The sequence below is a fragment of the Kitasatospora sp. NBC_01287 genome, from assembly GCF_026340565.1.
In the GTDB taxonomy this organism is placed as follows: domain Bacteria; phylum Actinomycetota; class Actinomycetes; order Streptomycetales; family Streptomycetaceae; genus Kitasatospora.
Genome location: NZ_JAPEPB010000001.1, coordinates 6,727,280 through 6,784,950, shown reverse-complemented (window position 1 = coordinate 6,784,950; position 57,671 = coordinate 6,727,280). Strand labels below are relative to the sequence as shown.

Sequence of the window (57,671 nt, the reverse complement as noted above, 5' to 3'; positions counted from 1 at the left end):
CCACGACAGCCCGCGCCACGGCGACCGCCAAAGCGACCGCCACGGCGACCGCCACGGGGACCGCCACGGGGACGAGCGCCACCGGTGCTCCAGCCACCAGGGCCGCGGACCGCCGACGCTGGTACGCGCTGCTGGTGCTCTGCGCGGGCACCCTGATGATCATTCTGGACGGCACCATCGTCACCGTCGCACAGCCGGCGATCCAGCACGACCTGGGATTCTCGGACTCGGGCCTGGCCTGGGTGATGAACTCCTATCAGATCCCCTTCGCCGGCCTGCTGCTGCTCGCCGGGCGGCTCGGCGACCTGATCGGCCGCAAGCGGGTCTTCATCAGCGGCCTGGCGCTGTTCGCCGCCGCCTCCGCGCTCTGCGGCCTGGCCACCTCGCCCGGCCTGCTGATCGCGGCCCGGTTCCTGCAGGGCACCGGCGGCGCGCTGACCTCGGCGGTCTCGCTCGGCATGATCGTGGCGCTGTTCACCGACCCGGCCGAACGGGGCCGCGCGATCGGCACGTTCAGCTTCATCGGCTCGGCCGGCGCCTCGCTGGGCATGGTGCTCGGCGGCGTGCTGACCCAGGCGCTCAACTGGCACTGGATCTTCTTCATCAACCTGCCGATCGCCCTGGCGGCCGGCCTGCCGGCGCTGCGGCTGCTCGCCCCCGAACGGGGCCTGGGCCTGCGGCAGGGCGCCGACGCGCTGGGCGCGCTGCTGGTCACCGGCGGGCTGATGCTCGGCGTCTACACCATCGTGCAGACCGGGCAGCACGAGTGGGGCTCGGCCCGCACCCTGGGCCTGGGGGCGGGCGCGCTGGCGCTGCTGGCCGGGTTCGTGGTGCGGCAGGCCACGGCGGCCCAACCGCTGCTGCCGCTGCGGCTCTTCCGCTCCCGGAACCTGACCGGGGCCAACGTGGTGCAGGTGGTGATGATCTCGGCGATGTTCGGCTTCCAGGTGCTGATCGCGCTCTACCTGCAACAGGTGCTCGGCTACCGCCCGGCCGCGGCCGGCTTCGGGATGCTGCCCACCGGCGTGATGATCGCGCTGGTCGCGCTCGGCCTCTCCGCCAAGGTGATCGGCCGGTTCGGCCCGCGGCGCGCCCTGCTGACCGGCAACGCCCTCCTCGTCCTCGCCCTGGCCTACCTCACGCGGGTGCCGGACCACGCCTCCTACCCGGTGGACGTGCTCCCGGTGATGCTGCTGATCGCGGGCGGCGGGCTGGCCCTGCCGGCGCTGGCCGGGCTGGCCATGGCCCAGGCCACGCCCGCCGACTCCGGCGTGGTCTCCGGACTCTTCAACACCTCGCAGACCGTGGGCGGCGCGCTCGGGGTGGCGGTGCTGAGCACGCTGGCCGCCGCGCACACGGCCGGCCTGCGGGCGGCGGGGCACCCGGCGACTTCGGCGCTGGCGGACGGCTACCGGCTCGCCTTCACGGTCAGCTGCGGGCTGCTGGCACTCTCCCTGGTACTGACGGCGGTGCTGCTGCGGCCCGGCCGACCGGACCCGGAACGGCCGATCGCCGGGACCACCGGAACCGCCGAAGCCTCCGGAACCACCGCGGCCGCGACGCGCTGAGCGCGCGGGTCAGGCCCAACGCCGAGGGGTGCCCGACGGATCGTCGGGCACCCCTCGGCGTCGCGTTCCGCGGTGCCGGTCAGGCGCGCCGGGCCGCGACCAGCTCGGCGATCTGCACGGCGTTCAGCGCCGCGCCCTTGCGCAGGTTGTCGTTGGAGAGGAAGAGCGAGATGCCGTTCTCCACCGTCTCGTCGCGGCGGATCCGGCCCACGAAGGTCGGGTCCTGGCCGGCCGCCTGCAGCGGGGTGGGGATGTCGGTCAGCACCACGCCCGGCGCGTCGGCCAGCAGCTCGGCCACCCGCTCGGGGCTGATCGGGCGCGCGAAACGGGCATTGACCTGCAGCGAGTGGCCGGTGAAGACCGGCACCCGCACGCAGGTGCCGGAGACCTTGAGCTCCGGGATGCCGAGGATCTTGCGGCTCTCGTGGCGCAGCTTCTGCTCCTCGTCGGTCTCGTTCAGACCGTCCTCCACGATCGAGCCCGCCAGCGGGATCACGTTGAAGGCGATCGGCCGCTGGTAGACCCGCGGCTCGGGGAACTCGGCGTTGGTGCCGCCGTGGGTGAGCGCGGCAGCGCCGTCCACCACCTTGGCGGCCTGGTCCTGGAGCTCGCTGACGCCGGCCAGGCCGCTGCCGGAGACCGCCTGGTAGGTGGCCACCACCAGCGCCGTCAGCTCGGCCTCCGCGTGCAGCGGGCGCAGCACCGGCATCGCGGCCATCGTGGTGCAGTTCGGGTTGGCGATGATGCCCTTGGGCAGGTCGGCGACCGCCTCCGGGTTGACCTCGCAGACCACCAGCGGGACCTCGGGGTCGCGGCGCCAGGCGGAGGAGTTGTCGATCACCACGGCACCGGCCGCGGCCACCTTGGGAGCCAGCGCCTTGGAGGTCGAGCCGCCGGCCGAGAAGATCACGATGTCCAGGCCGGCGTAGTCGGCGGTGGCCGCGTCCTCGACGGTGATCTCACCGTCCTGCCACGGGAGCGTCCTGCCGGCCGAGCGGGCCGAGGCGAACAGCCGCAGCTCGGTCACCGGGAACGACCGCTCCGCCAGGATCTCCCGGACCACGCCGCCGACCTGGCCGGTGGCACCCACGATGCCGATCTTCATCCGTACTTCCTCCTCCGGTCCACTGCTCTGCTTCATCTTGCCTGCTCCCCGATCTATTCCCGCACGGCATTCACCTGGTGGACACCGGCGGCCCGGCCAGCCGCGCCAGCAGCCCGAGCGCCCGCTCGACGCCCGCCGCGCTCGCGGGCAGCAGCGGCAGCCGCACCGCGGGGCTGGGGATCCGGCCCTGGGCGTGCAGCACGCCCTTGACCACGGCCGGGTTCGGCTCGGCGAAGGCGGCGGCCGAGAACGCGGCCAGCCGGTGCCCCAACTCCCGGGCCCGCGCCACCTCCCCCGCCCGCCAGGCCTCGGCCAGCGCCACGAAGGCGCCGGTGGCCAGGTGCGCGGAGGCCAGGATCGCGCCGTCCGCGCCGAGCGCCAGCACCGGCGAGAGCACCGCGTCGTCGCCGCCCAGCACCGCGAAGCCGGGCGGCTGGTCGGCCAGCAGCGCCACCAGCTCCGGATCCACCGCGCCGGTGGCGTACTTCACACCGGCGACCCCCGGCAGCTCGGCCAGCGCGTGCAGCGTGCCGGCGTCCAGCGGCTGCCCGGTGCGGTGCGGCACGTGGTAGACGATCAGCGGCACCGGGCTGCGGGCCGCCAGGTGCTCGAAGTAGGCCAGCACCCCGGCGGCGCCCGGGCGGACGAAGGCCGGCACCAGCGTCAGCGCGGCGGTGACCTCCGGCCGCTCCCCCAGCGCGGCCAGCTCCCGCAGGCCCTCCCGGGTGCCGCCGCCCGCCCCGACCACCAGGTGCGCCCCCCGCTCGCGGCAGACCCGGGCGCAGAGCTCCAGCACGGCCGCCCGCTCGGCCGGGTCCAGCGCGCTGGGCTCGCCGGTGGTGCCGAGCGCCACCAGGCCGGCCGCGCCCTCGTCCAGCACGCCGTGGGCGAGCGCCTCCAGGGCGTCCAGGGCGAGCGCGTCGTCGGGGGTGAACGGGGTGATCAGCGGCACGAAGATGCCGCGCAGCGGGTCGCGGGGGGCCGCGGGGCTCAGGGGGCTCAGCGGGCTCAGGGGGCTCAGCGGGCTCAAGGGGCTCAGCGGGCTGTCGTCGTACGGGGAGTGCGCCATGCCTTGATCTTCGGCGCCGCCACTGTGCGGGTCCAGTTCGCGTTTCCATCGCAAACCGTAAGCTGGGCCGATGCTCGACGTCCGCCGCCTGCGGCTCCTGCGCGAACTGGCCCGCCGGGGCACCATCGCCGCCGTCGCGGAAGCGCTGGCCTTCAGCCCCTCCGCCGTCTCCCAGCAGCTCTCCGCCCTCGAACGCGAGGCCGGGGTGGCGCTGCTGGAGCGCACCGGCCGGCGGGTGGCGCTCACCCCGGCCGCGCACAACCTGGTCCGGCACGCCGAAGCCGTGCTGGCCCAGCTCGAAGCGGCCGCCGCCGAGCTGGCGCAGGCCCGGCACGGCCCGGCCGGACCGCTGCGGATCGGCACCTTCCCGTCCGCCGCCCAGGTGCTGATCCCACCCACTCTGGTGCTGCTCGCCGAGCGCTGGCCGGAGCTGGAGCCGATGGTGGCCGAGATCGACCCGGCGGGTGTGGCCGACCTGCTGCGGGCCGGCGAACTGGACGTCGCCCTGGTGCACGACTACGACTTCGTCCCCGGCCCGGTCGAACCCGGCATCGACAGCGAACCGCTCTTCGCCGAGGCGATGTACCTGGCCGCGTCCGCGCCCGGACCCGGCACCCTGACCGCCCACGCCGCCGACCCCTGGATCCTGGCCACCCACGGCACCCGCTGCCACGCGATGACGATCCGCGCCTGCCAGGCGGCCGGCTTCACCCCCCGGATCCGGCACCGCGCCGACGACTTCGCCACCGTGCTCGCCCTGGTCGCCGCGGGCCAGGGCACCGCGCTGGTCCCCGAGCTGGGACTGCTCGATCCGCCCGCCGCCGTCCACCTGCACCGACTGCCGATGTCCCGTCGAACGGCCGTCAGTTACCGCCAGGGCGCGGGCGCCCACCCGGCGATCGCCGCCTTCGGCAGCGCGGTCCGCGACGCCCTGCCGAGCAGGCTGCGGAGTTGATACGGGCTCAGGTCAACATCAGGTCAAGGTGCTGTTCGCGTAACAGTTATGATCAAAGCCTTTTCGCCGCCTCCTTTTCGCGTATAGAACATCTGAGGGTAAGTCCCCACGAGATGAGCGAGCTGGACTATGAGCAACAACCAACCGCCTGGCTACGGCTACCCGTCGGACCCGCAGAACCCGTACGGCCAGCAGCCGCAGAGCCCGTACGGCCAGCAGCCGCAGGACCCCTACGGCCAGCAGCCGCCCACCGACCAGCAGGCCTACGGCTACCCGCAGGGTGCCCCCGGCCAGCCTCCGGGCTACGGCCAGCAGGCGAACTACGGCCAGCCCGGCCAGCAGTCCACCGGCTGGCTCGGCCAGCCGAACCCCTACGGCCCCCCGGCCCCCGGCACCCGTCAGCTGGCGTCGGCCGGCGACCGGTTCCTGGCCCGGCTGATCGACCTCGCGGTGCTGATCATCCCGTTCATCCTGATCCAGTTCCTGGTCGCCATCGCCGCGGGCGAGATCATCGCCACGGTCGTCGGCGGGATCCTCGTCTTCGGCTACGAAGGCGCCATGCTGCTCACCCAGAACCAGCAGACCATCGGCAAGAAGGCGATGAAGCTCCGCGTCGTCTCCCTGGCCCACGGCGGCCGCCCCACCGACAACGAGCTCTGGACCCGCGCCGCGGTCTACGGCCTGCCCGGCGCGGTCTACTGCGTCGGCTCGCTGTTCTCCCTGGTCAACGTGCTCTGGCTGCTCTGGGACAAGCCGTACCAGCAGTGCCTGCACGACAAGGCGGCCAAGACCGTGGTGGTCAAGGAAGGCTGAGCGCCCCCGCACCGAGTACCCCCGCACTGAGCACTCCCCCGCGTCGGCCGGTCCCACCAAGGGCCCGGCCGTCGCGGCGTTCCCGGCCGACGCGCGGCATTTCCCGGCCGGCCCGGACCTGCTCAGGCCGGGTAGCGGATCAGCTCGCCCGTGACCAGCTCGAACCCGAACGGCTCCGGCACCGGTACGAGGTCACCGAAGACCCCGGTCCACTGCCTGCGGTAGCGGCCACCGGCGGGCTCGGAGAAGAGCGTGACCGCGCCCCGGCGCGGATCGATCAGCAGGTAGACGGGGATGCCCATCAGCGGATAGTCGCGGACCTTGCCGACCAGGTCGTTCTCCGGGTTCGACGGCGAGACGATCTCCACCGCGATCGCGGCCGCCTCCGCCGGGACCTCGGTGCCCCCCAGCTCGACCACCGCGAACGGGATGTAGGTCAGATCCGGGTTGCGGAGCTTGCCGGTGTGCGGCGATGCCAGGTCGGTGTTCTCGCTCGGCATCAGGTCGCGCGGGCGGTGCGCGTCGAACTGCTCGCGCACGACCAGCAGGTTGCGCTGGTGGATCACCGACGGTCCGGCCATCATGATGACCTCGTCGCCGGACACCTCGATCTTCCAGCCCGACGGCGGGTTCAGGCCCTGCGCGTACTCCAGCAGCTGGGCGTGGCGCTCGGGGATCCTCGGCTCGGGCATGCCCCCATCCTTCCACCACCGCGCCGGCCGTCGCGGCGTTCCCGGCCGGCCCGGGGACGACGCACCGCACCCCCGGCCGGCCGGATCCGACCTCGGCGCGACGATCCGCCCGCTGAGCTGGGGCGGGGTGTCCCAGCCCTCCCACGGGTGTCTCCAGTGCGGCGTGGTTCCCTCCGCCGCACGATTAGGGTGGGTATCCCCCGGCGGTGAATGAGGAGACCCACCTGTGCCTGACGGCTTTGTGCACCTGCACGTTCACACTGAGTTCTCGATGCTCGACGGGGCCGCGAAGAACAGCAAGTTGTTCGCCGAGGTCGAGCGGCAGGGCATGCCGGCCATCGCCATGAGTGACCACGGCAACATGTTCGGCGCCTACGAGTTCTTCCAGAAGTCGAAGGGCAGCCCGGTCAAGCCGATCATCGGCATCGAGGCCTACCTCGCGCCGGAGTCGCGGTTCCACAAGAAGCAGGTGTTCTGGTCCCCGGGCGGCAAGCGGCCCGCCAACACGGACGGCGAGGGTGGCAAGGACGTCTCCGGCGGCGGCCGGTTCACCCACATGACGATGTGGGCGGAGAACGCCGACGGTCTGCGCAGCCTCTTCAAGCTCTCCTCCCTCGCGTCGATGGAGGGCTACTACACCAAGCCCCGGATGGACCGCGAGCTGCTGGCCCAGCACGCCAAGGGCATCATCGCGACCACCGGCTGCCCCTCGGGCGAGGTGCAGACCCGGCTGCGGCTGGGCCAGTACGAGGAGGCGATCGAGGCCGCCTCCACCTACCGGGACATCTTCGGCAAGGAGAACTTCTTCCTGGAGCTGATGGACCACGGCCTGGGCATCGAGCGCGACATCCGCGCCGACCTGATGCGCCTGGGCAAGCAGCTCGGCCTGCCGCTGCTGGCCACCAACGACTCGCACTACGTCACCGAGGACCAGGCCGACGCGCACGACAACCTGCTCTGCGTGGGCACCGGCAAGAACAAGGACGACCCGAACCGGCTGAAGTTCGGCGGCTCCGGCTACTACATCAAGACGCCGGCCGAGATGCGCGAGCTCTTCAGCGAGCTGCCGGAGGCCTGCGACAACACGCTGCTGATCGCCGACCGGATCCAGCCGTACGGCGAGGTCTTCGACTACGTCGACCGGATGCCGCAGTTCGACGTGCCCGAGGGCGAGACCCAGGCCTCCTTCCTGCGCCAGAAGATCCAGGCCGGGCTCCAGAGGCGCTACGGCGACAACCCGAGCCAGGAGGTGCTGGACCGGATCGAGCTGGAGATGGGCGTCATCACCCCGATGGGGTTCGACGCCTACTTCCTCGTGGTCGCCGACATCTGCCAGTACGGCCGCGACAACGGCATCCCGGTCGGCCCGGGCCGTGGCTCGGCGGCCGGCTCGATGGTCTCCTACCTGACCGGCATCACCCAGTTGGACCCGCTGGAGCACGACCTCCTCTTCGAGCGGTTCCTGAACCCCGAGCGCATCAACCCCCCGGACGTCGACATCGACTTCGACGACCGCCAGCGCGACCAGATGGTGCGCTACGTCACCGAGAAGTACGGCGAGGCGTACACCGCGCAGGTGAACACCTTCGGCACCATCAAGGCCAAGGCCGCCGTCAAGGACTCCAGCCGGATCCTCGGCTACCCCTTCGCGATGGGCGACCGGATCACCAAGGCGATGCCGCCGGACGTGATGGGCAAGGGCGTGCCGCTGGCGGACCTCTTCAACGACAAGCACCCTCGCTACAACGAGGGCACCGAGATCCGCACGATGTACGCCAACGAGCCGGACGTCAAGAAGATCATCGACACCGGCATCGGCATCGAGGGCCTGATCCGCGGCACCGGCGTGCACGCCGCGGCCGTCATCCTCTCCTCCACCCCGCTGCTCGACCTGATCCCGCTGCACAAGCGGGACAAGGACGGCGTGATCATCACCGGCTTCGACTACCCGTCGTGCGAAGCCATGGGCCTGATCAAGATGGACTTCCTGGGTCTGCGCAACCTGGGCATCATCGACCACTGCATCAAGATCGTGAAGGCCAACCGGGGCGTCGACGTCGACATCGAGAACATCCCGATCGACGACCCGACCACCTACGAGCTGCTCGCCCGCGGTGACACGCTCGGCGTCTTCCAGCTCGACGGCGGCCCCATGCGCGCGCTGCTGAAGCTGATGAAGCCCACCGAGTTCGCCGACATCTCCGCCGTCTCGGCGCTGTACCGGCCCGGCCCGATGGGCATGAACTCGCACACCAACTACGCGCTGCGCAAGAACGCCCAGCAGGAGATCATCCCGATCCACCCGGAGCTGGAGGAGCCGCTCAAGGAGGTCCTCGGCCCCACCTACGGCCTGATCGTCTACCAGGAGCAGGTGCAGCGAGCCGCCCAGGTGCTGGCCGGCTACAGCCTCGGACAGGCCGACCTGCTCCGCCGGGCGATGGGCAAGAAGAAGAAGGAGGTGCTGGAGAAGGAGTTCGTCCCCTTCCACGCGGGCTGCAAGGAGCGCGGCTACTCCGACGAGGCGATCCAGGCGGTCTGGGACGTGCTGGTCCCGTTCGCCGGCTACGCGTTCAACAAATCGCACTCCGCCGCGTACGGCCTCGTCTCCTACCAGACCGCCTTCCTCAAGGCGAACTACCCCGCCGAGTACATGGCCGCCCTGCTCACCTCGGTCGCGGACGACAAGGACAAGATGGCCGTCTACCTGGCCGAGTGCCGGTCGATGGGCATCAAGATCCTCTCCCCCGACGTGAACGAGTCGGTGGTCGACTTCACCGCCGTCGGCACCGACGTCCGGTTCGGCCTCAAGGCCGTGCGCAACGTCGGCGTCCCGGTGATCGAGTCGATGATCAAGACCCGCAAGGAGAAGGGCAAGTACAGCTCCTTCGCGGACTTCCTGGACAAGGTCGAGCTGGTCGCCTGCAACAAGCGGACCATCGACTCGCTGATCAAGGCGGGCGCGTTCGACTCCCTCAACCACACCCGCCAGTCCCTGGTCGCCGTGCACGAGCAGGCGGTCGACGCCGTCACCGGGGTGAAGAAGCAGCAGGCGATCGGGCAGGACGACCTGTTCGGCGCGCTGGACACCGGGGAGGACACCCCGACCATCGGCCTGGACTTCGAGCTCTCCGACCGGGAGTGGCCGCGCCGCCAACTGCTCAGCCTGGAGCGGGAGATGCTCGGGCTCTACGTCTCCAGCCACCCGCTGGACGGCGCCGAGCACATCCTGGCCCGCAACCGGGACGTGTCGATCGCCGAGCTCATGGGCTCCGGCCGCACCGAGGGCGAGGTCCGGCTCTCCGGGCTGATCACCGGGGTGGACCGGCGGATCAACAAGGCCGGCAACGCCTGGGCGATCATCACCCTGGCGGACCGCGACGGCTCGGTGGAGGTGCTCTTCTTCCCGGCCACCTACAATCTGATGGCCGATCAGATGATCGACGACAACGTCATCTCGGTCCGCGGCCGGCTCAACGAGCGGGACGGCGCGCTGAGCATCTTCGGCCAGGAGATCACCAGCCTGGACATCTCCGCCGCCGAGCACGGCGGCAAGCCCCCGGTGCAGCTCACCGTGCCCTACCCGAAGGTGACCGCCGCCATGGTGCGCGAGCTCAAGCTCACGCTCCAGGCGCACCCCGGCGACGTGCCGGTGCGGCTGCTGACCACCAGCCGGCAGCGGGACGTGCTCTACGAGCTGGGCTTCCTGGTGAACCCGGACACCGCCTTCGCCAGCGAGGTGAAGACGCTGCTCGGCCCCTCCGCCTGGAGCGCCTGAGCACCGGGCGGGCCCGGCCCGCTCCGGCCCGGCCCCGGTCCTGACGGGCAGTCGGTGGACTCCGTTCCCCGGCTGCCCGTCGGCGCGCTACTCTCGGCGCGCGCGCGAAACCGTGGATCGACCGCGGCGCGCGCACCCGGAGGGGGAGACGATGAGCTACGCGCCGCCCGTCGGAGGCTTTCCGACCCCGCAGCCGGCGCCGGCCGCACCGCGTGCCGCGGCGCTGCCCGGGCTCGCGGCACTGCTGATCCTGGTGCTGCTGCTGGATCTGGCGATCCTGGCCTTCGACCTGAACCGGGCGGGCACGGGGTACCTGTCGACCGCGTTCGGGATCAACTACGACCACTTCGTCGCGGGCGCCCCGATCGGCTACAGCTCCGGCAACGCCGCCTCCGACCTCGCGCTGATCGTCCTGATCGTCGGCGCCTTCAGCGGCGGCGGCTGGGTGCGCCCGGCCGGCGCCACCCTGCTGCTGGTGAACGCCTACGGCTGCCTGATGGACGCGGTCGCGCAGCTCACCGGGAACAGCACGGCCCGCGACGCCTTCGCCTCGCCGGTGCAGCCGAACCTGCTGCTCAACCTGGACGTCATCGCCCAGGCCGTGCTCGCCCTGGTCTTCGGGCTGATCGTGGCCGCCACCATGAGGCGGGGCGGCTCGACCGGCGCGCCCGCCCCGCTCGGCTACGCTCCGCCGTTCGCCCCGCAGCCGTTCACCCAGCAGCCGTTCACCCCGCCGCAGCCCGGCACGCCCGCCCAGGGCTACGGCGCCCCCGTCCCGCCGCAGCCCGGCACGCCACAGCCCGCACCCGGCTACACGCCACCGGTGCAGCCCCCCACCGCACCGCCCGTGTACGGCTACCCGCCGCACCCGCAGGACGCGCCTCCGGCGCCGCCCACGGCCTGAGCGGCCGTCAGCCGAGCGCGGCGTCCAGCTCCGCCAGGAAGCCGAGCGCGGCGGCCCAGGCCGCCTCGCTCGCCTCCTCGTCGTAGTCCGGCAGCGCGGGGTCGGTGAAGAGGTGCCCGGCGCCCCGGTAGCGGTGCACCTCGACCTCCGCGCCGGCCTTGCGCATCCGCAGGTACCAGGCGTTCAGCCAGTCCTCGGTCTCGAACGGGTCGGGCTCGGCCACGTGCAGCTGCACCGGGACCTCGGTCACCGCCTCGTCCCGCACGTCCGAGGTCCCGTGCAGGAGCAGCAGCCCCAGCGCCCGCTCATCGGCCAGCGCCAGGTTCTGCGCGAGCGCGCCGCCGAGCGAGAGGCCGGCATAGACCAGCCGGGTGCCCGGGGTGAGCAGCGGGGCCGCCGCGCCGACCGCCCGGCGCAGCAGCTCGTCGGTGCCGATCTCCTCGCGGTGGGCCATGCCCGCCTCCAGGTCGTCGAAGACCTGCCCGTCGTAGAGGTCGGGCGTGTGCACCGTGTGCCCGGCCGCCCGCAGCCGCTCGGCGGCGTCGTGCACGGCGGGGCGCAGCCCGTAGGCGGAGTGGAGGAGCAGGATCTGGGCCACGGCGGGACTCCATCAGCAGACGTCGGTAACCGTCCCATCCTGCCTCATGCCCGCGGCCGGCTCGCGAGGTCAGCGGCCCAAGAGCCCAGCAGCCCAGCAGCCCAGCAGCCCAGCAGCTGAGCGGGCTCAGCGGCTCAGCGGTCAGCGGCTCAGCGGCTCAGCGGCTCAGCGGCTCAGCGGTCAGCGGCTCAGCGGCTCAGCGGTCAGCGGCTCAGGAGACGATGTCCTTGCGCGCGAAGCCGCGGAACGCCAGCGCCACCAGGATCACCGCGTAGGAGATGGACAGCGAGGCCCCCTGCAACATCCCGCCCCACTCCAGCCGGGGCTGCAGCGCGTCCGCCCAGGCGTACTGCCAGTGCGCGGGCAGCCACTCGCGCAGGCCGCCCAGCGCCGTGATGGCGTCCAGCACACCGGTGATGATGGCCAGGAAGACGGCGCCGCCGACCGCCCCGAGCGGGGCGTCGGTGGCGGTGGAGAGGTAGAAGGCGAGCGCGCCGATCACCAGCTCGGCGATGACCACGTAGCCGACCGCGATGGCCAGCCGGGGCAGCGCCTCGGCGGCGGGCAGGCTGCCGCCGGTGGGCAGCCGCAGGTCGCCCCAGCCGTACGCGGCGGTGCCCACGCCCAGGCCGACCAGCGGCAGCAGCACGATCGCGGCGGCCGAGAAGAGCAGCCCGACGGTGAGCTTGGCGGCCAGCAGCCGGGCCCGGGGCACCGGCGCGGCGAGCAGGTAGCGCAGCGAGGACCAGCCGGCCTCGGCGGCCACCGTGTCGCCGCAGAACAGCGCCACCGGGATGACCAGGATGAAGCCGGTGCCCATGAAGAGCAGGGTGGCCGCGAAGTTGGCCCCGGAGGCGGTGGCCAGGGTGACGAAGGTGGTCTGGTCGGGCCGGGTGGGCGTGCCGCCGATCTGGAAGGCGGCCAGCACGATGAACGGCAGCGCGACCAGCACCGCCGCGATCACCAGGGTGCGGCGGCGGCGCAGCTGGCGCAGCGCCTCCACCCGCAGCGGCAGGGTGTGCCGCGGGCGGTAGCCCGGGGCCCGGTCGGTGGCGGCCCGGGCGGCCGGGGAGCTGTCCGGGCTGCTCAGGTTGCTCACGTTGCTCACGCGGAGCCTCCGATCATCGACAGGAACGCGTCCTCCAGGCGGCGGTGCGGCCCGGCCCGCTCGACGGGCACGTCCAGCCGGACCAGCTCCGCCAGCAGCTGATGGGCCGTCAGGCCGTCCAGCCGGACCAGCAGGCCGTGTCCGGCCACCTCCACCGAGCCGACGCCGGGCAGCTCCGCCGCCTTCGCGGCGGCCGCCGCCAGCTCCTCGGGCCCGAAGTCGGCGGGGGTGCCGATCAGCAGCAGTTCACCCTCGCCGATGATCTCGGCCACCGCGCCGGCGCTGATCAGCCTGCCGCGGTCCATCACCACCAGGTGGGTGCAGCTCTGCTCGACCTCGGAGAGCAGGTGGCTGGAGACGATGACGGTGCGTCCGGCGGCCGCGTACCGGATCATCACCTCGCGCATCTCGCGGATCTGCGGCGGGTCCAGGCCGTTGGTCGGCTCGTCCAGGATCAGCAGGTCCGGCAGGCCGAGCATGGCCTGGGCGATCGCCAGCCGCTGGCGCATGCCCTGCGAGTAGGTGCGCACCGCGCGCTCCAACGCCTCGCCGAGGTCCGCGATCTCCAGCGCCTCGGCCAGGTGCGCGTCGGCGGCGGGGCGGCCGGTGGCCTGCCAGTACAGCTCCAGGTTGGCCCGGCCGCTCAGGTGCGGCAGGAACCCGGCCCCCTCGACGAAGGCCCCGACCCGGGAGAGCACCGGGGCACCGGGGCGCACCGGGTGGCCGAAGATCCGGATCTCGCCCTCGTCGGGACGGATCAGGCCCATCAGCATCCGCAGCGTGGTGGTCTTGCCGGCCCCGTTGGGTCCGAGCAGGCCCAGCACCTGGCCGGCCTCGACGGTGAAGCCGAGGTCGCGCACGGCGTAGCGGTCGACCGCGCCCTTGTAGCGCTTGCTCAGCCCGGTGATCCGCAGCGGGACGTCGGCCGACGCCGGGTCCGGCGGCGGCAGCGACCTGCGCCGACGAGCCGTCAGCAGCAGCACCGCGGCCGCGGCCAGCGCGAGGAGCGGCAGGATCCAGGTGCGCGCGGGCAGCGGGGTGGCCTCGGTGGTCAGCGAGCCGTCGGTGGGGACGGTCAGCGGGCTCGCCAGGCCCACCTGGTAGGTGGCGGGCTGGTTCGGCGAGGCGTAGGCCAGATCGGTGCTGGCGAACACCAGGCGCAGCCGGTGCCCGGCCGGGAAGTCGTAGTCGACGGCGGGCAGCCGCACGGTGACGGTGCGGCCCTCGGGCGCGTTGGCGCCGGTGACCCGCAACGGGGCCGCGAGCTGCTCGGGCAGCGTCTGCCTGCCGTCGGGGCCGACGTCGTAGAGCTTGCCGAAGAGCACCGCGTCGGGCTGGTCGGAGTGCACGGTCAGGCGCACGGTGGGGCTGCCGGTCAGCTGGACCCCGGAGCTCAGCGGCGCCGACTCGAAGGCCGCGTTCTGGCCGGGGAAGTCGATCGAGACGCCGACGCCCAGTTGGTTGGCCTGGGCGAGCGCGCCGAGCCCCGGCACGGTGGAGATCGCGGGCGGCGCGCCGCCGGGCGGGTTGGCGATGGTCTGCGGGCGGCTGCTCAACTGGACGGTGGTGTCGGCGGTGCCGCCCAGGCCCGGGTAGTTGGTGCCGTCGGCGCCGCGCAGCACGGCCTGGAAGCCGGTGGTGTCCAGCCCGCCGGTCCGGGTGATCCGGAAGACCGGACCGGTGCTGTTGTCCTGGTGCTTGAGGTAGTGGTCGAACCAGGCGATCACCCGGTCGTCCACCCGGTCGCTGGTCTCGGTGCCGCCGTCATGGCCGCCGTCGAACCAGTCGACCGAGACCGGCGCGCCGTTGGCGGCGATCGCCTTGGCCATCTCGTCGCCCTGGTCGAGCGGGAAGAGCGAGTCCTGCTGGCCCTGGACCACCAGGGTGGGCACCTTGATCTGCGACGCGTAGCTCGACGGGCTCGACTGCGCCAGCAGCGCGACCGCCGCGGCGTCCGGCCGCCCGGCCGCGGCGACCCGGTTGTACATCGCGCACAGCTCGGGGGTGAAGCGGCCGCAGCCGATCGGTCCGGTGGTGCTCGTGGAGGGAGCCGGCTTGCCGGTGGTGGAGGCGGTCAGGTCGCCGGCCGAGCCGTCGGTGAAGAAGATCCCGGCCCAGAGCTTCTTGAACACCCCGTCGGCCGGGGCGGACCCCTCGACGTTCTGCGGGAAGAGCGCCTGGGGCAGGTCCCACCAGGTGATCCGGGGCGCGATGGCCTTGATCCGCGGGTCCGCGGCGGCGGCCAGCAGCGAGATCGCCCCGCCGTAGGAGGCGCCGGTGATGCCGACCACCGGGTCGCCGGGCTTCTCCTTGAGCACCTCGGGGCGCTCGGTCAGCCAGTCGACCAGGTGCTTGACGTCCTGCACCTCACCGTCCGGCGAGTCCAGGCCGATCTGCCCGGTGGAGTGCCCGAAGCCCCGCGAGGACCAGGTCAGCACGGCGTAGCCGGCCCTGGCCAGCGTGCGGGCCTCGTCGGCTTCGTCGGTCTTGCTGCCGCCGAAGCCGTGGGCGAGCAGGACGGCCGGGCGCGGGCTGCTGCCGGTGGTGAAGAAGGAGGTGTCGATCGAGACCTGGGCGGTGCTGCCGGGCGCCTCGGGCATCGACAGGAACTGGTCCTGCTGCCGGACGGCCGCCGGAGTGTCCGCGATCGCGGTCACCGTGCCGAGGCCGGCCAGCACGAGCAGCGCCAGCACCCCCGCCAGCAACCGGCGGCGGGTCAGCCTGAGCTGGGGTGGGCGCCAACGCCGCCGAGGGCCAGGGAGGTTCATGGATGGCGATCCTATCCGCAGCGGCTGAGGACCGGCCGGGCGGGCGGGCTCGGCCCACCCGCCCGGCCCGGCGGCCACCGGGCGTCAGAGGTTGGTGAACTGCTCGCCCTTGGCGTCCTGCAGGATGTGGTCGACGCAGACCGCCAGGATGATCAGCAGATAGGCGTCCGGCTGGCTCATCACGTCCACCGCGTAGGCGTCCCGGATGGTGAACCAGCGCCGGGATATGTGCGCCAGCGTGGTGCCCTCGTCCCGGATGTCGAACTCGCGGTCCCAGAGGTTGCCGACGATCTTCAACCGCCGCCCGTCCCGCAGCTTGACCTTGAACCGGTCACCGAAGAGCTTGATGAACTTCTTGCTGATCTTGGCGATCACCTCGCCGTCGTGCTTGATCAGGATGGTGTGGTGGATCGTGAAGAACTTCTTGACGATCGAGGCCACCACCGTGCCCTCGGTGTCCACGAAGGCGAAGGTGCTGCGGAACCGGAACAGCTTCTTGTTGACCCGCCAGACCTTCTCGCGGTGCTCGGTCTCGATCCACGCCTCCTCGTGGAAGGCGAACATGCGGTCGCGCACCAGGTAGCGCATTGGGGTCCCCCGATCGGGTCAGTGCTGGGCCGCCCCAGAGCGTAGTGGGGCGGCCCGACCGACCGGCAGGGGGAGGTCCCTGGAAAGGCCCGGGGAAGGGGCCCAGGGGAAGGCTTCAGAAGACCTTGACCATGGTGCGGTGCGGGATACCGGCGTCGTCGTAGACCGGCCCCTCGGCGACGTAGCCCATGCGCTCGTAGAAGCCCATCGCCCTCACCTGGGCGTGCAGCTCGCACTCGGTGGCGCCCAGCTCGCGCCCGGCCCGCTCGACCGCGCCGACCAGTTCCGCGCCCAGCCCGGTGCCCCGGTTCTCCTTGCGGACGGCGAGGCGGCCGAGCAGCACCCGGCCCTCGACACCGGTCAGCGCCAGCGCCTGCTCACCGCTGATCAGCCGGGCGGTGCCCTGCGGGGCCCCCTCGGCGTCCAGCGCGACCAGGTGGGTGCAGGCGGCGTCCAGCTCGTCGTACTCCAGCTCGGCCGGGATCTCCTGCTCGACCACGAAGACCTCGTGCCGCACCTGCTTGGCGAGGAGGACCTCCTCGGGCGTGCGGGCGGTCCTGATCTCCATCAGCTCTCCGCCGAGATGATGTCCAACGCCTTGCTCAGGTCCTCGGGGTACTCGCTGTCGAACTGCACCCACGCGCCGTCCGAGGGGTGCTCGAAGCCCAACGAGACCGCGTGCAGCCACTGGCGGGTCAGGCCCAGCCGCTTGGAGAGGGTCGGGTCGGCCCCGTAGGTCAGGTCGCCCACGCAGGGGTGGCGCAGCGCCGACATGTGCACCCGGATCTGGTGGGTGCGGCCGGTCTCCAGCTTGATCGCCATCAGCGAGGCGGCCCGGTAGGCCTCGATCAGGTCGTAGTGGGTGATCGAGGGCTTGCCCTCCCGGGTCACCGCCCACTTCCAGTCCGAGCTGGGGTGCCGCCCGATCGGGGCGTCCACCGTGCCGCTCAGCGGGTCCGGGTGGCCCTGGACCAGCGTGTGGTAGCGCTTCTCGGTGATCCGGTCGTGGAACTGCCGCTTCAGGTCGGTGTAGGCGCGCTCGGACTTGGCGACCACCATCAGGCCCGAGGTGCCGACGTCCAGGCGGTGCACGACGCCCTGGCGCTCGGCGGCACCCGAGGTGGAGATCCGGTAGCCGGCGGCGGCCAGGTGGCCGATCACGGTCGGGCCGGTCCAGCCCGGGCTCGGGTGCGCGGCGACGCCGACCGGCTTGTCCACCAGCACGATGTCCTGGTCGTCGTGGACGATCCGCATGCCCTCGACGTGTTCGGCGACGATCTGCACCGGGGCGGCGGGGGCCGGGATCTCGACCTCCAACCAGGAGCCGGCGATCACCCGGTCGGACTTGCCGGCCGTCGCGCCGTCGATCCGGACCTTCCCCTCGGCGGCCAGTTCGGCGGCCTTGGTCCGCGAGAGGCCGAACATCCGGGCGAGGGCGGCGTCGAGACGCTCGCCCTCAAGGCCGTCCGGAACGGGAAGCGTGCGGATCTGCGCTGCGGTACTCACCCGTACGAGTATGCCGTAACCGGGCGCCGAGCTATTCGCCCTTGGCCGCGGACCCGTGGGTGGAGCCGTCCGGGTTGCTGCCGCGGAAGGAGAGCAGCACCACCAGGATGCCGCCGCAGACGATGGCGGAGTCGGCCAGGTTGAAGACCGCGAAGTGCTGCACCGAGATGAAGTCGACCACGTGTCCGCGCAGCACGCCGGGCGCGCGGAACAGCCGGTCGGTCAGGTTGCCGAGCGCGCCGCCGAGCAGCAGGCCCAGTGCGACCGCCCAGGGCAGGCTGTAGAGGCGGCGCGAGATCCGCCAGATCACCACGATCACGGCGGCCGCGATCAGGGTGAAGACCACGGTCATGGTCTGGCCCATGCCGAAGGCCGCGCCCGGGTTGCGGATCACCTGGAAGGTCACCACGTCACCGATCACCCGGATCGGGTTGCGGCCCTCCAGCCTGGCCACCACCAGCAGCTTGCTGCTCAGGTCGATCAGGTACGCCAGCGCCGCGATCGAGAAGAGCACCCCGAGCCGGCGGCGGCGCACCGCGGCGCGCTGCTCGGACAGCGCGGTGGCGCCGGCCGGCCGGGCCTCCGGCTCCGTCGCTCCGGCCGGCCGGGCCTCCGCGGCCGGGGCTTCCGGCAGCTGGGCCTGTGAGGGCTGGGCTTCCGAGGGCTCGGCAGGCCCGGTGGGCTCGTCCTGGGTCTGGGGGGAACCTGGCGTAGTGATGATCCGCTCCGCTGCCGAGAAGAAGGGGCCGATGTTACGGGGTCGAGCGTACGCCACGCGGTGCGTGCGGCGGCTCGACCCCGGGCGGTACGGCCCCTCGGCCGACCGGTCAGCGGCCGGTCAGCGGCCGGCTGCGAGCGGTCGGCGCCGGCACCGTCAGCGCCGCTCCTGCTTCGACTTGCAGGAGACGCAGAGGGTGGCCCGCGGGAAGGCCTGCAGCCGGGCCTTGCCGACCGCCTGCCCGCAGGACTCGCAGACCCCGAAGCCCACGCCCTCCAGCCGGGCCAGCGCGCGCTCGGTCTGGTCGAGCATGTCGCGGGCGTTGTTGGCCAGCGCGAGTTCGCTCTCCCGGTTGATGTTCTTGGTGCCGGCGTCCACCTGGTCGTCGCCGGCGCCGTCGTTGGAGTCGCGCATCAGGCCGGTGATCGCCGCCTCGGCGGCGTCGATCTCGGCGCGCAGGCGGGCGAGCTCGGAGTTGAGCTCCGCGTGCACCTCGGCGACCTCGGCGGCCGTCCACGACTCCTCACCGGAGCGGACCGGCAGCTCGGCCGGCTCCACCGCCTCGGCTCCCGTCGCCCCCGCCGCCCGCGCGCCGGAGGCGGCGGGGGCGTGGTTACGGCTGGTCGCCGCGCCGCGTCCGGTGGTGGTGCTGGTCTTCCGCCGTGTCGTGGTCACGGAACCCTCCCCTAGGTCGCCTGCCACGGCCTTCGGGGCCCGCCTGGTGGCGGTGCCCGCGCCCGTTGCCTTCTCAGCCATGGCTCGACCCCATCTACGAATGACTCCGGCCGACGGTTCCCGTCGGCCTCTGGTGCCGGAACGATAATCCTGAACGAATCCGGTCACAACGGGACATACCGATGCTCGTAGTGATCCCACCCGGGCAGCCGGGCGGTGCGGTCCGACGCGGCTCCGTGCCTGGGCATTGACAAAGTTGTGCCCAGATCGTCACCGCCTAACCGCTTCCGCGCGCGGCGGCCCGCGGTGACGTGCGGCGGCAATGGCGTAATGGCCTTGCCCCGCCCTATAGACTGGGCCGGCAAGGCGCAGATGGGACGAGTACCGACGTACGCAGCCACGAGCGACCCGGGGACGGTGCGAGCCCGGGGGTGTGCGCGGCGGGAAGATCACCCCGGAGCCGCCGGAAGAACGGGCCGCGGAGTTCGAGCGCGGGCCTACTAGACCCGGTCGCAAGCCCAAGAGTGGGCCGTCGGCAGTCGCGGCGGCCAAGGAGGGTGGTACCGCGGGGCGCCTGGCCGCCTCGTCCCTCCGTCGGAATGCCCGTCCACGCATCCGCCGGAGGCGCAGTGAGCACGTACAACCCCGTCCCCGCCCAGGTCGACCTGCCCGTCCTCGAACACGGCATCCTGAGCTTCTGGCGCGACCAGAAGGTCTTCCAGCGGAGCCTGGAGCAGTCCGAGGGCCGCCCCGAGTGGGTCTTCTACGAGGGCCCGCCGACCGCCAACGGCATGCCGGGCGCCCACCACATCGAGGCCCGCGTCTTCAAGGACGTCTTCCCGCGCTACCGGACCATGAAGGGCTACCACGTGGCCCGCAAGGCCGGCTGGGACTGCCACGGCCTGCCGGTCGAACTCGCCGTCGAGAAGGAGCTGGGCTTCTCCGGCAAGCCGGAGATCGAGGCGTACGGGATCGCCGAGTTCAACGCCAAGTGCCGCGAGTCGGTCACCCGGCACACCGGCGAGTTCACCAAGCTCACCGAGCGGATGGGCTACTGGGTCGACCTTGACGACGCCTACCGGACCATGGACCCGTCCTACATCCAGTCGGTCTGGTGGTCGCTCAAGCAGATCTTCGACAAGGGCCTGCTGGTCCAGGACCACCGGGTCGCCCCCTGGTGCCCGCGCTGCGGCACCGGGCTGTCCGACCACGAGCTGGCCCAGGGCTACGAGACCGTGGTCGACCCCTCGGTCTTCGTCCGCTTCCCGCTGACCAGCGGCCCGTTGGCCGGCCGCGCCGCGCTGCTGGTCTGGACGACCACCCCGTGGACCCTGGTCTCCAACACCGCCGCCGCCGTGCACCCGGAGGTCACCTACGTGGTGGCCACCGACGGCACCGAGCGGCTGGTGGTCGCCGAGCCGCTGCTCGGCAAGGCGCTCGGCGAGGGCTGGGAGGCCACCGGCGAGTCCTTCACCGGCGCCGAGATGGAGCGCTGGTCCTACCGGCGCCCGTTCGACCTGGTCGCGATCGAGGACGCGCACTACGTCCTCAACGCCGACTACGTGACCACCGAGGACGGCACCGGCATCGTCCACCAGGCGCCCGCCTTCGGCGCCGACGACCTCGCCACCTGCCGCAAGTACGGCCTGCCGGTGGTCAACCCGGTCGAGGCCGACGGCACCTTCGCCGCGGACGTGCCGCTGGTCGGCGGCGTCTTCTTCAAGAAGGCCGACGAGGCGCTGGTCGCCGACCTCAAGGCGCGGGACCTGCTCTTCCGCCACCTGCCCTACGAGCACAGCTACCCGCACTGCTGGCGCTGCCACACCGCGCTGCTCTACTACGCGCAGCCCTCCTGGTACATCCGGACCACCGCCGTCAAGGACGCGATGATCCGCGAGAACGAGGCGACCAACTGGTACCCCGAGAACGTCAAGCACGGCCGCTTCGGGGACTGGCTGAACAACAACATCGACTGGGCGCTCTCCCGCAACCGCTACTGGGGCACCCCGCTGCCGATCTGGCGCTGCGACGAGGGCCACCTCACCTGCGTCGGCTCGCTGGCCGAGCTGAGCGAGCTGACCGGCAGCGACCAGAGCACGCTGGACCCGCACCGCCCGTACATCGACGACGTCACCTTCGACTGCCGCGAGTGCGCCGGCACTGCCGTCCGGGTGCCCGAGGTGATCGACGCCTGGTACGACTCGGGCTCGATGCCGTTCGCCCAGTACGGCTACCCGTACCAGAACAAGGAGCTGTTCGAGAGCCGCTACCCGGCCCAGTTCATCTCCGAGGCGATCGACCAGACCCGCGGCTGGTTCTACACGCTGATGGCGGTCGGCACCCTGGTGTTCGACAAGTCGGCCTACGAGAACGTCGTCTGCCTGGGCCACATCCTGGCCGAGGACGGCCGCAAGATGTCCAAGCACCTGGGCAACATCCTGCAGCCCATCCCGCTGATGGACCAGCACGGCGCCGACGCGGTGCGCTGGTTCATGGCCGCGGGCGGCTCGCCGTGGTCGGCCCGCCGGGTCGGGCACGGCACGATCCAGGAGGTGGTGCGCAAGACGCTGCTCACCTACTGGAACACCGTCGCCTTCCAGGCCCTGTACGCGCGCACGGCCGGCTGGGCGCCCAGCGCCAGCGACCCGGCCCCCGCCGACCGACCGCAGCTGGACCGTTGGGTGCTCTCCGAGCTGCACACCCTGGTCCGCGAGACGGACGCGGCCCTGGAGGCCTACGACACCCAGCGGGCCGGCAAGCTGCTCTCCGGCTTCGTCGACGACCTCTCCAACTGGTACGTCCGGCGCGGCCGGCGCCGCTTCTGGCAGGGCGACGCCGCGGCGCTCGCCACCCTGCACGAGGCGCTGGAGACGGTGACCCGGCTGATGGCCCCGCTGACCCCGTTCATCACCGAGCGGGTCTGGCAGGACCTGGTGGTCCCGGTCGCCCCCGAGGCGCCGGTCTCGGTGCACCTGGCCTCCTGGCCGGTCGCCGACGAGTCGCTGATCGACACCGACCTGTCCCGCCACATGGCGCTGGTCCGGCGACTGGTCGAACTGGGCCGCGCCACCCGCGCCGAGTCCGGGGTGAAGACCCGTCAGCCGCTGTCGCGCGCGCTGATCGCGGCCCAGGGCTGGGAGGAGCTGCCCGCCTCCTTGCGCGCGCAGATCGCCGAGGAGCTCAACGTCGCCACCCTGGAGTCGCTCGCGGCCGTGGGCGGTTCGCTGGTGGACACCAGCGCGAAGGCCAACTTCCGCGCGCTCGGCAAGCGCTTCGGCAAGGGTGTGCAGGAGGTGGCCAAGGCGGTCGCCGCCGCGGACGCCGCCCGGCTCGCCGCCGACCTGCGGGCCACCGGCACCGCCTCGGTGCTGCTCGACGGGGAGGCGGTCAGCCTCTCGCCGGACGAGGTGATCATCACCGAGACCCCGCGCGAGGGTTGGGCCGTGGCCAACGAGTCCGGCGCCACCGTCGCCCTCGACCTGGCGATCACCCCCGAGCTCAAGCGCCTGGGTCTGGCCCGGGACGCGATCCGCCAGATCCAGGAGGCCCGGAAGAACTCCGGCCTGGACGTCTCGGACCGGATCGTGCTGCGCTGGCTCTCCGCCGAGCAGGAGACGGCGGACGCGCTCACCGAGCACGCCGCGCTGGTCGCCGACGAGGTGCTCGCGGTGGACTTCGCGAGCGGCGCGGCCGACTGGGAGTCGGAGAGCTTCACCGACGAGGGCGCGGGCCTGTCCTTCCAGCTGCGCAAGGCGTAGCGGGCAGCCGAAAGCGCCCGACCGCTCCGGCGGTCGGGCGCTTTCGGCGTGTCCGGCTCCCCCGCGTCGGGGCGCGGGGCTCCGGAGCGGAAACACCGAAGCGCACCCGCCGGGCTCAGCGCAGGAGCCCGGGGAGTGCGCCTCGGTGGTGGAGCCTGGAGCTAGTTGTCGCCGTCCTCGTCGATCAGGAAGCCGCGCATCGGAGCCGGGGCCTGCTGCATCGGCTGCATGGGCTGCGGCGGCTGCGGACGGACCGAGGCCATCGGCTGGGTCATGCCGGCCGGGGCCATCTGCGGCGCGCCGTTGCCCGAGGGCTGGCCACCGAAGGAGGGCTGACCGCCGCCGCCGAAGGACTGGTTGCCACCGAACGACTGGTTGCCACCGAAGGCGGTCTGGCCGCCACCGAAGGAGGGGGCACCGGTCGAGGCCATCGACGACGCGGCCGGCGGCAGCGAGGCGGTGGCCGGGATCCGCGGCGGGGCGAGCGAGTCGTCGGCCTGCGACTCCAGCTGACGCAGCTGGGTCTCCAGGTAGGACTTCAGGCGGGTGCGGTACTCGCGCTCGAAGGCACGCAGGTCCTCGACCTTGCGCTCCAGCGTGGCGCGCGCCGACTCCAGCGAGCCCATCGCGACGCGGTGCTTCTCCTGCGCGTCCCGCTCCAGGGCGTCCGCCTTGGCACGGGCGTCGCGCTCCAGGCCCTCGGCGCGGCTGCGGGCCTCGCCGACGATCTTGTTGGCCTCGGAGCGGGCCTCGGAGATCGCCTGGTCGGCGGTCTGCTGGGCGAGCGCCAGCACACGGGCCGCGCTGTCGCCGCCGGGGCCCTGCTGCTGCTGCATCGGCGCACCGAGCGGGCCGCCGAGCTGCTGGCCGAGCGGGCCGCCCATCGGGGCGAGCTGCTGCTGGCCGCCCATGGTGCCCATCTGCTGCATGCCCTGCTGCTGCATCTGCTGCGGCATCTGACCGCCCATCGGCTGCAGCATCTGACCGCCCATCGGCTGCACCAGCTGCTGCTGGCCGCCCATGGTGCCCATCTGCTGCTGCATGCCCTGCTGCTGCATGCCTTGCTGCTGGGGCATGCCCTGCTGCTGCATCTGCTGCTGCATGGGCTGCATCTGCTGCTGGCCGGGGAGCTGGCCCTGCATGGGCGCGCCCTGGCCGGGCGGCAGCTGCGGAGCACCGGAGGGCAGACCCAGCGGCTGACCGCCCATCTGCTGCTGCTGCGGCTGCTGCTGGCCCGGGCCCTGCTGGCCGGGGACCGGCGGGCCGGATATGGCAGCGGGAACCGGGCCGCCGGGACGCGGGGCGTCCTGCGGCTGCTCCTTGCGCATGTTCGCCTGGTTCTGCGCGGCGGCCCGGGTCGCGGCGGCCAACTTGGCCCGCAGGTCCTCGTTCTCGCGCAGCAACCTGGTGAGTTCGGCTTCGACCTCGTCGAGGAAGGCGTCGACCTCGTCCTCGTCATAGCCTTCGCGCAGGCGGACGGTCGTGAACTGCTTGTTCCGAACGTCCTCGGGGGTCAACGGCATCTCTTCACCTCAACGTGATCGTCGGCACACTGGCATCCCGCCGCATCGCTCATCACGGCAGCTGCTGCACGAGCCAGATCAGGAAATACACAATGATCAGCAGTACGAAGAAGGACAGGTCGAGCGCCACGCCCCCGAGACGCAACGGCGGAATGAACCGCCGAAGAAGCTTGAGCGGCGGATCCGTGACAGTGTACGTGGCCTCCAGGACCACGACCATGGCCTTGCCCGGACGCCACGAGCGGGCGAACTGGAAGACCCAGTCCATGACCAGGCGGAAGAGCAGAATCACCAGGAAGACGGTCAGCGCGTAGTAGAGCACTGCCCCCACGATCCCCATCGGGTATCCCTCTCCCAGTTCTTCCGACTGCGCCTGCTCTTGGGACTGCTGGTCACACACCGTCGGTCAGATCCACACCTGACGTCGTGGCCGGGTCAGCTCTGGTTGAAGAACCCACCCTCGGCGATCCGTGCCTTGTCCTCCGCCGTGACATCGACGTTAGCAGGAGACAGCAGGAACACCTTCTGCGTCACGCGCTCGATACTGCCGTGCAGACCGAAGACGAGTCCAGCCGCGAAGTCTACGAGGCGCTTGGCGTCGGTGTCGTCCATCTCGGTCAAATTCATGATCACCGGGGTGCCCCCGCGGAACTGTTCCCCGATGGTACGGGCCTCGTTGTAGGTCCGGGGGTGCAGTGTGGTGATGCGGTAGGGCTCCCGCTCGTTCACGACCTTGGGCATGATCACCGGCGCACTCTTCTCCAGGTTCTGACGGCGTTCGGGTGTGATGGACGACACTGGTGCCATCCGCGGCGGGTCCTGCCGGATCGGCACTGCGGCCGGCACCGGCTGGGGTGCGATCGAGGCGACCTGCGCCTGTGGAGCTGCGGCGGGCCGAGGGATGTCCTCGGTCCGCCCGGTCCGGATCGGCTCGGGGTCCGTGTCGTAGTCGTCGTCCGGGTCGTAACCCTGGCCGTCGTACGTCTCGTCCTCCACGAGGCCGAGGTAGACCGCCATCTTGCGCATCGCGCCGGCCATGCTCCTGTCCTCCGCTCTGTGGTGGATCGGCTTCGTCACCGGCCGGGCCCCGAAACCCGCCGCCGTCGAGTACGGTGGGTTTCCGGGGCTGCGGTCCGCTCACATCCCGTCAGATCTCGGCTACTCTGTGCCGACGATCCGTCAGGCCGTGCGCGTGGCGGCGGACATACGATCCACGATTGGCTGCCAAGCTCTTCAGTCTGGCATCAACAGGACGAATCGGTGCTCTGTCCTGATTTGTCCTGCAGTCTGATCTACTACCCGGTGACGTTACCCGAGCCGCGACCGCGCGCCGAGCACCGCCGTACCGACGCGTACATGTGTCGCTCCGGCTGCGATCGCCGCTTCCAGGTCGCCACTCATTCCCGCCGAGACCATCGTGGCAGCAGGATGGGCCGCGCGTACGGCGGTTGCGATTTCCGCCAGCCGCGCGAACGCGGCCGCCGGGTCGCCGGCCAGCGCGCCGACCAGCGGAGCAACCGTCATCACCCCGTCCAGCCGCAGGCCCGGCGTCCCGGCGATCTTGTCGGCCAGCGCCAGGACGTCCGCCGGGGCGACACCCGCCCGGGCCGGGACGTCCTCGGCACCCGCCGCCCCCGCGACGGCCTCCCGCTCCAGCGCCACCTGCACCAGGCAGCCCAGCGGCGGCCGTTCGGCCTTCGAGGCGGCGTCACCCAGCGCCGTGACCAGCCGCTCCCGGTCGACCGAGTGAACATGGTGCGCGTAGCGCACCACCGAGCGCACCTTGTTGGTCTGCAACTGTCCGACGAAGTGCCAGGTCAGCGGCAGGTCGGCGCAGTCGGCGGCCTTGGGGGCCGCGTCCTGGTCGCGGTTCTCGGCCACCTCACGGACGCCGAGCGAGGCCAGCAGCCGGGTGTCCGAAGCCGGGTAGGTCTTGGTGACCACGACCAGGGTCACCGCCGAGCGCGGTCGGCCGGCGGCCGCGCAGGCCGCCTCGATCCGCCGCTCCACGGCCGCGAGGCCGCCGCGGAGCTCGGCGAGGCGGTCGGCCGCCGGGAACCCGGTGAGCTGCTGGTTCGTCATATCCACTGCCTATCACACACGACGATGCCCACCCCAGCCTGAGGCGGCCGGAGTGGGCATCGAGCCCCGCGATGTTCGCTGAGATTCCTACCTCGACTACTTGAGGAAGTCCGGGACGTCCAACTCCTCGGCCTGGCTCTCCACGTAGGGCAGCCGGGCCGGCTGCACCTGCGGCGGCACCGGCGGCGCCAGCACGGTGTCGGCCCGCGGCGCGGCGGACGCGCTCTCCTCGCCCCGGCCGGTGACCGAGCCGAGCCCCCCGCTGCCGTACGCCCGCCCGGACGACCGCTCGGCGGGCGCCGCCGGGGTGGCCTTCACCACCGGGTCGCGCACGATGGCGGGCGGCTGACCGCCGTCGAAGCCGGCCGCGATCACGGTGACCCGGACCTCGTCGCCGAGCGCGTCGTCGATCACGGCACCGAAGATGATGTTCGCCTCGGGGTGCGCGGCCTCGCTGACCAGCTGGGCCGACTCGTTGATCTCGAAGAGTCCGAGGTCGGAGCCGCCGGAGATGGAGAGCAGCACGCCGCGGGCGCCGTCGATCGAGGCCTCCAGCAGCGGGGAGGAGATGGCCATCACGGCCGCCGCCTTCGCCCGGTCCTCGCCGCGGGCCGAGCCGATCCCCATCAGCGCCGAACCGGCGTCCGACATGACCGACTTCACATCGGCGAAGTCGAGGTTGATCAGGCCCGGGGTGGTGATCAGGTCGGTGATGCCCTGCACGCCGGAGAGCAGCACCTGGTCGGCCGAGCGGAACGCGTCCAGCACGCTGACCTGGCGGTCGGAGATGGAGAGCAGCCGGTCGTTCGGGATCACGATGAGGGTGTCGACCTCCTCGCGCAGCCCGGCGATGCCGTCCTCGGCCTGGTTGGCGCGGCGGCGGCCCTCGAAGGTGAAGGGCCGGGTGACCACGCCGATGGTCAGCGCGCCCAGCGAGCGGGCGATGTTGGCCACCACCGGCGCGCCGCCGGTGCCGGTGCCGCCGCCCTCGCCGGCCGTGACGAAGACCATGTCGGCCCCCTTGAGGACCTCCTCGATCTCCTCGCGGTGGTCCTCGGCCGCCTTGCGGCCGACCTCGGGGTTGGCGCCGGCGCCGAGGCCCCGGGTCAGTTCGCGGCCGACATCGAGCTTGACGTCGGCGTCGCTCATCAGGAGGGCCTGGGCATCGGTGTTGATCGCGATGAACTCGACGCCCTTCAGACCGACCTCGATCATCCGGTTGATGGCGTTGACACCGCCGCCGCCGATACCGACGACCTTGATGACTGCGAGGTAGTTCTGCGGTGCTGCCACGTCGAAGGCCTCTCGCCTCGGATGTCCGGGGCCGGCTTCCTGGGTCCTGACAGCTTCACGGACCAAGATGCCGACGGATGTCGATGGGTGGGGAGCCCGGTTCCTGACTGATTGTCCGAAATTGAGACCGCCGACCCGAACCCTAAACTTGACGTTGAGGGTTCATGCTGTGCCCGTGTCAGATCGTGAAGATGCATCAGATCACCGTCGAGCACAGCCTGGTGACACAGGACACTAAGTGCCGGGCGGGTCCGTGTTCAACGAACACGCCGAGCTTCCCTTTTTTCTTTTGAGCCTATGTGATCACCGTCCGAACCCGGGCACTGGGGGTGCCCCGGCCGAAGGCTGGGTCAAGGTGGAGCACTCAGGGTCGGGGAATCACCGATGGATCGTCAATAGCGACGAATCGCGCGGTAAAGCCCCCGGAGTACAGAACCTACCGGATCCGGACTCAACCGGAGATCGCCGGGGCGTCCGGGGCGCTGACGTCGTAGTTCGCCGCCTTCTGCTTCAGCAGCGCGAGCAGCACCGTCGCCTTGCGGTCGGTCCGCTCCGCGCTCCCCCACCGGACGGTGGCCCCGCCGGCCAGCCGCAGTTCGATGTCGTCATACGAACGAACCAGCAGGGACGGGGCCCCTTTGGCCACGTCGGACGGCAGCCCGGCCGCCACCTTGACCGCGGCCGCCACCAGCGCGCTCTGCGGGAAGGCCGAAATCGCGTCCTGAGCCGGCGCGCTGAGCTGGAGTTCGACCACCGGAACACCGGCCGGAGCAGTCGCTTCGGTGGCGAAACTCACCCCAGATGCATCCATCTGGGTGAACTTTCCATCACTGTCCTTGACAGCCGCCACCGGCTGACGCTCTATCACCTTCACCCGCAGCGTGTGCGGCCAGCCGCGCCAGACCTCGGCCTTCGCCACCCGGGGAATCGCCTGGACGCGGCGCTGCACCGCGTCCAGGTCGACCCGGGCCAGCGGGCCGTGCTGCACCGGTCCTATCGCGGCGCGCACCTCGTCCACCGTCAGCTGGTCGTTGCGCAGCCCCTGGATCGCCACCGTCTGGACGTCCAGCGCGGACGAGAAGTAGAGCACCCAGCCCAGCAGGCCGAGCACGGCCGCGCCCAGCCCGCTGAGCACCAGGATCCCGCGCCTGGACAGGCGTAGCGGTGGCCGCTCCTCGTCCTCGTCCTCCTCGACCTCCTCGGCGAGTGCCGGGGCGTCGAGCCGCTCAGCCACGACGGCGGCCGCCGCGGGCGGCGTCGATCGCCTCGTAGACCATGCCGACCAGCAGGTCGTCGGCGTCCCGGCGGCCGAACTCGCCGGCCGCCCGGCTCATGTCCCAGAGCCGCTGCGGGTCGGTGAGCACCGGCAGCACGTTGCGCAGCACCCAGTCCGGGGTCAGCTCGGCGTCGTCCACCAGCAGGCCGCCGCCCGCCTTGACCATCGGCTGGGCGTTCAGCCGCTGCTCGCCGTTGCCGATCGGCAGCGGGACGAAGCAGGCGGGCAGTCCGACCGCGGCCAGCTCGGCCACCGTCATCGCACCGGCCCGGCAGAGCATCAGGTCGGCGGCGGCGTAGGCCAGGTCCATCCGGTCCAGGTACGGCAGCGCGCGGTAGGGCGGCATCCCGGGGATGTCGTCGATCTGCGGCAGCTCGTTCTTCGGGCCGACCGCGTGCAGCACCTGCACGCCGTACTGCTGCAGCCGCGGCGCGATCGACTGGATGGTCTCGTTGAGCCGGCGCGCGCCCTGCGAGCCGCCGGAGACCAGCAGGGTGGGCAGCCGCTGGTCGAGGCCGAAGTAGTGCCGGGCCTCGGGGCGCACCGCGTTGCGGTCCAGGGTGGCGATGGTGCGGCGCAGCGGGATGCCGATGTAGCGCGAGTCGCGCAGCTTGCTGTCCGGGGTGGAGACCGCGACGAAGTCGCTGTACCGGGCGCCGATCTTGTTGGCCAGGCCCGGACGGGCGTTGGCCTCGTGCACCACGATCGGCACCCCGGCGCGCTTGGCCGCCAGGTAGGCCGGCATCGCGACGTAGCCGCCGAAGCCGACCACGGCGTCCGCCTTGACCCGCTCGATGATCTCCTGGGCGGCGCGCACGGTGCCGCGCAGCCGGCCGGGCACGGTGATCAGCTCGGGGGTGGGCTTGCGCGGCAGCGGCACGGCCGGGATCAGCTCCAGCTGGTAGCCGCGCTCGGGCACCAGCCGGGTCTCCAGGCCGCGCTCGGTGCCGAGCGCGGTGATGCCGATGCTCGGGTCGTGCCGACGCAGTGCGTCCGCGAGCGCCATGGCCGGCTCGATGTGTCCTGCGGTACCCCCGCCGGCGAGTACGACATGCACCGAAAATCACCGCTCCCTGCGCGGCGGCCGGGTGGCCGGGCGCGCTGTGGTTCGTCGTGGCAGCACCCGGCGCAGACCTGTCCTGAACCGGGACTTCGAGCTCCGGGCGGCCAGGGCCGCCTTCGCCCCCGGGACGCTGCGTGCGAAGCAGAGCAGCATCCCGATGGCGCTCATGGCCGACAGCATGGCGGACCCGCCGTAGGAGAACAGCGGGAGGGGTACGCCCGCGATGGGCAGCAGTCCCAGCGCCGACCCCAGGTTGATCATGGCTTGGGCCATGATCCACGTGGTGGCGGCTCCCGCGGCGTACCTGACGAAGGAGTCCTTCGTGCCGATGGCCACTCGGATACCCGCATACCCTAGTGCCGCGAAGAGACCGATCACCGACAGCGTCCCCACCAGACCGAGTTCCTCACCGGTCGCGGCGAAGATGAAGTCGGTGTGCGCCTCCGGCAGCTGGCCCCACTTCTCGTAGCCGGCGCCCAGTCCGGTCCCGAACGGGCCGCCCAGGCCGAAGGCGTAGAGGCCGTGCAGGGCCTGGAAGCAGTCGTGGTTCGGCACCGGCTTGGTGGTGCCGATGCAGGCCAGCCGGTCCAGCCGGTGCGGCACGGTGATGATCAGCGCGGTGCAGGCCACCACGGCGATGCCGAGGGTGGCGACGAAGAGCCGCAGCGGGGCGCCGACCATCCAGAGCAGCGCGAAGACCATCGCGACCAGGATCATCGAGGTGCCCATGTCGCCACCGAGCATGATCAGCAGCAGCAGCACCAGGGCACCCGGGAGCAGCGGCACCAGCAGGTGCTTCCACTGGGTGAGGGTGCCCGCCTTCTGCTTGCGGGCCAGCAGGTCGGCCGCCCAGAGCAGCAGGGCGAGCTTGGCGAACTCCGAGGGCTGGACCTGGAAGAAGCCGAAGTTCAGCCAGTTCCGGTTGCCGTTGACGGTCATGCCGACGCCGGGGATGGCCACCAGCACCATCGCGCCGATCGAGCCGAGCAGCACGGGGTAGGCCAGCACCCGGTGCACCGCCACCGGCACCCGGGCGGCGCCGACCAGCAGCAGCGAGCCGAGCAGCACCGCGACCAGTTGCTTGCGGAAGTAGAAGAGCCCGGGCAGGCCCTGGCGGATCGCGGTGATGTTGGAGGAGGAGAAGACCATGATCAGGCCGAGCACCAGCAGCAGCGAGGCAGCCCCGAGGATCAGGTAGTACGGCGTCAGCGGCCGGTTGAGGAACCAGCGCAGCCGCTCGCGCAGCGCGCGCAGCCGACCGGTCAGGCCCTCGGTCTTGAAGACGGTGCTGGTGGCCGAGATCAGGGCCGGGGCGGGGCCGGGCTCGGGCGGCGCGGCCGTGTCCGTCTTGCCCTGACCCGCCACGCGCGCCTGCCCCTCTCCCGGATGCCCCCGATTGCCCTGGTCCTACCGCGTCAGTCCCCGCACCGCCTCGGCGAACAGGTCACCCCGTTCGCCGTAGCTGGCGAACATGTCCATCGAGGCGCAGGCCGGGGCGAGCAGTACGGTATCGCCCGGTCGGGCGACCCGGGCCGCGGCCCGCACCACCTCGGCCATCGCCACCGCGCCAGTCTCACCCTCGGCCGCCTCGATCACCGGTACATCAGGGGCGTGTCGCGCCAGCGCCCGGCGGATCAGCTCGCGGTCCTCGCCGATCAGCACCGCCGCCCGCAACCGGCCCGCCGCGCCGCGCACCAGCTCGTCGAAGGTGGCCCCCTTGGCCAGACCGCCGGCGATCCAGACGACCGGCTGGTAGGCCGCCAGCGAGGCGGCCGCGGCATGGGTGTTGGTGGCCTTGGAGTCGTCGATCCAGGCGACCTGGTCGACCTCGGCGACGAAGGCGATCCGGTGCGCGTCGGGCCGGAACGCCCGCAGCCCCTCGCGCACCGCCGTGGCATCCACCCCGTAGGCGCGGGCCAGCGCCGCGGCGGCCAGGGCGTTGGCGACGTTGTGCGGGGCGGGCGGGTGCACGTCCGCCACCGAGCCCAGCTCGGCGGCGCTGGTCACCCGGTCGGGCACGAAGGCCCGGTCGACCAGCAGGCCGTCCACCACGCCGAGCTGGGAGAGCCCGGGCGCGCCGAGGCCGAAGCCGATCGCCCGGCAGCCCTCCTCGACGTCGGCCTCGCGGACCAGCGCCTCGGTGGCGGGGTCGGCCAGGTTGTAGACGCAGGCCACCTGGTTGCCTTGGAAGATCCGGCCCTTGTCGGCGGCGTAGGCCGCCATCGAGCCGTGCCAGTCCAGGTGGTCGGGGGCCAGGTTGAGCACGGCCGCCGAGTGCGGGCGCAGTGAGGGCGCCCAGTGCAGCTGGTAGCTGGAGAGTTCGACGGCGAGCACGTCGTAGGGCGGCTCGCCGCCCTCGCCGGCCGGGCCGTCGAAGCCGGCCAGCACCGCGTCCAGCACCGAGACCCCGACGTTGCCGACCGCCGCGGTGTGGCGGCCGGCCGCGGTGAGGATGGCGGCCAGCATCTGGACCGTGGTGGTCTTGCCGTTGGTGCCGGTGACGGCCAGCCAGGGGGCCGGCTCACCGGTGCCGGGCAGCGGCTTGCGCAGCCGCCAGGCGAGTTCGACGTCGCCCCAGACCGGCACCCCGGCCGCCTCGGCGGCCGCGAAGAGCGGGCTGCTCGGTGGCCAGCCCGGTGAGGTGACGACCAGTCGGGTCCCGGCGGGCAACGTGTCGCTGTCGCCGAGCCTGGCCCGGATCCCGGTCAGCTCGGCCACGCGGTCCCGCAGCACCGGACTGTCGCCGCCGTCCACCACGGTGACCTCGGCGCCCAGGGCGTGCAGCACCCGGGCCGCGCTGATCCCGGAGACGCCCAGGCCCGCCACCACGACCGGCAGGCCCGGCCACGGCACCGGCTCGGTCGGGCACCACGGAGCGGGAGCGGTGCTCAACTGGTCACCCACCCCGCGTAGAAGAGTCCGAGGCCGACGGCCACGCAGAGGCCCTGGATGATCCAGAACCGGACCACGATCAGCACTTCGCTCCAGCCCACGAGTTCGAAGTGGTGCTGCAGTGGTGCCATCTTGAAGACCCGCTTGCCGGTCATCCGGAACGAGCCGACCTGGATGATCACCGACAGGGTGATGATCACGAACAGGCCGCCCAGCAGCGGCAGCAGCAGCTCGGTGCGGGAGCAGATCGCCAGCCCGGCGAGCGCGCCGCCCAGGGCCAGCGAGCCGGTGTCGCCCATGAAGATCTTGGCCGGCGAGGTGTTCCACCACAGGAAGCCGAAGCAGGAGCCCATCAGCGCGGAGGCGACCACCGCCAGGTCCAGCGGGTCGCGCACCTCGAAGCAGTTGGCGGTCGCGGTCACGAACCGGGCGCAGCTCTGGTTGTACTGCCAGATGCCGATGAAGACGTAGGCGCCGAAGACCATCACCGAGGCGCCGGTGGCCAGGCCGTCCAGACCGTCCGTCAGGTTCACGCCGTTGGACATGCCGGCGATCATGAAGTACGCCCACATGACGAAGAGCACCGGGCCGATCGACCAGCTGAAGTCCTGGATGAAGGAGAGGCTGGTGGAGGCCGGGGTCAGCCCGCGCGGGTCGTGGAACTGCAGCGACAGGATCGCGAAGGCCAGGCCCACGAAGGACTGCCCGAGCAGCTTCGCCTTGGCCCGCAGGCCCAGCGAGCGCTGCTTGACCACCTTGATGTAGTCGTCCAGGAAGCCGACCAGGCCCAGGCCCGTCATCAGGAAGAGCACCAGCAGGCCCGAGGCACGCGGCTGGTCCCCGGTGATCACCTTGGTCAGCGCGTAGGCGATCAGGGTGGCCAGGATGAACGCGATGCCGCCCATGGTCGGCGTGCCGCGCTTGCTGTGGTGGGCCTTGGGGCCGTCGTCGCGGATCATCTGGCCGTAGCCGTTCCGCGCCAGCACCCGGATCAGCGCCGGGGTGCCGAACAGCGACAGCACCAGGCCGATCATGCCGGAGAAGAGGATCTGCTTCACGGCGCGACCCCTGCGGGGTCGACGGCGTCATCCGCCAGCAGGGCCTCGGCCACCTTCTCCAGACCGACCGAGCGACTGGCCTTCACCAGCACCACGTCCCCTGGCCGCAGCTGACCGCGCAGCAGCTCGACCGCCGCGTCCGCGTCGGACACCAGCACCGACTCCTCACCCCACGAACCTTCGTTCCTCGCGCCCAGTTCCATGCAGGCCGCGTCGCGTCCGCCCACCGCCACCAGCTTGGTGACGTCGAGTCGGACCACGAGGCGCCCGATGGCGTCGTGCTCGCCGAGGCTCTCCTCGCCGAGCTCCCGCATCTCGCCGAGCACCGCCCAGGTGCGGCGGCGCTCCGGGCCGCGGCCGCCGATCGTGGCGAGCGCGCGCAGCGCGGCCCGCATCGACTCCGGGTTCGCGTTGTACGCGTCGTTCACGACGGTGACCCCGTCGGCCCGGTCGACGACCTCCATGCGCCAGCGGGACAGCGCACCCGCCTCGCCCAGGGCGGCGGCGGTGTCGTCGACGGACAGTCCGAGCTCCATCGCCACCGCGGCGGCGGCGAGGGCGTTCGAGACGTGGTGCTCACCGTACAGGCGCAGTTGGACGGGTGCGGAACCGGCCAGGGTGCTCAGCGTGAACGATGGACGGCCGGTGGAGTCCAGGCGAACGTCCTGTGCGCGAACGTCGGCCGCGGGACTCTCGCCGAAGGTCACCACCTTGGCCCGGGTGCGCGCGGCCATCGCGCGCACCAGCGGGTCGTCGGCGTTCAGGATCGCGGTGCCGTCCGCGCCCAGCGACTCGACCAGCTCGCCCTTGGCCTCGGCGATGCCCTCCTTGGAGCCGAACTCGCCCAGGTGCGCGCTGCCCACGTTGAGCACCAGGCCGATCGCGGGGCGGGCCAGCGAGCAGAGGTAGGCGATGTCGCCCTTGTGCCGGGCGCCCATCTCCAGCACCAGGTGGCGGGTGTCCGCCTCGACCCTGGTGGCGGTGATCGGAAAGCCGAGCTCGTTGTTGAGCGAGCCCTCGGTGGACACCGTGGGGCCGAGCCTGGTCAGCACCTGCGCGATCAGGTCCTTGGTGCTGGTCTTGCCGGCCGAGCCGGTCAGCGCCACCACCGCGGCCCCCCCGGCCCGGTCGACCACGGCCTGGGCGAGCCGGCCCATCGCCAGCTGGACGTCGGCGACCAGCACCGCGGGCACACCGAGCGGGCGCTCGGCGAGCACCGCAACCGCGCCGGCCGCGACGGCCCGCTCGGCGTAGTCGTGCCCGTCCACGTGCTCGCCGCGGAAGGCCGCGAAGAGGCCGCCGGGTGCCACCTTGCGGGAGTCGACCGCCAACGGGCCGGTCACCAGCGCCTGCGGCTCGGCCCCGTCGGCCAGTTCGCCGCCGGTCGCGGCGGCCACCTCGGCCAGGGTCAGTGCGATCACGGCTGCTCCACTCCTCGGAATCGGTGGGCGTGCGTGATGGCCTCGCGCAGCACCTCCCGGTCGTCGAACGGGCGGACCTCGCCCTTGACGTACTGGCCCAGTTCGTGGCCCTTGCCGGCCACCAGCACCGTGTCGCCGGCGTGCGCGCGGGCCACCGCGGCGGCGATCGCCTCGGCCCGGTCCGGCACCAGCAGGACGTCGCCGCGCTCGGCCTCGGGGACCTCCACCGCGCCGCCCAGCATGCTGGCCAGGATCGCCAGCGCGTCCTCCGAGCGCGGGTTGTCGCTGGTCAGCACGGCGGTGTCGGCCAGCCGCGCGGCGCTGGCGCCCATCGGGCCGCGCTTGAACGGGTCGCGGTCGCCGCCGCAGCCGATCACCACGTGCAGCCGGCCCTTGGTGACCTCGCGCAGCGACGCCAGCACGGCGTCCAGCGCGTCCGGCTTGTGGGCGTAGTCGACCACCGCGACGAAGGCCTGCCCGGCGTCCACCCGCTCCAGCCGCCCGGGCACGCCCGGCACCGCGGCCACGCCCGCCACCGCCTCGGCCAGCGGCAGCCCGGCGGTGACCAGGGCGGTGATCGCGGCCAGCGCGTTGGAGACGTTGAACGGACCCGGCAGCGGCGCCGTGGCGTCCGCCGACCGCCCGTCGGGGCCGAGCACCCGGAAGGTCGAGCTGACCGGGCCCAGCTGCACGTCGACCGCGCGCCAGTCGGCGCCCGCAGCGCCGGTGGCGGAGAAGGTGGTGACCGGGATCGGGGACTCCGCGGCCAGCCGGCGCCCGTAGGCGTCGTCCAGGTTGACCACCCCGGCCCGGCTGCGGCCGGCCTCGAAGAGCCGCGCCTTGGCCCGGAAGTAGTCCTCCATGTCCGGGTGGAAGTCGAGGTGCTCGGGCGTCAGGTTGTTGAAGACCGCCACGTCGTACTCGACCCCGTCGGCCCGGCCGAAGACCAGCGCGTGGCTGGAGACCTCCATCACCACCGCGTCCGCGCCCCGCTCGCGCATCACCGCGAGGATCGCGTGCAGGTCGGTGGCCTCGGGGGTGGTGCGCTCGCTCTTGATCCGCTCGGCGCCGACCCGCATCTCGACCGTGCCGATCACCCCGGGCGTCTTCGCCGCGCCGAGCAGGCCGCCCTCGACGAGGTAGGCGGTGGTGGTCTTGCCGTTGGTGCCGGTGATGCCGATGGTCAGCAGCGCGCGCGAGGGCTCGCCGTAGATCCGGGCCGCCAGCGCGCCCATGAAGGCCCGCGGGCTCGGCACGACCAGCAGCGGGACGCCCGCCCCCGCGGCGAAGGCGGCCGCGGCCTGCTCGGCGCCGGCCTCGTCGGTGAGCACCGCCACGGCGCCGGCGGCGACCACCTGGCCGGCGAACGCGGCGCCGTGGTGGTTGGCCCCGGCGAAGGCCACGTAGAGGTCGCCCGGACGGACCGCGCGCGAGTCGTGGGTGATCCCGGTGGCCGGAGCGCCCTCGACCGCCGCGATCCCCAGGATCCGGGCGATCTCGGCGAGCGGGACGGGCACCACCGCGTCGGGGCGGGGTGGGCTCACACGGGTTTGGTCTGATTTCGGCACGGCGGGCAGGCTATCGGCCCCGGGGCGGTCGAGGCCAAGCGAGCCTGCCGCCGACTCCTGGGACAGCGGGGCCCGGTCGGGCTCGGGTGTGACGCGGTTCACAGCACGGGGCATGGTTCAGGGCTTCCAGTCGACGGGCAGGTTGGGCGCCGCGCTGCCGCTCGGCGGCACCTGGAGGGTCTTCAGGGCGAACTCCATCACCTGTTTGAAGACCGGACCGCAGAGCGGACCGCCGAAGTGGCCGTTGACCGGGTCCTGGATCACGCAGGAGACCGTGAGCCGGGGCGCGTCGGCGGGCGCGAAGCCGATGAAGGAGGCGGTGTAGCCGTTGTACTTGCCGGTCTTGGGGTCCACCCGGTTGGCCGTCCCGGTCTTTCCGGCCACCCGGTAGCCCGGGATCTGGGCGGTGTTGCCGGTCCCCTGGTCGTCGGTGACCACCGACTCCAGCATCTGCGCCAGCGTCTTGGCGGTCTCCGGCTTGACCACCTGGGTCTGCGCCCCGGACGCGGCCGGCACGAAGCGGCCGTCCGGGCCCGTGGCGCCCGCCACCAGGCTGGGCGCCACCCGGACACCGCCGTTGGCGATGGTGGAGTAGACCGAGGTGGCCTGCAGCGCGTTGAGCGACAGGCCCTGGCCGAACGGGATGGTGTACTGCTGGGTGCCCTGCCAGGCGGCCGGGTTGGCCAGGATGCCGCGGGTCTCGCCGGGGAAGTCCAGGCCGCTGGGCTGGCCGATGCCGAACTTCTGCAGGTAGCCGCCGAGGATCTGGTTGGACTGCTGCTGGTCCTTGCCCAGGTGCTCGGCCGCCTCGATGGTGCCGATGTTGGAGGACTTGGCGAGCACCCCGTTCAGGGTCAGGTACCAGGTGTCGTGGTCGACGTCGTCGTGGAAGACCTGCCCCGCCCGGGTCAGCGTGCCCGGCACCGTGACGTGCGTGTCCCACTGGGCGCTGCCGGTGTCGATCACGGCGGCCATGGTCATCAGCTTCGCGGTGCTGCCGGGCTCGTAGGCGTCCTGCAGGGCCGGGTTGCCGAGTTGGTCGGGGGTGGCGGAGCTCAGGTCGTTGGGGTTGAAGCCGGGCGAGGTGGCCATCGCCAGCACCTGACCGGTCTTCACGTCCTGGACGATCACGTAGCCCTTCTCCGCGCCGGCCGTGCTCACCTGGTCGGTGATGGCCCGCTGGGCGGCCCACTGGATGTCCGGATTGATCGTCAGGCGCACGTCGCTGCCGGGCACCGGGTCCTTCTCGGTGGTGCCGCCGACGGTGGGGATCGGCTGGCCGCCGGAGACCGCCGAGGTGCGGTGGCCGTCCTGGCCGGCCAGTGCCTTCTGGTACTGCAGCTCCAGGCCGCCGGCTCCGGCTCCCTGGGCGTTGACGAAGCCGACCAGGTTGGCCGCCAGGCCGTCGGCCGGGTAGACGCGGGCCGTGGTGGCCACGTAGTAGAGGCCCTCCAGCGGATTGGCGCAGCTCTCGTCGATGGTGCTCCGGCCGCCTTGGTCGAGGGGCTTGGCGGTGAGCGCCTTCTGCGCCCGGCAGGCCTTGGTGTCGACCTTCTTGGCGAGCGCGGCACGCAGGTCGAAGAGCTGGCTGCGGACCTGCGGGGTCTGCCGGGAGGCCAGCGTGACGCCCGTGCCGGAGGCGCGCAGCCTGGCGACCAGCTTGTCCTTGGGCACGTTCACGATCGGCGCCAGCAGGGCGGCGGCCTGCTCGGGGCCGTCGGTGATGTGCAGCGCGCTCTGGGTGAAGTGGGTCGGGTCGGCGGTGATGTCGTAGGCGTCCACCGTGGTCGCCAGCGCCGCCCCGTCGGCGGCCGTTATCGAACCGCGGGTGGCCGGCAGCACGACGTCGCTGTACCGGTAGACGCCGGCGTCCGTCGCCAGGGAGCCCGCGTCGAGCAGCTGGATCTGCACCAGGCGGGCCGCGAAGAGCGAGAACACCACGGCGAGCGAGATCAGCACCACCCGCAGCCGGCGCCTGGGGTCGGCCAGCTTGAGGCGGCGCGGCTGCGGGCGGCGGGCGGGCGCCGGGCGCTTGGCTGCGGGCCGGCCGGCCGGGCGGGCGGCGGGCCGGCGGGGCGGCTCCTGCGGACGGCGCGGCTCGGCCGGGCGCCTGGGCCGGGCGGCCTGGCGGGCGCCCTGGCGGGCGCCCTCGCCGGTGCGCCGCTGCTGGGGCGCGCCCCGGTCGCGCTCGCCGGGGGTGCGGGGACGGCGTGGGGTGGTCATCGGGCAGCGCTTCCGCTCGGGCTCGGACTGGGACTCTGGCCGCCGCCCGGCGACGGGCTGACCGGGTCGACCCGCAGCGAACCCTCGCCGGTGGCGCCCGGATCGGTGGACGCGACGGCGCCCGGCGCGGCGCTGCTCGGCGCGGCCGGCGGCGGCGCGGCGGCACCCGGACTCGGGGGCGTGCCCTGGGATGTGCCCTGACTCGGCGCGGCCGAGGACGCGGGCCCGGCGGTGGGCTGCGCGGCACTCGGCCACAGGCCACTGCCGGTGCGCTTGACCGGCGGGCTGTCCTTGGCGGCGGCCGGGCTGCCGAGCACCTTGCCGTCGTCCTGCAGGAAGGCCGGGTCCCCGCCCGGCGCCATGCCCAGCTGACGGGCCCGCTGCTCCAGCGCGTCGGGGGCGGCGGCGTGGTCGATCTGCTGCTGCAGGCCCTGCTGCTGGTCGGTCTGGGTGGTGGTCTGCTTCTGCAGCTTCGTCAGTTCGAAGGAACCCTCGTTCAGCGCGGTGTTCAGCATCAGCAGGCCGAGCAGCCCCGCCGCCAGCAGCACCACCACCAGCACCGCGAACGGCGTGCGCCCCCGCCCGCCGCCCGGCGGCCGCCCGGGGCGCACGGTGATCCGGGCCCGCCCCAACTGCCCGGGCAGCAGCCTGCCCCGCTGCACTCCCTCGCCGGCCGCCTGCACCACGCTCTCCCTCACGCTCGCCCGCCTGCCCCCCGTGCGCGCCCTCAGCCCCGGGTTCCCGTACTGCGGATCCTCTCCGCCACCCGCAGCCGGACGGGCGCGGCGCGCCGGTTCTCCTCGATCTCGGCCTCCGTGGCGAGTTCGGCGCCACGGGTGATCAGCTTGAGCCAGGGCTGGTACTCCTCGGGGACGAACGGCAGCCCGGGCGGCGCGGTGCTGGTGGCGGCCGCCGCGAAGTACTGCTTGACCAGGCGGTCCTCCAGCGACTGGTACGACATCACCGCGATCCGGCCGCCCACCGCGAGCACCTCCAGCGCGCCCGGCACGGCCCGGTCGAGCACCTCCAGCTCGCCGTTGACCTCGATCCGCAGCGCCTGGAAGGTCCGCTTGGCGGGGTTGCCGCCGGTGCGCCGGGTGGCCGCCGGGATCGCGTTGCGCACCAACTCGACCAGACGCGCGCTGTTGGTGAACGGTTCCTTCGCACGCTCACGCAGGATCACCGAGGCGATCTTGCCGGCGAACCGCTCCTCGCCGTAGACCTTGAGGATCCGGGCCAGGTCGCCGTGGCCGTAGGTGTTGAGCACCTCGGCGGCGCTCAGGCCGCGGGTCTGGTCCATCCGCATGTCCAGCGGGGCGTCCTGGGCGTAGGCGAAGCCGCGCTCGGCCTCGTCCAGCTGCATCGAGGAGACCCCGAGGTCGAAGAGCAGGCCCTGCACCTCTTCGATGCCCAGCTCCGCCAGCACGTCCGGGATCTCGTCGTAGACCGCGTGCACCAGGGTGGCCCGGTCCCCGAACGGGGCGAGCCGCTCGGCGGAGAGGCGCAGCGCCTGCGGGTCGCGGTCCACCGCGATCAGCCTGACCTCGGGGAACTGGGTGAGCAGCGCCTCGCTGTGGCCGCCCAGGCCCAGGGTGGCGTCCACCACCACCGCGCCGGGCGCGCTGATCGCCGGGGCCAGGGCGTCCATGCAGCGTTGCAGCATGACCGGGACATGCTTGGGTTCCGGTGTGCCAGTGGCCATCCGCGCGGGCGCCTTTCGATTGCCGGGAAGCCGCCCCGCCGACCTGCTGAGTCCGCCGGGCGCTGTGGTTTCGCCCCATTCTGGCCCACGGCGCCGGCGGGCCTGGACGCCACCCGGGGTCCCCGCCCGCTCACTGGGGGGAAGGGAACCGCCCGGCGCCGGGGAAGGTGCGTCAGGTGGCACGGAGCGGGAGGAGGCCGCGGGCTGCGTACGGAGCGTCAGACTACCGTCCTGGCCCGCGCCGCCCGCCTGCGCCACGCGCCCGTTGTGCTCCATCCGTGCGCCATATGTGCTCCATCACACCGGCCCCGGTAAATCGTTGCGAGCACACCGCTCACCGCTGATTCCTACTAACGTCGTACCTATGACCGTGACCCCCGACCGGCCGTCCTCCGCCGACTCCGCCGCACCGGCCGCTGAGTCGCCCGCCACCGAATCGATCATCGAGCGCTTCATCAGCGCCAACCGCGTCTACGCCGAGACCTTCAAGGACGGCGGCATGGACGCCCGTCCGGTCCAGAAGGTGGCCGTGGTCGCCTGCATGGACGCCAGGCTCGACCTGTTCGCCGCGCTCGGCCTGGAGCTGGGCGACGCCCACATCATCCGCAACGCCGGCGGCGTGGTCACCGATGACACGATCCGCTCGCTGACCATCAGCCAGCGCGCCCTGGGCACCCGCTCGATCGCGCTGATCCACCACACCGGCTGCGGCCTGCTCGGCCTGACCGAGGACTTCCGCCACGAGCTGGAGCGGGAGGTCGGCCAGCGCCCGCAGTGGGCGGTGGAGTCCTTCCTCGACCTGGACGACGACGTGCGTCAGTCGATGCAGCGGGTGCGCACCTCGCCCTTCCTGCTGCACGCGGATGACGTGCGCGGCTTCGTCTTCGACGTGCACACCGGACTGCTCCGCGAGGTGCGCTGACCCCGGCGCTCCGGGGCCGCAACCGCGGCCCCGCCCCGCGCGTCGCTCCTTCGGGTGACTTCTGGCCACCCCTCAGGGAAGAATGCGGCTGCGGCCGGTCCCGGACAGGTGGACCGGCACGAGCAGGGGCGAGGAGCGAACGGGTGACGACCTACAACGAGCAGACCGGCCTGGACCGGCCAGCGGCCGAACCGCGGCCCGCGCCGGCGGTCTCGGCGGGGGCTGCGGTGCCGGTCGGTCTGCCCGAGCTGAGCGCGGTCATCGAGCGGGTCCGGGGCTCGGTGGAGAGCGTGATCGAGGGCAAGCCGGAGGCGGTGCGGCTGGCCCTGACGGTGATGCTGGCCGAGGGCCACCTGCTGCTGGAGGACGTCCCGGGCGTCGGCAAGACCATGCTGGCCAAGGCGCTGGCGAGATCGGTGGACTGCACGGTGCGCCGCATCCAGTTCACCCCCGACCTGCTGCCCTCCGACGTGACCGGCACCAACGTCTTCGACCAGCAGCGGATGGACTTCGAGTTCCGGCCCGGCGCGATCTTCGCGCAGATCGTGGTCGGCGACGAGATCAACCGGGCCTCGCCCAAGACCCAGTCGGCACTGCTGGAGTCGATGGCCGAGCGCCAGGTCACCATCGACGGCACCACCTACGAGCTGCCCAACCCCTTCATGGTGATCGCCACCCAGAACCCGGTGGAGATGGAGGGCACCTACCCGCTGCCCGAGGCCCAGCGAGACCGCTTCATGGCCCGGATCTCGATCGGCTACCCCAGCCCCGAGGCCGAGCTCGCGATGCTGGACGTGCACGGCGGCGCCTCCCCCCTGGAGGACCTGCGGCCGGTCGCGCACGCGCACGACATCCTCGAACTGATCGAGCTGGTGCGCACCATCCACGTGGCCGAGAGCGTGCGCCGCTACGCGGTCGATCTGGTCACCGCCACCCGCACCTCCCCCGAGCTGCGGCTGGGCGCCTCCCCCCGGGCCACCCTGCACCTGATCCGGGCCGCCCGCGCCGCCGCCGCGCTGGCCGGGCGCGAGTACGTGCTGCCGGACGACCTGCAGGCGCTGGCCGTGCCGGTGCTGGCGCACCGCCTGCTGCCGACCGCGGAGGCCCAGCTGAGCCGCCGCAGCGCCGAGCAGATCGTGGCCGAGCTGATCCGCCGCGTGCCCATCCCGCACCCCCAGGGCCCGGGTCGGAGGATCTGAGGTGGCCCAGGACGACCCGTCCGGCTTCCGGGCCGGGATGCGCGGCCTGACCACCCGCGGCCGCTCCTTCCTGGCCGCCGGCCTGACCGCGCTGCTCTGCTCCTACCTGCTGGGCCAGAGCGCCCTGCTGCGGGTGGGCGTGCTGCTGGTCGCGCTGCCGGTGGCGGCCGCGCTGCTGCTGGTGCGCACCCGCTACCGGGTGGCCAGCGGCCGGCGGCTCACCCCGCACCGCGCCTCGGCCGGCCAGGAGGCCCGGGTCCACCTGCGGGTGGACAACATCTCCCGGGTGCCCACCGGTCTGCTGATGCTGGAGGACAAGGTGCCCTACGTGCTCGGGCCGCGTCCGCGCTTCGTGCTGGACCGGGTCGAGCCGCGCGGCTTCCGCGAGGTCTCCTACCGGGTCCGCTCCGACCTGCGCGGCCGCTACCCGCTGGGCCCGCTGCAGCTGCGGCTGACCGACCCGTTCGGCATGTGCGAGCTGACCCGCTCGTTCAGCGCCGCCGACACCCTCACCGTGGTTCCGCAGGTCCAGCCGCTGCCGGCCGTGCGGCTGAGCGGCGAGTGGGCCGGCTACGGCGACAGCACCTCGCGCGCGGTGGCGCTGGCCGGGGACGACGACACCGTGCCGCGCGAGTACCGGCACGGGGACGACCTGCGCCGGGTGCACTGGAAGTCCACCGCCAAGTACGGCGAGCTGATGGTGCGCCGCGAGGAGCAGCCGCTGAAGGCCCGGGCCACGGTGCTGCTGGACACCCGGGAGATCGGCCACCGCGGCAGCGGGCCCGCCTCCTCCTTCGAGTGGGCGGTCAGCTGCGCGGCCTCGGTCGGCGGCCACCTGCTGGAGCGCGGCTACCGGACCCGGCTGCTGACCGACAGCGGCATCCAGGTCCCCGAGACCAACGCGCCCGGCACCGGCTCGGTCAGCGACTCGGTCGGCCTGCTGCTGGACGCGCTCGCGGTGGTCGAACACTCCTCCGGCAGCGGGCTGGCCCGGGCCGAGGAGGTGCTGCGGATGGGCGGCGAGGGCCTGCTGGTGGCCATCCTCGGCACCCTGGACGACGAGCAGGTGGCCAGCCTCGGGCGGCTGCGCCGCCGGGCCGGGGCGGCGGTCGCCTTCGTGCTGGACACCGGGAGCTGGGCGGGCCTGCGCCAGGTCTTCCCCGACTCCGGCCACGACGAGCTGGAACGGCCGGTGCGGCTGCTCCGGGAGGCCGGCTGGACGGTGCTGCCCGCGCAGGCCGGCGACGCGGTTCCCGAGCTGTGGCGCCTGGCGGACCGCCAGGCCCAGGCCCAGGCCCGGAAGGGGGCGAGCGCATGACCACCCGCGCGAGACTGACCGTGTACGCCGCGCTGGCCAGCGCGCTGGCCATGCTGGGCCTGAGCCCGCTGGTGCGCCCCGCCGGCTGGATGATGCCGGCCGGCGGGCTGATCCTGGTGATCGCGCTGGTCGGCGCCGGGCTGCGCCGGATCGCGCTGGCCCGTCCGCTGGTCCTGCTGGTCCAGCTGCTGGCCGTGGCCTACCTGCTGCTCTTCGGTGCGATCCGGTCCAGCTTCGTGGTCGGCGTGCTGCCCGGCTCGGCCACCCCGCAGGCACTGAGCGACCTGGTCGGCTCGGCCGGCACCGACATCCAGCAGTACTCGATCCCGGCCCCCGACACCCCGGGCCTGCGCTTCCTGCTGATCGCGGCGGTGGCCGCGGTGGCCCTGCTGGTGGACACCCTCTCGGTCAGCTACCGCAGGGCCTCGCTGGCCGGCCTGCCGCTGCTGGCCCTCTACTCGGTGGGCACCGGGCTGGCCGGAGCGGCGGGCGGGGCGGCCTGGCTCTGGTTCCTGGCCGCCGGGGCCGGCTACCTGATGCTGCTCTTCGCCGAGGGCGGCGACCGGCTCTCCCGCTGGGGCCGGGTCTTCCACGGCGCCGGGGAGAACCGCGGCGGCCTGTCCATGGGCGGCCACCGGATCGGGCTGCTCGCCCTGGTCTGCGCCCTGGTGCTGCCGGCGCTGGCGCCCGCCTGGGACCTCAGCCTGGTCAACGGCGGCTTCGGCGACACCGGCACGGGCAGCGGCGGCGGCAACATCAGCGCGCTCAGCCCCGTGGTCTCGCTGACCGACGGGCTGCGCCGCTCGGGCAACCAGCAGCTGATCAAGTACCACGGCACCGACCCCGCGCTGGCCACCGCCTACCTGCGGATCACCGCGCTGGACGAGTTCGACGGCCAGGAGTGGAAGCCCGGCAAGCAGGACGTCGTGGCGGTTCCCAGCACGCTGCCGCGCCCCGAGGGCCTGGCCGGGGACGTGGCCACCAGCACCTTCGACACCCAGGTCGCGGTCTCCTCGGACCTCAGCACCGACTGGCTGCCCGCGCCGTACCCGATCGACCGGGTGCAGCCGCCGGGCAGCTGGCGGTACGAGCCGCAGATCGGCTCGCTGGTGGGCGACCACGGCCAGCAGGCCACCGGCCTGACCTACACGGTCACCTCGCTGACCGTGGACCCCACCGCGGACCAGCTGCGCGCGGCCGGCACCGCGCCCAGGTCGATCACCGACACCTACCTCAAGCTGCCCGCCAACCTGCCGGGCCTGGTGAAGCAGACCGCGCTGCAGGTGACCAGCGGCAAGGAGACCGCCTTCGACAAGGCGGTGGCGCTGCAGGACTGGTTCACCACCAGCGGCGGCTTCACCTACAACACCTCGATCGACCCGGGCACCGGGCCGGCCGCGATCGTGAAGTTCCTGCAGGACAAGAAGGGCTTCTGCGTGCACTTCGCCGCCACCATGGCGGCGATGGCCCGCACGCTGGGGATCCCGGCCCGGGTGGCGGTCGGCTTCGCTCCCGGCCACGCCCTGGGCAACGGCGACTACGAGGTCGGCAGCCAGGACTACCACGCCTGGCCCGAGCTGTACTTCGCCGGCGCCGGCTGGCTGCGCTTCGAGCCGACGCCCAGCCGCGGGACGGCGCCCGACTACAGCGGTGCGCAGACCGCGCCGAGCGCCAGCGCCAGCCCCGACCAGCCCTCGGCCGGCGCGAGCGACCCCAATGCGCTGCCCTCGGCCGACTCCTGCCCGCTCGTGGCGCGCAAGCAGGGCGGTTGCGGCAACGCCCAGCCCTCGCAGCAGGCGGTGCCCGTGCCGCTGGCCTCGACCGGCGGCGCCTCCGGCCTCTCCCCGCGGCTGCTCGGCCTGATCGCGGCGGGCGCGGCGGTCCTGCTCCTGCTGCTGTGGCCGATGGCCTGGCGGACCAGGCTGCGGCGCCGTCGGCTCGGTGAGGGCCGCCGCCGCTCCGGCGGCCCCGGCGGTGGACTGAGCGAGGAGCAGGTGCTGGCCGCCTGGCAGGAGCTGGTCGACTCCGCCTGGGACCTCGGCATCGCACCCGACGAGGCGCAGAGCCCCCGCTTCACCGGGGAGCGGATCAGCGAGGCGGGCGGCTTGGACGGGCCGTCCCGGGCCGCGATGGGTCGGGTGGCGCTGGCCACCGAGCGGGTGCTCTACGCCCGCGAGGCCGAGCGGCCGACGCCGCTGGGGTCGGACGTGCGGGTGGTGCGGGCCGGCCTGCGGGCCTCGGCCGGCCGCCGGCAGCGGCTGCGCGCGCTGCTGCTGCCCGCCTCGACGGCCCGGGTCGGCTGGCGGCTGGCCGACCGGATCCTCGCGGCGCGCCTGCGCACGCGGGCTGCCAAGGCCCGGGCCGGCGCCGCGCTGCGGCGGCTGCTCAGGCTGGGCCGGCCGGAGAAGCGCGGGTAGCGCGGCCACGCGGGCAACGCGAAGGGCGGGTGATCCTCTCGGATCACCCGCCCTTGTCGTTCGACCGGTCGACCTGGCCGATCCGGCGGACCCGCCCGCCTGGGCGGCGTCTCGGACCGCGCCGGGGCTCGGCGCACCCGCGGCTCGGCGCGCTGGGGCCTAGAGCCCGTCGTGCTCGTCCCGGCGGCGCTGCCAGCGCTGCTCCATCCGGTCCATCACGCTCGCCTTGCGCCGGGCCGGCGGTGCCTCCCGCAGACCCACCCCGGGGCCGGGGACCGGGTGCTTGCGCCAGCCGGCCACGGCCAGCAGCGCGCATCCGAGCATCACCAGGAAGCCCACCACGCTCAGCCAGATCAGCTGCCGCGATACGATCATCCCCCCCATCAGGAGGGCCACTCCCACCACGAATCCCGCCGCGGCCAGGTACACCCGCCGACGGGTGTAGGTGCGCAGCCCTGTTCCCTCAAGCGCCGTCGCGAACTTGGGATCTTCGGCGTACAGCGCTCGCTCCATCTGGTCGAGCAGTTGCTGCTCGTGCTCCGAGAGCGGCACGGAGTCCTCCTACTCGTCGGTCGCAGCGCGACCGGTCCGCCACCTGGCCTTGTCGTGGTCCATATGCCCCATGCGTCTGGCCGTCATGCGTTCTGGCTTTACCCAGATCATACGGTCCATCGACGGGTTCCGGAGCGGGCGGCGGCCGGCCGGGTCCACCGCGCTCGCCACACCCCGCAAGGGTGCAACGAGCGGACCGGCCGCCGAGTGCCCGAACGGACTCAGTCGAGTGCGGCGAGCAGGTGGAGCTGGGTGGCGACGGCGTGGAAGGCGGGCTGCTGGGCGGCCGCCTCCTCAAGCCGGAGCAGCGCCTCCATGGCCCCGGGCTCGGTGTCCACCAGGACCCCGGGCACCAGGTCGGCGAAGACCCGCACACCGTGCACCGAGGCGACACTGAGCCCGGCGGCGGCCGCCAGCCCGTGCAGTTCGTCGGCGGTGAAGCGGCGCGGCATCGGGTCACCGGTGCCCCAGCGGCCGTCGACGGCACCGAGCACGGTGCGGGCCTCGTCGAAGTGGCCGGCCAACGCCCGGGCCAGCACCGCGCCGTTGCGGTTGGCGGCCAGCAGGCTGACCAGGCCGCCCTTGTGCAGGGTGCCGGTCAGGTGGCCGAGCGCCTCGGCCGGGTCGTCCACCACCTCCAGGACGCCGTGGCAGAGCACCGCGTCCACCGAGGCGGGGGCGATCACCTCGGGCAGCGTCTGAGTGTCGCCCTGCACCGCGCGGACCAGATCGGTCACACCGGCCTCGGCGGCGCGGCGCTCCAGCGCGAAGAGCGCGTCGGGGCTGGGATCCACCACGGTGACCCGGTGCCCGAGCCTGGCCACCGGCACGGCGAAGTTGCCCGTGCCGCCCCCCGTGTCCAGCACGTCCAGCACGGGCTGGTCCAGCTCGGCGGCCCGGCGCTCCAGCGCCGTACGGACCACCTCCCAGACCACGGCGGTGCGCAGGGCGCTGCGGGGACGCGTCGGGTACAAGGGTCGTCTCCTCAGGAGGAAGTCGGGCCTGACCTCTCCACCCTATTGCCTTCCACCTGCAGCACCCGCTCGACCAGACGGACGAACAGCGCGGTGTTGCGGATCAGGTCGTCGGCGTCCCGGGCCGAGGCGGATCCGGGCACGCCCGCCTCGGCACTCGCGCGCTTGGCCGCGCCGGCCGCGAAGTAGAGGGCCCACTCGGCGAGTTCGGGCGCCACCTCGGGCAGCACCGCCCAGGCGCTGCGGATCGCCTTGCGACGGCGCGGGTTCTTCTCCGGGCGGCCACGCACCGCGAGCACGGCCGCGGTGGTGCGCAGCGCGGCCAGGTGGGCGGTGGCGTACCGCTCCAGCGGGTCCTCGGCGGCGGCGGCCGCGAGCAGCGTGCGGTGCGCCTGGGTCAGCAGGTCGCGGGCGGCGGGCGGGGCACCGGCCCTGAGCAGCACCGGGTGGACGTCGACGGAGCGCAGCGGGATCTCGTCCGCTGCCTCCGCCCGGGAGGAGCCCCCTTGGAGGTCTGCGACGGTCATGGTCTGTACTCCCCCGGTCCAAAGCGGTGGCACGGACCGGTCGGCCCGTGTACCGCCATGCTCGCGCCGGGCACTGACAATCCGGCCGCGCTCAGCCCGCCAGCCGCTCCAGGGTGGCCTCCAGCCAGGCGAGTTCGGCCCGGCTGGTGGCCCGCGCGATCAGCAGCACGCCCTGCCGGAACGGGTCGTCCAGCTCCTCGGCGGTGACCGGGCGCTCGCCGTCGTAGAAGAAGCTCGCCGGGGTCCGCAGGAAGGCCAGCCGGCGTTCCAGCACCGCGCGCTGGGCGGCCGGGTCGGCGAGGTGGCGCAGGAAGGCGAGCAGGGTGAACCAGCGGTTCTCATCGCTGATGTCCAGCTCGGTCGGCCCGCGCAGGATGTCGAACAGCTCGGCCCGGCCCGCTTCGGTGAGGTGCAGGGTGTGCCGGGGGGCGGCGGCGCTGCCGGGCTCCTTCTCGCGCCGGAGCAGGCCGGCCGCCTCCAGCTTCTTGATCGCGGGGTAGAGGGTGCCGTCGCTGATCGGCCGCACGTGGCCGGTCAGCGCGGCCAGGTGGCGGCGCAGCTCGTAACCGTGCAACGGCCGCTCGTGGAGGAATCCGAGGATCGCCAGCTTCAGCATGGGGCTACGATGTCATACCTCGGCATCGATGTACCTAGCTATCGAGGATGGTCTTCATGCACGCTGCTCCCGTCACCCCGGCCGGCGATCTGCTCCGCTGGGTCGAACTACCCGGCGACCCCGCCCTGCCCGCCCGGGTCTACCTCCACGGCCTGGGTGCCAGCTCCCCCGCGTACTTCGCGGCCACCGCCGCCCACCCGCTGCTGGCCGGCCCCCGCTCACTGCTGGTCGACCTGCTCGGCTTCGGACTCAGCGACCGGCCCACCGACTTCCCGTACACCCTGGAGGCGCACGCCGACGCGGTCGCGACCGCGCTGCGCGCGGCGGGGGTGGGCGCGGCGGAGCTGATCGGGCACAGCATGGGCGGGGCGGTCGCGATCGTGCTGGCGCACCGGCATCCCGCCCTGGTGGCGAAGCTGGTGCTGGCGGACGCCAACCTCGACCCGGTCACCCCCGCCAAGCGGCCCGGCAGCAGCGGGATCGCCACCTTCACCGAAGCGGAGTTCCTGGCCGGCGGCTGGCGCGAGGTGCGCGAACTGGTCGGCCCGCACTGGTGGTCCACCATGCGGCTGGCCGGCCGCACCGCCCTGCACCGCAGCGCGGTGCGACTGGCCCAGGGCACCACCCCGACCATGCGCGAGCTGCTGCTCGGCCTGCGGATCCCGCGCGCCTTCCTCTACCCCGCCGCCGACGGCACCGCCGGTCTGCCGGGACCCGGCGTCGAGCTGGTGGCGATCCCGGACGCCGGGCACAACCTGATGCTGGACAACCCGCAGGCCTTCGCCCGGGCGGTGGCGGGAGCGCTGGGCGCCGGGCCCCGCGCCGCGGCGGATTAGGATCACCCGTCATGGCACGGATCGTCATCATCGGAGCAGGCATCAGCGGACTGGCGGCGGCCGCGCGGCTGGCCACCATCGGCCACCGGGTGACGGTCTTCGAGGCGGCCCCGACCTACGGCGGGATGCTCGGCCGCCACCAGCACGAGGGCTTCGCCTTCGACACCGGGCCGACCCTGCTGACGCTGCCCGCCGTCTACCGCGACCTCGCGCTGAAGACCGGCCGGGAGCCGCTGGAGCAGCTGGTGGAGCTGGCCCCGGTGGAGCCGGAGAGCCGGCACCTGTTCGCCGACGGCACAGCGCTGGCCCTGCCCAACGCCTCGCGCGGTGGGGTCGCCCAGGCGCTGGACGCCGCGCTGGGGGCCGGCGCCGGCGAGCGCTGGGGTGCGGTGATGAACCGCGGCCGCGCCGTCTGGGAGGCCACCCGCCGCCCGCTGCTGGAGGAGCCGCTGCCCGCCGACCCCGCCCCGCTGGCCGCCGACCCCTACCCGGCCGCCCCGCGCCGCGGCCTGGCCCGGCTGCTGCCGGGCGGCGGAACCCCGAGCCTGGACCAGGTGGCCGCCCGCGAGCTCGGCGGCCACCCGGCGCTGACCGCGCTGCTCACCGAGTACGCGCTGCGCTTCGGCCTCGACCCGCGCACCGCGCCCGCCGGCGCCACGGTGATCCCGTACATGGAGCAGACCTTCGGCGTCTGGTACGTCCAGGGCGGCCTGCGCGCCCTGGCCGACGCGGTGTTCCGCCGGTGCGAGCAGCGCGGGGTGGAGTTCCGGTTCGGCGAGCGGGTCGGGGCGGACCAGCCGATCGACGCCGACCTGGTGCTCCGCCCCGCGCCCGGTGACCCGCGGGCGCCCGGCCGGTTCACCGTGCTGCTCGCGCTGCGCGGCGCCCGCCCGCCCGGCACCGCGCACCGCACCGTCGTGCACGCCGCCGACCGGGCCGAGGAGCTGGACGCGCTGTTCGGCACGGGTGGCCCGCCCCGGCTCTGTGCACGCCCGACCGTGCAGGTACTTCGGCCGGACGACCCGTCACTGCGGCCCGACGCCGAGCACGAGGCGGTCACCCTGACCGTGACCGTCCCCTCCCAGGCACAGCTGGACTGGACCGTCCCGGGGCGGGCCGAGCGGTTCGCCGACCAGCTGCTCACGCGGCTGGACGCGGCCGGACTCGGCCTGGCGGAGCGGGTGCTCCGGCGGGAGCTGCGCACTCCGGCGGACACCGAGCGGGAGACCTCGGCACCGGGCGGCGCGGTGCCGCGCCCGTCCCTGGCCGGTGCCGGCGGCGGCTTCCTGCGGCCGGCCAACGCCGTGCCGGGCCACCCCGGCCACTACCTGGTCGGCGGCGGCGCCCACCCGGGCGGCGGGCTGGCCAGGGCCGGCATGTCGGCCTGCGTGGTGGCGGGCCTGATCGGCCCTGCGTGACCCGCCACGAGGGCTACTGCCAACCCTCGTGCTGCGGCTGCTGGTAGTACTCGTAGGACTGCTGCTGGGGGACGTGCTGCTGCGGGATGTGCTGCTGCGGGATGTGCTGCTGGGGGATGCCGTACTCGGGCTGGTACTGGCTCGGGTCGTAGGCCTGCTGCTGCCACTGCTGCTGCTCGTAGCCGGCGTACTCCTGCGGCTGCGGCTGCTGGTAGTAGCCGTACTCCACCGGGACCTGCTGCTGGTAGCCGTAGTTCGGGTCGAACTGCTGCTGCTGTTGTTGCTGCTGGTGCTGCTGCTGCTGGTCGACGTACCCGTAGGGCACCGCCTGCGGCTGCTGCTCGTAGACCGACTCGTAGACGCCGTACTCGCCCTCGGCGGTCACCGCCTCCAGCACCGGCTCCGGCAGCACCTGCTGCTCGGGCTCCTCGATCGGCCCGACCTCGCCGACCACCGGCTCGGCCACCGGCTCGACCGCCGCCGCGCCGCTGGTGGCCGCGCTGAGCAGCGGCACCTTGCGGAGCGGGCCCGGCAGCGAACCGTCGGCGCCGCGCAGCGACCAGCCGGACGCGTAACCGCGCTTGACGGAGAGGGTGACGAGGACCTGACCGGTGGTGAAGGCCAGCGCGCCGGCCGCGATCACCGGCACCGAGTGGACCGCCATCCCGGCCGCCACCAGCAGGAAGCCGCCCAGCGCGACCCCGCGCCAGTGCAGCGGGGCCCGGTTCTGCAGCAGCAGCTCGGCCACCAGCCAGAGCGCGACCACGGCGAGCGCCGCGTACAAGGCCAGCATCCCGATGCCCATCGGCGTTCCTCCACCCAGCCTGGTGCGCGACACGCGTGTGCGGCGACTGTACCTGTTCGACAGCCACCGCCCCACATCCCGTGCGGGAGCCGCTTCAGCCCCTGTGCAGACCGAGGTTCTGGTAGATCTGCAGCGTGGCCAGCGAGCCGTTGAGCGTGATGAAGTGCAGACCCGGCGCGCCCTCGGCGAGCAGCCGCTCGGACATCGCGGTGGCGTGCTCCATGCCCACCTCGCGCAGCGCCGCCGGATCGTCGACCACCGCGCGCAGCCGGGCCTCCAGCTCGGGCGGGAACGGCGCACCGCTCAGCTGCGGGAAGCGCTCAAGCTGCTTGGCGTTGGTCACCGGCATGATCTCCGGGATGATCGGCGTCTCGCAGCCGGCCGCCACCACCCGGTCGCGCAGCCGCAGGTAGTCCTCCACCTCGAAGAACATCTGGGTGATCGCGTAGTCGGCGCCGGCCCGGATCTTGCCGACCAGGTGCCGGATGTCGTCGTCCCAGTCGGTCGACCGCGGGTGCATGTTCGGGGAGGCGGCCACGCCCACGCAGAAGTCGCCGATCGACTTGATCAGCTCGACCAGCTCGTAGGCGTAGGTGACGCCCTGCGGGTGGCGCACCCACTCGCCGCTCGGGTCGCCGGGCGGGTCACCGCGCACCGCCAGCACGTTGCGCACCCCCTGGTCGGCGTACTGGCCGATGATGTTGCGCAGCTCGGCCACCGAGTGGTCGACCGCCGTCAGGTGGGCCACCGGGGTCAGCGTGGTCTCGGTGGCGATCCGGCCGACGATGTTGACCGTGCGGCCGCGGGTGGAGCCGCCGGCGCCGTAGGTCATGCAGACGAAGTTGGGGTTCAGCGGCTCCAGGCGGCGGATCGCCGACCAGAGCTTGTGCTCGGCCGCCTCGCTGCGCGGCGGCATGAACTCGAAGGAGTACGAACGCTTCCCGGCCGCCAGGAGTTCGCGGACCGTGAGCGCGCGGTCGGTTCTGGTGGAGGGAACGCCGAGTGCCATGGTCGCAGGGTATCCGCCGCCGCTGTAGCGCGGACAAACTCCGCCCAATTGCTGAGACAATCTGTCCACCGGCTGGGGTGTCCGGGACGGACGGCGTCCACGGGGCGCCCGGGGCGGGGTCCGGCGTCGTACTCCTGTCCGGTCGCCCGGTTAGGCTGATCTCCACCCCAAGCAGCCGCCGAGCGACCATAAAAATGTGCCCCGGAGTGCCCGTGACCTCGCCCAGCCCCACCCCCGTGCAACCGCTCGACCAGTCCGCCGCCCGCTCGCGGGTCGACGCGGCGCTCGCCCGGTTCATGGCCGAGCAGCACGAGCGGCTCAGCGCCATCTCCCCGGACCTGGTGGCGGCCGCCGACGCGCTGCGCGACTTCCTGCTGGACGGCGGCAAGCGGCTGCGCCCGGCGTTCTGCTACTGGGGCTGGCGCGGGGCGGGCGGCGCGGCCGACAGCGCGGGGGCCTTCCGGGCGGCGGCCGCGCTGGAGCTGCTGCAGGCCAGCGCCCTGGTGCACGACGACCTGATGGACCGCAGCGACACCCGTCGCGGCCTGCCCTCGATGCACCGCCGGTTCGAGGCGCTGCACCGCGAGCAGGGTTGGCGCGGTGACCGCGAGCAGTACGGGGCGGCGGCCGCGCTGCTGCTCGGCGACCTGCTGCTGATCTGGTGCGACGAGCTCTTCACCCGCTGCGGCCTGGAGGCGGCGACGGTGCTGGCGGCCAAGCCGGTCTTCGACCTGATGCGCACCGAGGTGATGGCCGGTCAGTACCTGGACGTGCTGGAGCCGGTGGCCGGCGACTCGACCGACGAGCTGGCGCTGGTCCGGGCGACCACCGTGCTGCACTACAAGTCGGCGAAGTACACCATCGAGCGCCCGCTGCAGGTCGGCGCCCGGCTGGCCGGGGCGAGCGAGGAGCTGGTGGCCGCGTACGGGGCCTTCGGGCTGCCGCTCGGCGAGGCGTTCCAGCTGCGCGACGACCTGCTCGGCGTCTTCGGGGACCCGGCGGTCACCGGCAAGCCCGCCGGCGACGACCTGCGCGAGGGCAAGCGGACCCTGCTGGTCGCGCTCGCGCTGCGGGCGCTGCCGCGGGAGCGGGCGGCCCGGCTGGACGCCGGGCTCGGCGCGGCCGACCTGACGGCGGCGCGGATCGCCGAGCTGAGCGCGCTGGTGGCCGAGAGCGGCGCGCCGGAGCAGGTGGAGCAGCGGATCGAGCAGCTGATGGAGCGTTCGCTGGCCGCGCTGGCCGCCGCGCCACTGCACGACGAAGCGGCCCGGGAGACGCTGCTCGCGCTCGCCCGGGCCGCCACCGTACGGCGGTACTGACCGGGGCCGTCGGCCGGCGGCGAGCGGCCGGCGGCCGGTAGCCGTCAGTCCAGCTCGCGCACCCGCCGGGCCAGCTCGGCGGCCGCCGCGCCCGGGTCCTCGGCGGCGGTGATCGCCCGGACCACCACCACCCGGCGCGCACCGGCCGCGAGCACCTGGTCCAGGTTGCCCAGGTCGATGCCGCCGATCGCGAACCACGGCCGGTCACTCGCCTGCTCCGCCGCGTACCGGGCCAGGCCCAGGCCCGGCGCCGGCCGGCCCGGCTTGGTCGGGGTCGGCCAGAGCGGCCCGGTGCAGAAGTAGTCCACCCCCGGCTCGGCGATCGCCCCGGCGACCTCCGACTCGGCGTGGCAGGAGCGCCCGATCACCACGTCCGGACCCAGGATCGCCCGGGCGGCCGGCACCGGCAGGTCGTCCTGCCCCAGGTGCAGCACCTGGGGGCGGGCGGCGTGCGCGACGTCCGCCCGGTCGTTCACCGCGAAGAGCTTGCCGTGGCGCTCGGCGGCCGCCGCGAAGACCTCCAGGAACTCCAGCTCCTGCTTGGCCTCCAGGCCCTTGTCCCGCAGCTGGACGATGTCCACGCCGCCGGCCAGCACCGCGTCCAGGAACTGCTCCAGGTCGCCCTGCTCGCGGCGCGCGTCGGTGCACAGGTAGAGCCGGGCGGCGGCCAGCTTCGCGCGGTACTCGGCGCCCGCCGTCACAGGGACATCGCCTGGGCGCGCCGCTTCACCTCGGTGCCGCGGTTCTCCCGCAGCGCCTGGATCGGGCTGCCCGGCAGCGAGGGGTCCTCGGTGAAGAGCCACTCCAGGATCTCCTCGTCGGAGAACCGGCCGTCGCGCAGCACGGTCAGCGTCCCGGCCAGGTGCTTGACCAGGCCGTCGTCCTCGATGAAGGCGGCCGGGACCTGGAGCGACCGGTTGGGGCCGCGGCGCACCGCGATCAGCTTGTGGTCCTTGACCATCTGGCGGACCTCGGTGACCAGCACCCCCCAGCGCTCGGAGATGTCGGGCAGGTAGGTCCAGTCCTGGACCAGGGATTCGATCTTGGATTCCGTCTCACTCACAGCACCAGCCTGCCACCTCGCCGGGCCCCGGCGCACCACGCACCCGCTCGGAGCGCCTCAGCGCACGGCCGACTTGAGCGGCACGGCGGGGTCGGCGGCCAGCACCGGGTCCAGCTCGCGGCCCTGGTCGATCAGCCGCCGTGCCTGGGCCAGGTCGCGCGGGCGGTCCACGGTCAGCACCGCCACCGGCCGCCCCTCGCGCAGCCAGAGCGCGCTCCACCCGGGGTCGGCGGGCGAGCCGCGCCGCAGCAGCAGGTCGCCCGCAGCGTGCCGGCCCGCGTACTGCACCATCCGCCCGAACTGCTCGGACCAGAAGTACGGCACCGGGTCGTACGGGGCCGCCGCGCCCAGCAGCCCGGCCGCCACCGCCCGCCCCGAGTGCAGCGCGTGGTCCCAGTGCTGCACGGTGACCCGCCCGCCGTACCGGGTGGAGGGGTAGCCCGCGCAGTCGCCGGCCGCCCAGACCCCGGGCAGCGAGGTGCGCAGCGCGGCGTCGGCGAGGATCGCGCCGGCGGCGTCCAGCTCGATGCCGGAGCCGGCCAGCCAGGCGGTGTCGGGGCGGGCGCCGACGCCGATCACCACCTCGTCGGCGGGCACCGTCTCCCCGTCGGCCAGGTGCACCGCGCCGGGCACGATCCGGTCCACCCGGGCGCCGAGCCGCAGCTCGACCCCGGCCTCGGCGTACCAGGCCCGCATCGGCTCGGTCAGCTCGGCCGGCAGCGCGCCCGGCAGCGGCTCCCCGGCCGCCTCCAGCACGGTGACCCGGCAGCCGAGCAGGCGTGCGGCGGTCGCGGTCTCGGCGCCGATCCAGCCGGCGCCGACCAGTACCAGGTGGGCGCCGGGGCGCAGGACTGCACGCAGTGCGAGCGAATCGTCGACGGTGCGCAGCACCCGGGCGGCCTCGTCGCCGGGCAGCCGCACCGGCCTCGCGCCGGTGGCGATGACCAGGCGGTCGTAGGGCAGGTCGCCCGCGTCGGTACGCAGCGTGCCCGGGGCCAGCCCGGTGGCCCGGCGGCCGGTCAGCAACCGGACGTCGAGCGCCTCCCAGTCCAGGTCGAAGGCGGTCGCGGCGACCTTGCCGAGGAGCACGTCCTTGGAGAGCGGCGGCCGGTCGTAGGGGCGGTGCGGCTCCGCGCCGACCAGGCTCAGCGGCCCGCTCCAGCCCGCCTCCCGCAAGGCCACCGCGCACTGCGCGCCCGCCAGCCCCGCGCCGACCACGACCACCCGATCCGTGCTCCTCAGCTCTTCCACCTGCAGCACTGTAGCGATCCCGGCGGCGTCCGCCGAGTGGTCGTGCCTTCAGTCCGCCCGTCACCCGGCGTTATGGTGGGGGCATCCTCACGGGAGCCCGGTGCACCGGGCTGAGAGGCGGGCTACGGCGGCCCGCGACCGTCCGAACCTGATCCGGGTCATGCCGGCGAAGGGAGAACCGGTCCTCTTGTCACGCACCAATGACTTGTCGCACACCAATGCCTTGTCTCGCGCCAACGCCTTGTCTCGCACCGAGGACGACGCACCGACCGACGTGCTGGTGATCGGCGGCGGCATCATCGGCCTGGCGGTCGCCTGGCGCACCGCGCAGCGCGGGCTGCGGGTGGCCGTGGTCGACCCGGCCCCCGGCGGCGGTGCCGCGCGGGTCGCGGCGGGCATGCTGGCCCCGGTCACCGAGCTGCAGTACGGCGAGGAACCGCTGCTGCGCCTGGGCATGGCGTCCAACGAGCGGTACGCCGCCTTCACCGCCGAGCTGACCGAGCTGACCGGCCTGGACACCGGCTACCGCGTCACCGGCACGCTGGCGGTCGCGCTGGACGCCGACGACAAGGCCGAGCTGAGCGAGCTGCACGCCTTCCACCAGCGGCTCGGCCTCGCCTCCGACTGGCTGAGCGGCCGCGAGGCCCGCCGGCTGGAGCCGATGCTGGCCCCGGGGGTGCGCGGCGGCCTGCTGGTCACCGGCGACCACCAGGTGGACGGGCGGCGGCTGGCGGCGGCGCTGGT

49 protein-coding genes and 1 riboswitch (2 of these 50 running past the window's edge) are annotated in these 57,671 nt (G+C 73.1%); of the genes, 14 read left to right on the top strand and 35 right to left on the bottom strand.

Annotated elements, in window-relative coordinates:
- A protein-coding gene (locus OG455_RS29670; RefSeq protein WP_266298938.1) for an MFS transporter crosses the window boundary here: on the top strand, positions 1-1,568 show its 3' portion. Its footprint begins 46 nt before the window's first position; only the last 1,568 of its 1,614 coding nucleotides appear in the window; its start codon lies beyond the left edge, outside the window; its stop codon occupies positions 1,566-1,568.
- A gap of 79 nt (positions 1,569-1,647) precedes the next feature.
- Here OG455_RS29670 and OG455_RS29665 read toward each other — a convergent pair whose 3' ends face one another.
- The gene (locus tag OG455_RS29665) at positions 1,648-2,673 is read right to left on the bottom strand and encodes an aspartate-semialdehyde dehydrogenase (RefSeq protein WP_266301004.1); all 1,026 of its coding nucleotides are present in this window, start codon (positions 2,671-2,673) and stop codon (positions 1,648-1,650) included.
- A gap of 70 nt (positions 2,674-2,743) precedes the next feature.
- Entirely contained in the window at positions 2,744-3,742 is a 999-nt protein-coding gene (locus tag OG455_RS29660) for a dihydrodipicolinate synthase family protein (RefSeq protein WP_266298936.1), read from the bottom strand.
- A gap of 70 nt (positions 3,743-3,812) precedes the next feature.
- On the opposite strand from OG455_RS29660, the gene OG455_RS29655 reads away from it, so the two are divergent.
- Together OG455_RS29655 and OG455_RS29650 are read left to right on the top strand one after the other, a co-directional pair.
- Entirely contained in the window at positions 3,813-4,697 is an 885-nt protein-coding gene (locus OG455_RS29655; RefSeq protein ID WP_266298934.1) for a LysR family transcriptional regulator, read from the top strand.
- Positions 4,698-4,826: 129 nt separating this feature from the next.
- The gene (locus OG455_RS29650; RefSeq protein WP_266298932.1) at positions 4,827-5,510 is read left to right on the top strand and encodes an RDD family protein; all 684 of its coding nucleotides are present in this window, start codon (positions 4,827-4,829) and stop codon (positions 5,508-5,510) included.
- Between the two features lie 122 nt (positions 5,511-5,632).
- Here the strand turns inward: OG455_RS29650 and OG455_RS29645 are convergent, their stop codons facing one another.
- The gene (locus tag OG455_RS29645) at positions 5,633-6,202 is read right to left on the bottom strand and encodes a Uma2 family endonuclease (RefSeq protein WP_266298930.1); all 570 of its coding nucleotides are present in this window, start codon (positions 6,200-6,202) and stop codon (positions 5,633-5,635) included.
- Positions 6,203-6,428: 226 nt separating this feature from the next.
- Here OG455_RS29645 and dnaE point away from each other — a divergent pair, with 226 nt between their 5' ends.
- Entirely contained in the window at positions 6,429-9,977 is a 3,549-nt protein-coding gene (gene dnaE / locus OG455_RS29640) for a DNA polymerase III subunit alpha (protein ID WP_266298928.1), read from the top strand.
- Positions 9,978-10,128: 151 nt separating this feature from the next.
- Positions 10,129-10,881 carry a hypothetical protein gene (locus OG455_RS29635; RefSeq protein ID WP_266298926.1) on the top strand — a complete coding sequence of 251 codons (753 nt, stop codon included), beginning with the start codon at positions 10,129-10,131 and terminating at the stop codon, positions 10,879-10,881.
- A gap of 7 nt (positions 10,882-10,888) precedes the next feature.
- Here the strand turns inward: OG455_RS29635 and OG455_RS29630 are convergent, their stop codons facing one another.
- The 8 genes from OG455_RS29630 to OG455_RS29595 form a co-directional block, all read right to left on the bottom strand.
- Positions 10,889-11,479, bottom strand: coding sequence for a dienelactone hydrolase family protein (locus tag OG455_RS29630; protein ID WP_266298924.1), 591 nt, complete (start codon positions 11,477-11,479; stop codon positions 10,889-10,891).
- Positions 11,480-11,690: 211 nt separating this feature from the next.
- Positions 11,691-12,578 (bottom strand): ABC transporter permease, encoded by an 888-nt coding sequence (locus OG455_RS29625; protein ID WP_266301003.1) that lies wholly within the window; start codon positions 12,576-12,578, stop codon positions 11,691-11,693.
- 5 nt (positions 12,579-12,583) lie between these two features.
- On the bottom strand, positions 12,584-15,355 hold the full coding sequence (locus OG455_RS29620) for an alpha/beta fold hydrolase (RefSeq protein ID WP_266298922.1): 2,772 nt from the start codon (positions 15,353-15,355) through the stop codon (positions 12,584-12,586).
- 84 nt (positions 15,356-15,439) lie between these two features.
- Positions 15,440-15,943, bottom strand: a complete 504-nt coding sequence (locus OG455_RS29615; protein ID WP_266298920.1) for an LURP-one-related/scramblase family protein — start codon at positions 15,941-15,943, stop codon at positions 15,440-15,442.
- A gap of 115 nt (positions 15,944-16,058) precedes the next feature.
- Positions 16,059-16,511, bottom strand: a complete 453-nt coding sequence (locus OG455_RS29610) for a GNAT family N-acetyltransferase (protein WP_266298918.1) — start codon at positions 16,509-16,511, stop codon at positions 16,059-16,061.
- Positions 16,511-17,449, bottom strand: coding sequence for an RluA family pseudouridine synthase (locus OG455_RS29605; RefSeq protein ID WP_266298916.1), 939 nt, complete (start codon positions 17,447-17,449; stop codon positions 16,511-16,513). The genes OG455_RS29610 and OG455_RS29605 overlap by 1 nt, the downstream gene beginning before the upstream one ends.
- Before the next feature lie 31 nt (positions 17,450-17,480).
- The gene (gene lspA, locus OG455_RS29600) at positions 17,481-18,224 is read right to left on the bottom strand and encodes a signal peptidase II (protein WP_266298914.1); all 744 of its coding nucleotides are present in this window, start codon (positions 18,222-18,224) and stop codon (positions 17,481-17,483) included.
- Positions 18,225-18,323: 99 nt separating this feature from the next.
- Positions 18,324-18,842: a TraR/DksA family transcriptional regulator gene (locus OG455_RS29595; protein ID WP_323185594.1), complete on the bottom strand. Its 519-nt coding sequence runs from the start codon at positions 18,840-18,842 to the stop codon at positions 18,324-18,326.
- A gap of 629 nt (positions 18,843-19,471) precedes the next feature.
- Between OG455_RS29595 and ileS the strand changes: the two genes are divergently transcribed.
- Complete coding sequence (ileS, locus tag OG455_RS29590; RefSeq protein WP_266298912.1) at positions 19,472-22,600, top strand: isoleucine--tRNA ligase; 3,129 nt, start codon at positions 19,472-19,474, stop codon at positions 22,598-22,600.
- A 161-nt stretch (positions 22,601-22,761) separates the two neighbouring features.
- Here the strand turns inward: ileS and OG455_RS29585 are convergent, their stop codons facing one another.
- The 15 genes from OG455_RS29585 to rsmH form a co-directional block, all read right to left on the bottom strand.
- A complete protein-coding gene (locus OG455_RS29585) occupies positions 22,762-24,123 on the bottom strand; it encodes a DivIVA domain-containing protein (RefSeq protein WP_266298910.1) in 1,362 nt (453 codons plus the stop codon).
- A 52-nt stretch (positions 24,124-24,175) separates the two neighbouring features.
- Positions 24,176-24,463 (bottom strand): YggT family protein, encoded by a 288-nt coding sequence (locus OG455_RS29580; RefSeq protein WP_266301002.1) that lies wholly within the window; start codon positions 24,461-24,463, stop codon positions 24,176-24,178.
- A 95-nt stretch (positions 24,464-24,558) separates the two neighbouring features.
- Entirely contained in the window at positions 24,559-25,161 is a 603-nt protein-coding gene (locus tag OG455_RS29575; protein WP_266298908.1) for a cell division protein SepF, read from the bottom strand.
- Between the two features lie 270 nt (positions 25,162-25,431).
- Positions 25,432-26,205 (bottom strand): YggS family pyridoxal phosphate-dependent enzyme, encoded by a 774-nt coding sequence (locus tag OG455_RS29570; RefSeq protein ID WP_266298906.1) that lies wholly within the window; start codon positions 26,203-26,205, stop codon positions 25,432-25,434.
- A gap of 96 nt (positions 26,206-26,301) precedes the next feature.
- On the bottom strand, positions 26,302-27,498 hold the full coding sequence (gene ftsZ, locus OG455_RS29565) for a cell division protein FtsZ (RefSeq protein WP_266298904.1): 1,197 nt from the start codon (positions 27,496-27,498) through the stop codon (positions 26,302-26,304).
- A 451-nt stretch (positions 27,499-27,949) separates the two neighbouring features.
- Positions 27,950-28,732, bottom strand: coding sequence for a cell division protein FtsQ/DivIB (locus OG455_RS29560; RefSeq protein ID WP_266298902.1), 783 nt, complete (start codon positions 28,730-28,732; stop codon positions 27,950-27,952).
- Positions 28,725-29,831 carry an undecaprenyldiphospho-muramoylpentapeptide beta-N-acetylglucosaminyltransferase gene (gene murG, locus OG455_RS29555; protein WP_266298900.1) on the bottom strand — a complete coding sequence of 369 codons (1,107 nt, stop codon included), beginning with the start codon at positions 29,829-29,831 and terminating at the stop codon, positions 28,725-28,727. The genes OG455_RS29560 and murG overlap by 8 nt, the downstream gene beginning before the upstream one ends.
- A 6-nt stretch (positions 29,832-29,837) precedes the next feature.
- Complete coding sequence (ftsW, locus tag OG455_RS29550) at positions 29,838-31,103, bottom strand: putative lipid II flippase FtsW (protein WP_266301001.1); 1,266 nt, start codon at positions 31,101-31,103, stop codon at positions 29,838-29,840.
- A 141-nt stretch (positions 31,104-31,244) separates the two neighbouring features.
- Positions 31,245-32,690, bottom strand: a complete 1,446-nt coding sequence (gene murD / locus OG455_RS29545; protein ID WP_266301000.1) for a UDP-N-acetylmuramoyl-L-alanine--D-glutamate ligase — start codon at positions 32,688-32,690, stop codon at positions 31,245-31,247.
- Between the two features lie 35 nt (positions 32,691-32,725).
- Positions 32,726-33,787, bottom strand: coding sequence for a phospho-N-acetylmuramoyl-pentapeptide-transferase (gene mraY / locus OG455_RS29540; protein ID WP_266298898.1), 1,062 nt, complete (start codon positions 33,785-33,787; stop codon positions 32,726-32,728).
- Complete coding sequence (gene murF, locus OG455_RS29535) at positions 33,784-35,208, bottom strand: UDP-N-acetylmuramoyl-tripeptide--D-alanyl-D-alanine ligase (RefSeq protein ID WP_266298896.1); 1,425 nt, start codon at positions 35,206-35,208, stop codon at positions 33,784-33,786. The genes mraY and murF overlap by 4 nt, the downstream gene beginning before the upstream one ends.
- Positions 35,205-36,785: a UDP-N-acetylmuramoyl-L-alanyl-D-glutamate--2,6-diaminopimelate ligase gene (locus OG455_RS29530; protein ID WP_266300999.1), complete on the bottom strand. Its 1,581-nt coding sequence runs from the start codon at positions 36,783-36,785 to the stop codon at positions 35,205-35,207. The genes murF and OG455_RS29530 overlap by 4 nt, the downstream gene beginning before the upstream one ends.
- 108 nt (positions 36,786-36,893) lie before the next feature.
- Positions 36,894-38,999 carry a penicillin-binding protein 2 gene (locus OG455_RS29525; RefSeq protein WP_266298878.1) on the bottom strand — a complete coding sequence of 702 codons (2,106 nt, stop codon included), beginning with the start codon at positions 38,997-38,999 and terminating at the stop codon, positions 36,894-36,896.
- Entirely contained in the window at positions 38,996-39,697 is a 702-nt protein-coding gene (locus tag OG455_RS29520) for a cell division protein FtsL (protein ID WP_266298876.1), read from the bottom strand. Before OG455_RS29520 ends, OG455_RS29525 begins: the two co-directional genes overlap by 4 nt.
- A 29-nt stretch (positions 39,698-39,726) precedes the next feature.
- Entirely contained in the window at positions 39,727-40,701 is a 975-nt protein-coding gene (gene rsmH, locus OG455_RS29515) for a 16S rRNA (cytosine(1402)-N(4))-methyltransferase RsmH (RefSeq protein ID WP_266298874.1), read from the bottom strand.
- A gap of 364 nt (positions 40,702-41,065) precedes the next feature.
- On the opposite strand from rsmH, the gene OG455_RS29510 reads away from it, so the two are divergent.
- The 4 genes from OG455_RS29510 to OG455_RS29495 all read left to right on the top strand — a co-directional run bounded on the left by OG455_RS29510 (position 41,066) and on the right by OG455_RS29495 (position 46,557).
- On the top strand, positions 41,066-41,623 hold the full coding sequence (locus OG455_RS29510) for a carbonic anhydrase (protein ID WP_266298872.1): 558 nt from the start codon (positions 41,066-41,068) through the stop codon (positions 41,621-41,623).
- Between the two features lie 227 nt (positions 41,624-41,850).
- Entirely contained in the window at positions 41,851-42,822 is a 972-nt protein-coding gene (locus OG455_RS29505) for a MoxR family ATPase (RefSeq protein WP_266300998.1), read from the top strand.
- 37 nt (positions 42,823-42,859) lie between these two features.
- Positions 42,860-44,140, top strand: a complete 1,281-nt coding sequence (locus OG455_RS29500) for a DUF58 domain-containing protein (RefSeq protein ID WP_266300997.1) — start codon at positions 42,860-42,862, stop codon at positions 44,138-44,140.
- Positions 44,137-46,557: a DUF3488 and transglutaminase-like domain-containing protein gene (locus tag OG455_RS29495; RefSeq protein WP_266298870.1), complete on the top strand. Its 2,421-nt coding sequence runs from the start codon at positions 44,137-44,139 to the stop codon at positions 46,555-46,557. Before OG455_RS29500 ends, OG455_RS29495 begins: the two co-directional genes overlap by 4 nt.
- Positions 46,558-46,716: 159 nt before the next feature.
- Here the strand turns inward: OG455_RS29495 and OG455_RS29490 are convergent, their stop codons facing one another.
- The 4 genes from OG455_RS29490 to OG455_RS29475 form a co-directional block, all read right to left on the bottom strand.
- The gene (locus tag OG455_RS29490; protein WP_266298868.1) at positions 46,717-47,109 is read right to left on the bottom strand and encodes a DUF3040 domain-containing protein; all 393 of its coding nucleotides are present in this window, start codon (positions 47,107-47,109) and stop codon (positions 46,717-46,719) included.
- Positions 47,110-47,330: 221 nt separating this feature from the next.
- Positions 47,331-48,083 carry a methyltransferase domain-containing protein gene (locus OG455_RS29485; protein WP_266298866.1) on the bottom strand — a complete coding sequence of 251 codons (753 nt, stop codon included), beginning with the start codon at positions 48,081-48,083 and terminating at the stop codon, positions 47,331-47,333.
- Between the two features lie 11 nt (positions 48,084-48,094).
- A complete protein-coding gene (locus OG455_RS29480; RefSeq protein ID WP_266298864.1) occupies positions 48,095-48,610 on the bottom strand; it encodes an SAV_6107 family HEPN domain-containing protein in 516 nt (171 codons plus the stop codon).
- A gap of 91 nt (positions 48,611-48,701) precedes the next feature.
- The gene (locus OG455_RS29475) at positions 48,702-49,226 is read right to left on the bottom strand and encodes a PadR family transcriptional regulator (RefSeq protein WP_266298862.1); all 525 of its coding nucleotides are present in this window, start codon (positions 49,224-49,226) and stop codon (positions 48,702-48,704) included.
- A 56-nt stretch (positions 49,227-49,282) separates the two neighbouring features.
- Here OG455_RS29475 and OG455_RS29470 point away from each other — a divergent pair, with 56 nt between their 5' ends.
- Together OG455_RS29470 and OG455_RS29465 are read left to right on the top strand one after the other, a co-directional pair.
- A complete protein-coding gene (locus OG455_RS29470) occupies positions 49,283-50,062 on the top strand; it encodes an alpha/beta fold hydrolase (protein ID WP_266298860.1) in 780 nt (259 codons plus the stop codon).
- Positions 50,063-50,073: 11 nt separating this feature from the next.
- Entirely contained in the window at positions 50,074-51,480 is a 1,407-nt protein-coding gene (locus OG455_RS29465) for an NAD(P)/FAD-dependent oxidoreductase (protein WP_266298858.1), read from the top strand.
- Positions 51,481-51,493: 13 nt separating this feature from the next.
- Here OG455_RS29465 and OG455_RS29460 read toward each other — a convergent pair whose 3' ends face one another.
- Both OG455_RS29460 and metF read right to left on the bottom strand, forming a co-directional pair.
- The gene (locus OG455_RS29460; RefSeq protein WP_266298856.1) at positions 51,494-52,285 is read right to left on the bottom strand and encodes a hypothetical protein; all 792 of its coding nucleotides are present in this window, start codon (positions 52,283-52,285) and stop codon (positions 51,494-51,496) included.
- A gap of 94 nt (positions 52,286-52,379) precedes the next feature.
- The gene (metF, locus tag OG455_RS29455) at positions 52,380-53,294 is read right to left on the bottom strand and encodes a methylenetetrahydrofolate reductase [NAD(P)H] (protein WP_266298854.1); all 915 of its coding nucleotides are present in this window, start codon (positions 53,292-53,294) and stop codon (positions 52,380-52,382) included.
- Positions 53,295-53,506: 212 nt separating this feature from the next.
- Between metF and OG455_RS29450 the strand changes: the two genes are divergently transcribed.
- Positions 53,507-54,613 (top strand): polyprenyl synthetase family protein, encoded by a 1,107-nt coding sequence (locus tag OG455_RS29450; protein WP_266298852.1) that lies wholly within the window; start codon positions 53,507-53,509, stop codon positions 54,611-54,613.
- A gap of 44 nt (positions 54,614-54,657) precedes the next feature.
- On the opposite strand, the gene thiE is transcribed toward OG455_RS29450, so the two are convergent.
- Genes thiE through OG455_RS29435 form a run of 3 tightly spaced genes read right to left on the bottom strand, consistent with a single transcriptional unit; the run spans position 54,658 to position 56,936 of the window.
- The gene (thiE, locus tag OG455_RS29445) at positions 54,658-55,314 is read right to left on the bottom strand and encodes a thiamine phosphate synthase (RefSeq protein WP_266298850.1); all 657 of its coding nucleotides are present in this window, start codon (positions 55,312-55,314) and stop codon (positions 54,658-54,660) included.
- On the bottom strand, positions 55,311-55,676 hold the full coding sequence (locus tag OG455_RS29440; protein WP_266298848.1) for an Rv2175c family DNA-binding protein: 366 nt from the start codon (positions 55,674-55,676) through the stop codon (positions 55,311-55,313). Before OG455_RS29440 ends, thiE begins: the two co-directional genes overlap by 4 nt.
- A gap of 57 nt (positions 55,677-55,733) precedes the next feature.
- Complete coding sequence (locus OG455_RS29435; RefSeq protein ID WP_266298846.1) at positions 55,734-56,936, bottom strand: NAD(P)/FAD-dependent oxidoreductase; 1,203 nt, start codon at positions 56,934-56,936, stop codon at positions 55,734-55,736.
- Between the two features lie 70 nt (positions 56,937-57,006).
- A riboswitch (TPP riboswitch) is annotated at positions 57,007-57,119 on the top strand.
- Positions 57,120-57,150: 31 nt separating this feature from the next.
- Between OG455_RS29435 and thiO the strand changes: the two genes are divergently transcribed.
- Positions 57,151-57,671: the start of a glycine oxidase ThiO gene (thiO, locus tag OG455_RS29430; protein WP_266298844.1), read on the top strand. The gene runs 661 nt beyond the window's last position; the window shows 521 of its 1,182 coding nt (coding positions 1-521); it begins with the start codon at positions 57,151-57,153; its stop codon lies beyond the right edge, outside the window.

Coding starts and splice junctions, on each gene's coding strand:
- OG455_RS29510 (WP_266298872.1), top strand. CDS start 41,066: ATGACCGTGACCCCCGACCGGCCGTCCTCCGCCGACTCCGCCGCACCG.
- OG455_RS29620 (WP_266298922.1), bottom strand. CDS start 15,355: ATGAACCTCCCTGGCCCTCGGCGGCGTTGGCGCCCACCCCAGCTCAGG.
- OG455_RS29470 (WP_266298860.1), top strand. CDS start 49,283: ATGCACGCTGCTCCCGTCACCCCGGCCGGCGATCTGCTCCGCTGGGTC.
- OG455_RS29650 (WP_266298932.1), top strand. CDS start 4,827: ATGAGCAACAACCAACCGCCTGGCTACGGCTACCCGTCGGACCCGCAG.
- OG455_RS29575 (WP_266298908.1), bottom strand. CDS start 25,161: ATGGCCGGCGCGATGCGCAAGATGGCGGTCTACCTCGGCCTCGTGGAG.
- OG455_RS29480 (WP_266298864.1), bottom strand. CDS start 48,610: ATGACCGTCGCAGACCTCCAAGGGGGCTCCTCCCGGGCGGAGGCAGCG.
- OG455_RS29615 (WP_266298920.1), bottom strand. CDS start 15,943: ATGCGCTACCTGGTGCGCGACCGCATGTTCGCCTTCCACGAGGAGGCG.
- rsmH (WP_266298874.1), bottom strand. CDS start 40,701: ATGGCCACTGGCACACCGGAACCCAAGCATGTCCCGGTCATGCTGCAA.
- OG455_RS29460 (WP_266298856.1), bottom strand. CDS start 52,285: ATGGGCATCGGGATGCTGGCCTTGTACGCGGCGCTCGCCGTGGTCGCG.
- OG455_RS29610 (WP_266298918.1), bottom strand. CDS start 16,511: ATGGAGATCAGGACCGCCCGCACGCCCGAGGAGGTCCTCCTCGCCAAG.
- OG455_RS29465 (WP_266298858.1), top strand. CDS start 50,074: ATGGCACGGATCGTCATCATCGGAGCAGGCATCAGCGGACTGGCGGCG.
- OG455_RS29635 (WP_266298926.1), top strand. CDS start 10,129: ATGAGCTACGCGCCGCCCGTCGGAGGCTTTCCGACCCCGCAGCCGGCG.
- OG455_RS29655 (WP_266298934.1), top strand. CDS start 3,813: ATGCTCGACGTCCGCCGCCTGCGGCTCCTGCGCGAACTGGCCCGCCGG.
- metF (WP_266298854.1), bottom strand. CDS start 53,294: ATGGCACTCGGCGTTCCCTCCACCAGAACCGACCGCGCGCTCACGGTC.
- OG455_RS29585 (WP_266298910.1), bottom strand. CDS start 24,123: ATGCCGTTGACCCCCGAGGACGTTCGGAACAAGCAGTTCACGACCGTC.
- OG455_RS29570 (WP_266298906.1), bottom strand. CDS start 26,205: ATGACGAACCAGCAGCTCACCGGGTTCCCGGCGGCCGACCGCCTCGCC.
- OG455_RS29645 (WP_266298930.1), bottom strand. CDS start 6,202: ATGCCCGAGCCGAGGATCCCCGAGCGCCACGCCCAGCTGCTGGAGTAC.
- OG455_RS29660 (WP_266298936.1), bottom strand. CDS start 3,742: ATGGCGCACTCCCCGTACGACGACAGCCCGCTGAGCCCCTTGAGCCCG.
- OG455_RS29665 (WP_266301004.1), bottom strand. CDS start 2,673: ATGAAGATCGGCATCGTGGGTGCCACCGGCCAGGTCGGCGGCGTGGTC.
- OG455_RS29525 (WP_266298878.1), bottom strand. CDS start 38,999: ATGACCACCCCACGCCGTCCCCGCACCCCCGGCGAGCGCGACCGGGGC.
- OG455_RS29580 (WP_266301002.1), bottom strand. CDS start 24,463: ATGGGGATCGTGGGGGCAGTGCTCTACTACGCGCTGACCGTCTTCCTG.
- OG455_RS29500 (WP_266300997.1), top strand. CDS start 42,860: ATGCGCGGCCTGACCACCCGCGGCCGCTCCTTCCTGGCCGCCGGCCTG.
- OG455_RS29495 (WP_266298870.1), top strand. CDS start 44,137: ATGACCACCCGCGCGAGACTGACCGTGTACGCCGCGCTGGCCAGCGCG.
- OG455_RS29475 (WP_266298862.1), bottom strand. CDS start 49,226: ATGCTGAAGCTGGCGATCCTCGGATTCCTCCACGAGCGGCCGTTGCAC.